At 61.3% G+C, this 57,305-nt stretch carries 53 protein-coding genes, 5 pseudogenes and 1 riboswitch (1 of these 59 running past the window's edge); of the genes and pseudogenes, 27 read left to right on the top strand and 31 right to left on the bottom strand.

Annotation, left to right across the window (positions count from 1 at the left end; genetic code table 11):
* On the top strand, positions 1-1,859 hold the 3' portion of the coding sequence (locus tag R0J92_RS17625) for an NADP-dependent isocitrate dehydrogenase (protein ID WP_411052578.1). It extends 355 nt beyond the left edge of the window; 1,859 of the gene's 2,214 nt are visible here — the last part of the coding sequence; its start codon lies off the left edge, out of view; the stop codon is at positions 1,857-1,859.
* A 195-nt stretch (positions 1,860-2,054) separates the two neighbouring features.
* On the top strand, positions 2,055-3,827 hold the full coding sequence (locus tag R0J92_RS17620; RefSeq protein WP_411052577.1) for a methyl-accepting chemotaxis protein: 1,773 nt from the start codon (positions 2,055-2,057) through the stop codon (positions 3,825-3,827).
* A gap of 215 nt (positions 3,828-4,042) precedes the next feature.
* On the opposite strand, the gene R0J92_RS17615 is transcribed toward R0J92_RS17620, so the two are convergent.
* Both R0J92_RS17615 and R0J92_RS17610 read right to left on the bottom strand, forming a co-directional pair.
* Positions 4,043-4,996 carry an aminotransferase class IV gene (locus tag R0J92_RS17615; protein WP_411052576.1) on the bottom strand — a complete coding sequence of 318 codons (954 nt, stop codon included), beginning with the start codon at positions 4,994-4,996 and terminating at the stop codon, positions 4,043-4,045.
* Positions 4,997-5,070: 74 nt separating this feature from the next.
* Positions 5,071-6,072, bottom strand: coding sequence for a LysR substrate-binding domain-containing protein (locus R0J92_RS17610; RefSeq protein ID WP_411052575.1), 1,002 nt, complete (start codon positions 6,070-6,072; stop codon positions 5,071-5,073).
* Between the two features lie 56 nt (positions 6,073-6,128).
* Between R0J92_RS17610 and R0J92_RS17605 the strand changes: the two genes are divergently transcribed.
* The gene (locus R0J92_RS17605) at positions 6,129-7,667 is read left to right on the top strand and encodes a trimethylamine methyltransferase family protein (RefSeq protein ID WP_411052574.1); all 1,539 of its coding nucleotides are present in this window, start codon (positions 6,129-6,131) and stop codon (positions 7,665-7,667) included.
* Between the two features lie 62 nt (positions 7,668-7,729).
* Positions 7,730-8,761, top strand: coding sequence for a GlxA family transcriptional regulator (locus R0J92_RS17600; protein ID WP_411052573.1), 1,032 nt, complete (start codon positions 7,730-7,732; stop codon positions 8,759-8,761).
* Between the two features lie 7 nt (positions 8,762-8,768).
* On the opposite strand, the gene R0J92_RS17595 is transcribed toward R0J92_RS17600, so the two are convergent.
* The 13 genes from R0J92_RS17595 to R0J92_RS17535 form a co-directional block, all read right to left on the bottom strand.
* Positions 8,769-9,164, bottom strand: coding sequence for a VOC family protein (locus R0J92_RS17595; RefSeq protein WP_106165095.1), 396 nt, complete (start codon positions 9,162-9,164; stop codon positions 8,769-8,771).
* A 120-nt stretch (positions 9,165-9,284) separates the two neighbouring features.
* A complete protein-coding gene (locus R0J92_RS17590) occupies positions 9,285-10,019 on the bottom strand; it encodes an ABC transporter permease (protein WP_411052572.1) in 735 nt (244 codons plus the stop codon).
* Complete coding sequence (locus tag R0J92_RS17585) at positions 10,016-10,744, bottom strand: ABC transporter ATP-binding protein (protein ID WP_411052571.1); 729 nt, start codon at positions 10,742-10,744, stop codon at positions 10,016-10,018. The genes R0J92_RS17590 and R0J92_RS17585 overlap by 4 nt, the downstream gene beginning before the upstream one ends.
* Positions 10,741-11,418: a thiaminase II gene (gene tenA / locus R0J92_RS17580; RefSeq protein WP_411052570.1), complete on the bottom strand. Its 678-nt coding sequence runs from the start codon at positions 11,416-11,418 to the stop codon at positions 10,741-10,743. Before tenA ends, R0J92_RS17585 begins: the two co-directional genes overlap by 4 nt.
* Entirely contained in the window at positions 11,415-12,350 is a 936-nt protein-coding gene (locus tag R0J92_RS17575; RefSeq protein WP_411052569.1) for an ABC transporter substrate-binding protein, read from the bottom strand. The genes tenA and R0J92_RS17575 overlap by 4 nt, the downstream gene beginning before the upstream one ends.
* 36 nt (positions 12,351-12,386) lie before the next feature.
* The gene (locus R0J92_RS17570; RefSeq protein WP_411052568.1) at positions 12,387-13,346 is read right to left on the bottom strand and encodes a HesA/MoeB/ThiF family protein; all 960 of its coding nucleotides are present in this window, start codon (positions 13,344-13,346) and stop codon (positions 12,387-12,389) included.
* The gene (locus tag R0J92_RS17565) at positions 13,343-13,939 is read right to left on the bottom strand and encodes a thiamine phosphate synthase (RefSeq protein ID WP_411052567.1); all 597 of its coding nucleotides are present in this window, start codon (positions 13,937-13,939) and stop codon (positions 13,343-13,345) included. The genes R0J92_RS17570 and R0J92_RS17565 overlap by 4 nt, the downstream gene beginning before the upstream one ends.
* Entirely contained in the window at positions 13,936-14,706 is a 771-nt protein-coding gene (locus tag R0J92_RS17560; RefSeq protein WP_411052566.1) for a thiazole synthase, read from the bottom strand. Before R0J92_RS17560 ends, R0J92_RS17565 begins: the two co-directional genes overlap by 4 nt.
* Positions 14,707-14,708: 2 nt before the next feature.
* Positions 14,709-14,903, bottom strand: a complete 195-nt coding sequence (thiS, locus tag R0J92_RS17555) for a sulfur carrier protein ThiS (RefSeq protein ID WP_317385599.1) — start codon at positions 14,901-14,903, stop codon at positions 14,709-14,711.
* Positions 14,887-15,861 carry an FAD-dependent oxidoreductase gene (locus R0J92_RS17550; RefSeq protein ID WP_411052565.1) on the bottom strand — a complete coding sequence of 325 codons (975 nt, stop codon included), beginning with the start codon at positions 15,859-15,861 and terminating at the stop codon, positions 14,887-14,889. The genes thiS and R0J92_RS17550 overlap by 17 nt, the downstream gene beginning before the upstream one ends.
* Positions 15,858-16,661: a bifunctional hydroxymethylpyrimidine kinase/phosphomethylpyrimidine kinase gene (thiD, locus tag R0J92_RS17545; protein ID WP_411052564.1), complete on the bottom strand. Its 804-nt coding sequence runs from the start codon at positions 16,659-16,661 to the stop codon at positions 15,858-15,860. Before thiD ends, R0J92_RS17550 begins: the two co-directional genes overlap by 4 nt.
* A 46-nt stretch (positions 16,662-16,707) precedes the next feature.
* A riboswitch (TPP riboswitch) is annotated at positions 16,708-16,811 on the bottom strand.
* A 306-nt stretch (positions 16,812-17,117) separates the two neighbouring features.
* Positions 17,118-18,038 carry an MYG1 family protein gene (locus R0J92_RS17540; RefSeq protein ID WP_411052563.1) on the bottom strand — a complete coding sequence of 307 codons (921 nt, stop codon included), beginning with the start codon at positions 18,036-18,038 and terminating at the stop codon, positions 17,118-17,120.
* Positions 18,039-18,392: 354 nt separating this feature from the next.
* Positions 18,393-19,274: a LysR family transcriptional regulator gene (locus tag R0J92_RS17535; protein ID WP_411052562.1), complete on the bottom strand. Its 882-nt coding sequence runs from the start codon at positions 19,272-19,274 to the stop codon at positions 18,393-18,395.
* A 105-nt stretch (positions 19,275-19,379) separates the two neighbouring features.
* Between R0J92_RS17535 and R0J92_RS17530 the strand changes: the two genes are divergently transcribed.
* Genes R0J92_RS17530 through R0J92_RS17515 form a run of 4 tightly spaced genes read left to right on the top strand, consistent with a single transcriptional unit; the run spans position 19,380 to position 22,686 of the window.
* The gene (locus R0J92_RS17530) at positions 19,380-19,778 is read left to right on the top strand and encodes a glyoxalase (RefSeq protein ID WP_411052561.1); all 399 of its coding nucleotides are present in this window, start codon (positions 19,380-19,382) and stop codon (positions 19,776-19,778) included.
* Positions 19,775-20,446, top strand: coding sequence for an SDR family oxidoreductase (locus R0J92_RS17525; protein ID WP_411052560.1), 672 nt, complete (start codon positions 19,775-19,777; stop codon positions 20,444-20,446). Before R0J92_RS17530 ends, R0J92_RS17525 begins: the two co-directional genes overlap by 4 nt.
* Before the next feature lie 29 nt (positions 20,447-20,475).
* Positions 20,476-21,651, top strand: a complete 1,176-nt coding sequence (locus R0J92_RS17520; RefSeq protein ID WP_411052559.1) for an MFS transporter — start codon at positions 20,476-20,478, stop codon at positions 21,649-21,651.
* Positions 21,652-21,675: 24 nt separating this feature from the next.
* On the top strand, positions 21,676-22,686 hold the full coding sequence (locus tag R0J92_RS17515) for a zinc-binding alcohol dehydrogenase family protein (protein WP_411052558.1): 1,011 nt from the start codon (positions 21,676-21,678) through the stop codon (positions 22,684-22,686).
* A gap of 324 nt (positions 22,687-23,010) precedes the next feature.
* Here the strand turns inward: R0J92_RS17515 and R0J92_RS17510 are convergent, their stop codons facing one another.
* Together R0J92_RS17510 and R0J92_RS17505 are read right to left on the bottom strand one after the other, a co-directional pair.
* On the bottom strand, positions 23,011-24,243 hold the full coding sequence (locus R0J92_RS17510) for a GAF domain-containing sensor histidine kinase (RefSeq protein ID WP_411052557.1): 1,233 nt from the start codon (positions 24,241-24,243) through the stop codon (positions 23,011-23,013).
* Between the two features lie 108 nt (positions 24,244-24,351).
* Entirely contained in the window at positions 24,352-24,483 is a 132-nt protein-coding gene (locus R0J92_RS17505) for a DUF6552 family protein (protein WP_411052556.1), read from the bottom strand.
* A 213-nt stretch (positions 24,484-24,696) separates the two neighbouring features.
* On the opposite strand from R0J92_RS17505, the gene R0J92_RS17500 reads away from it, so the two are divergent.
* Entirely contained in the window at positions 24,697-25,098 is a 402-nt protein-coding gene (locus R0J92_RS17500; protein ID WP_411052555.1) for a DUF892 family protein, read from the top strand.
* Here R0J92_RS17500 and R0J92_RS17495 read toward each other — a convergent pair.
* The gene (locus R0J92_RS17495; protein WP_411052554.1) at positions 25,084-25,887 is read right to left on the bottom strand and encodes a Crp/Fnr family transcriptional regulator; all 804 of its coding nucleotides are present in this window, start codon (positions 25,885-25,887) and stop codon (positions 25,084-25,086) included. The two genes, R0J92_RS17500 and R0J92_RS17495, sit on opposite strands and share 15 nt — an antisense overlap.
* A gap of 226 nt (positions 25,888-26,113) precedes the next feature.
* Positions 26,114-26,244 (bottom strand): annotated as a pseudogene (locus tag R0J92_RS17490) (IS3 family transposase); the annotation flags it as partial.
* A 169-nt stretch (positions 26,245-26,413) separates the two neighbouring features.
* Here R0J92_RS17490 and R0J92_RS17485 point away from each other — a divergent pair.
* From R0J92_RS17485 to R0J92_RS17455, 7 genes are all read left to right on the top strand, one after another.
* Positions 26,414-27,874, top strand: coding sequence for an FAD/NAD(P)-binding protein (locus R0J92_RS17485; RefSeq protein ID WP_411052553.1), 1,461 nt, complete (start codon positions 26,414-26,416; stop codon positions 27,872-27,874).
* Between the two features lie 172 nt (positions 27,875-28,046).
* Positions 28,047-29,366: a mechanosensitive ion channel domain-containing protein gene (locus R0J92_RS17480; RefSeq protein ID WP_411052552.1), complete on the top strand. Its 1,320-nt coding sequence runs from the start codon at positions 28,047-28,049 to the stop codon at positions 29,364-29,366.
* Between the two features lie 48 nt (positions 29,367-29,414).
* A complete protein-coding gene (locus R0J92_RS17475) occupies positions 29,415-30,647 on the top strand; it encodes a putative DNA modification/repair radical SAM protein (protein WP_411052551.1) in 1,233 nt (410 codons plus the stop codon).
* The gene (locus tag R0J92_RS17470) at positions 30,644-32,047 is read left to right on the top strand and encodes a UdgX family uracil-DNA binding protein (RefSeq protein ID WP_411052550.1); all 1,404 of its coding nucleotides are present in this window, start codon (positions 30,644-30,646) and stop codon (positions 32,045-32,047) included. Before R0J92_RS17475 ends, R0J92_RS17470 begins: the two co-directional genes overlap by 4 nt.
* A gap of 25 nt (positions 32,048-32,072) precedes the next feature.
* Positions 32,073-32,537, top strand: coding sequence for a pyridoxamine 5'-phosphate oxidase family protein (locus R0J92_RS17465; RefSeq protein ID WP_106165072.1), 465 nt, complete (start codon positions 32,073-32,075; stop codon positions 32,535-32,537).
* Positions 32,534-33,538: a ligase-associated DNA damage response exonuclease gene (locus R0J92_RS17460; RefSeq protein ID WP_411052549.1), complete on the top strand. Its 1,005-nt coding sequence runs from the start codon at positions 32,534-32,536 to the stop codon at positions 33,536-33,538. Before R0J92_RS17465 ends, R0J92_RS17460 begins: the two co-directional genes overlap by 4 nt.
* On the top strand, positions 33,539-35,098 hold the full coding sequence (locus R0J92_RS17455; RefSeq protein ID WP_411052548.1) for a cisplatin damage response ATP-dependent DNA ligase: 1,560 nt from the start codon (positions 33,539-33,541) through the stop codon (positions 35,096-35,098).
* A 289-nt stretch (positions 35,099-35,387) separates the two neighbouring features.
* Here the strand turns inward: R0J92_RS17455 and R0J92_RS17450 are convergent, their stop codons facing one another.
* On the bottom strand, positions 35,388-35,981 hold the full coding sequence (locus tag R0J92_RS17450) for a flavodoxin family protein (protein WP_411052547.1): 594 nt from the start codon (positions 35,979-35,981) through the stop codon (positions 35,388-35,390).
* 189 nt (positions 35,982-36,170) lie between these two features.
* On the opposite strand from R0J92_RS17450, the gene R0J92_RS17445 reads away from it, so the two are divergent.
* The 6 genes and pseudogenes from R0J92_RS17445 to R0J92_RS17420 all read left to right on the top strand — a co-directional run.
* Positions 36,171-37,061, top strand: a complete 891-nt coding sequence (locus R0J92_RS17445) for a LysR family transcriptional regulator (RefSeq protein ID WP_411052546.1) — start codon at positions 36,171-36,173, stop codon at positions 37,059-37,061.
* Positions 37,062-37,437: 376 nt separating this feature from the next.
* A complete protein-coding gene (locus tag R0J92_RS17440; RefSeq protein ID WP_411052545.1) occupies positions 37,438-37,818 on the top strand; it encodes a nuclear transport factor 2 family protein in 381 nt (126 codons plus the stop codon).
* A 4-nt stretch (positions 37,819-37,822) separates the two neighbouring features.
* Complete coding sequence (locus tag R0J92_RS17435; RefSeq protein WP_411052544.1) at positions 37,823-38,044, top strand: tautomerase family protein; 222 nt, start codon at positions 37,823-37,825, stop codon at positions 38,042-38,044.
* 2 nt (positions 38,045-38,046) lie between these two features.
* Positions 38,047-38,610, top strand: a pseudogene (locus R0J92_RS17430) (Mu transposase domain-containing protein); the annotation flags it as partial.
* A 16-nt stretch (positions 38,611-38,626) separates the two neighbouring features.
* Positions 38,627-39,017: pseudogene (locus R0J92_RS17425) on the top strand (ATP-binding protein); the annotation flags it as partial.
* A 44-nt stretch (positions 39,018-39,061) separates the two neighbouring features.
* A pseudogene (locus tag R0J92_RS17420) lies at positions 39,062-39,217 on the top strand (IS6 family transposase); the annotation flags it as partial.
* A gap of 219 nt (positions 39,218-39,436) precedes the next feature.
* Here R0J92_RS17420 and R0J92_RS17415 read toward each other — a convergent pair.
* From R0J92_RS17415 to R0J92_RS17375, 9 genes and pseudogenes are all read right to left on the bottom strand, one after another.
* Positions 39,437-40,063 (bottom strand): annotated as a pseudogene (locus R0J92_RS17415) (IS6 family transposase); the annotation flags it as partial.
* A 132-nt stretch (positions 40,064-40,195) separates the two neighbouring features.
* Complete coding sequence (locus tag R0J92_RS17410) at positions 40,196-41,101, bottom strand: sugar kinase (protein ID WP_411052543.1); 906 nt, start codon at positions 41,099-41,101, stop codon at positions 40,196-40,198.
* Positions 41,098-41,943, bottom strand: coding sequence for a fumarylacetoacetate hydrolase family protein (locus tag R0J92_RS17405; protein ID WP_411052542.1), 846 nt, complete (start codon positions 41,941-41,943; stop codon positions 41,098-41,100). Before R0J92_RS17405 ends, R0J92_RS17410 begins: the two co-directional genes overlap by 4 nt.
* A 43-nt stretch (positions 41,944-41,986) precedes the next feature.
* Entirely contained in the window at positions 41,987-42,712 is a 726-nt protein-coding gene (locus R0J92_RS17400; RefSeq protein WP_411052541.1) for an SDR family oxidoreductase, read from the bottom strand.
* Between the two features lie 24 nt (positions 42,713-42,736).
* Positions 42,737-44,254, bottom strand: coding sequence for a UxaA family hydrolase (locus R0J92_RS17395; RefSeq protein ID WP_411052540.1), 1,518 nt, complete (start codon positions 44,252-44,254; stop codon positions 42,737-42,739).
* 11 nt (positions 44,255-44,265) lie between these two features.
* A complete protein-coding gene (locus tag R0J92_RS17390; protein WP_411052539.1) occupies positions 44,266-45,276 on the bottom strand; it encodes a zinc-binding alcohol dehydrogenase family protein in 1,011 nt (336 codons plus the stop codon).
* On the bottom strand, positions 45,273-46,049 hold the full coding sequence (locus R0J92_RS17385) for an ATP-binding cassette domain-containing protein (protein WP_317385574.1): 777 nt from the start codon (positions 46,047-46,049) through the stop codon (positions 45,273-45,275). The genes R0J92_RS17390 and R0J92_RS17385 overlap by 4 nt, the downstream gene beginning before the upstream one ends.
* A gap of 74 nt (positions 46,050-46,123) precedes the next feature.
* A complete protein-coding gene (locus R0J92_RS17380) occupies positions 46,124-47,062 on the bottom strand; it encodes an ABC transporter substrate-binding protein (protein ID WP_411052538.1) in 939 nt (312 codons plus the stop codon).
* Between the two features lie 95 nt (positions 47,063-47,157).
* Entirely contained in the window at positions 47,158-48,192 is a 1,035-nt protein-coding gene (locus R0J92_RS17375; RefSeq protein WP_411052537.1) for an ABC transporter permease, read from the bottom strand.
* Positions 48,193-48,328: 136 nt separating this feature from the next.
* On the opposite strand from R0J92_RS17375, the gene R0J92_RS17370 reads away from it, so the two are divergent.
* A complete protein-coding gene (locus tag R0J92_RS17370; RefSeq protein WP_106165060.1) occupies positions 48,329-49,231 on the top strand; it encodes a GntR family transcriptional regulator in 903 nt (300 codons plus the stop codon).
* Positions 49,232-49,237: 6 nt separating this feature from the next.
* On the opposite strand, the gene R0J92_RS17365 is transcribed toward R0J92_RS17370, so the two are convergent.
* Positions 49,238-50,206 (bottom strand): aldo/keto reductase, encoded by a 969-nt coding sequence (locus tag R0J92_RS17365; RefSeq protein WP_411052536.1) that lies wholly within the window; start codon positions 50,204-50,206, stop codon positions 49,238-49,240.
* A complete protein-coding gene (locus tag R0J92_RS17360) occupies positions 50,203-51,300 on the bottom strand; it encodes a mannitol dehydrogenase family protein (RefSeq protein ID WP_411052535.1) in 1,098 nt (365 codons plus the stop codon). The genes R0J92_RS17365 and R0J92_RS17360 overlap by 4 nt, the downstream gene beginning before the upstream one ends.
* A gap of 46 nt (positions 51,301-51,346) precedes the next feature.
* Here R0J92_RS17360 and R0J92_RS17355 point away from each other — a divergent pair, with 46 nt between their 5' ends.
* The 4 genes from R0J92_RS17355 (at position 51,347) to R0J92_RS17340 (ending at position 57,028) form a co-directional block, all read left to right on the top strand.
* Positions 51,347-52,186 (top strand): amidohydrolase family protein, encoded by an 840-nt coding sequence (locus R0J92_RS17355; protein ID WP_411052534.1) that lies wholly within the window; start codon positions 51,347-51,349, stop codon positions 52,184-52,186.
* A gap of 9 nt (positions 52,187-52,195) precedes the next feature.
* Positions 52,196-52,525 carry an L-rhamnose mutarotase gene (locus R0J92_RS17350; protein ID WP_411052533.1) on the top strand — a complete coding sequence of 110 codons (330 nt, stop codon included), beginning with the start codon at positions 52,196-52,198 and terminating at the stop codon, positions 52,523-52,525.
* 598 nt (positions 52,526-53,123) lie between these two features.
* Entirely contained in the window at positions 53,124-54,281 is a 1,158-nt protein-coding gene (locus R0J92_RS17345; protein WP_106165055.1) for an ABC transporter substrate-binding protein, read from the top strand.
* 98 nt (positions 54,282-54,379) lie between these two features.
* Positions 54,380-57,028, top strand: a complete 2,649-nt coding sequence (locus tag R0J92_RS17340) for a methyl-accepting chemotaxis protein (protein WP_411052532.1) — start codon at positions 54,380-54,382, stop codon at positions 57,026-57,028.
* The last annotated feature ends 277 nt before the right edge of the window (positions 57,029-57,305 follow it).

Here is a 57,305-nt window from a genome sequence, read left to right as displayed (position 1 = left end):
CCGATGCGGAAAAAGAAGTCCGTGCGCGCTACGATAGCATCAAGGGCTCTGCCGTGAACCCGGTGTTGCGCGAAGGCAATTCCGACCGTCGCGCCGCCAAGCCGGTGAAGACCTACGCCCAGAACAACCCGCATTCGATGGGCAAATGGGTCTCCGACAGCAAAACCAAAGTGTCGTCGATGCCCGGCAATGATTTCTACGCAAACGAGAAATCCGCCACCCTCACCGCCGATCAGGCCGGGGATGCAAAGATTGAGTTTGTCGCCAAAGACGGCACGGTCACCGTGTTGAAAGACGGCTGGCCGCTGGCGGCTGGCACCGTTACGGATGCGACCTTCATGTCCGTCAAGGCGCTCTCCACCTTCCTTGAAGGCGCCATCGAGGACACCAAGTCCGACGGCACCATGTTCTCGCTGCACATGAAGGCCACCATGATGAAGGTCTCCGACCCGATCATCTTTGGCTACGCGGTCAAAGCCTGGCTGAAGCCGGTGTTCGACAAATATGGCGAGGAGCTGAAGGCGCTGGGCGTCAATGCAAACGCTGGCCTCGGCGACCTGCTTGAGCGCGTGAAGGGCAATGCCGAAATCACCGCGGCCATCGAGGCCCTGCGCGCCGAGCGCCCCGAAATGTATATGGTCGACTCTGACCGCGGCATCACCAACCTGCATGTGCCGTCCGATGTGATCATCGACGCCTCCATGCCCGCCGTGATCCGCGCTGGTGGCAAGGGCTGGAACAGCCAGAACGAAAAGGGCGACACCAACTGCGTCATCCCCGACAATTGCTATGCCACCGTCTATGACGAGACCATCAACTACTTCAAAGCCAATGGCGCGCTTGACGTGACCACCGCAGGCTCCGTCGCCAACGTTGGCCTGATGGCGCAGAAAGCCGAGGAATACGGCTCGCACCCGACGACGTTTGAGGCCCCTGCAGACGGCAGCATCCGCATCGTTCTGGCCAATGGCGACACGCTGCATTCACATGATGTAGAGGCCGGAGACATCTGGCGTGCCTGCACCGTGAAGCAGGCTCCGATCGAGAACTGGATCCAGCTGGCGCTGGACCGTCAGCGCCTGACCGGCTCCGAGGCGATCTTCTGGCTTGATGCCAACCGTGCCCATGACGCCGAGCTGATCAAATACGTGCAGCCCGCACTGGAGGCCGCAGGTGTGGCCGACAAGTTCCTGATCCTGGCGCCGCGCGAAGCGACCCGTCAGTCGCTGGACACTATCACCGCGGGCAAGGACAGCATCGCCATCACCGGCAACGTGCTGCGCGACTACCTGACCGACCTGTTCCCGATCCTCGAGCTGGGCACCTCGGCCAAGATGCTGTCGATCGTGAAGCTGATGAACGGTGGCGGCCTGTTCGAGACCGGCGCCGGGGGCTCCGCGCCCAAGCACGTGCAGCAGCTGGTGGAGGAAAACCACCTGCGCTGGGACTCCATGGGCGAGTTCTGCGCGCTGGGTGAAAGCCTGAAGTTCCTCGCCGACCTGAAGGGCAACGCCAAGGCGGGCGTGCTGGGCGCTGCGGCAGAGGTCGCGACCCAAGGCATTCTGGACAATAACAAATCTCCGGACCGCAAAGTCGGCCAGCCTGACAACCGCGACAGCCATTACTGGTTCGCCCGCTACTGGGCCGAAGCGCTCGCAGCACAGGGTGATGACGCCGAGCTGGCAGAGCACTTCAAACCGATTGCCGGTGCGCTGGCAGCCAGCGAAGGCGCGATCCTGTCGGAACTGGCCGCCGCACAGGGCAAGCCGGGCGATATCGGTGGCTACTACCACCCATCGGTCGAGAAGAAGGCCCAAGTGATGCGCCCGTCGGCAACGCTGAACGGCATCATCGGCTAAGCCGGTTTTGAAAACGTCAATAACACGCAACGCCCGGCACAGTCCGGGCGTTGCCTTTTTTAGGCCCGCGGATCAGTCGGCTTGCAAAATACGAATATCGGCCAATCACATGTGTGTCAGACCTTCCATGTAAATCAGCCGTTAGCAATTTTGTCCGAAACTGGGAGCAATCGAAAACACGCAAGGCCTACCACCATGCCCGCCGCATTTTACGGTTTATCCAACCGGATTTACGCCCTCGTGGCGCTTGCACTCATTGCAGCTGCAAGTTTGACTTTCTTCACGCTTAACCACGCATCCGAGGCGGCCTACGACCTCAGGACAGAAGAGCTGCGTCACATCACGGACGTCGGCCTCAGCCATATCGAGGCCTACAGCAATCGCGTAGAAGCTGGAGAAATGACGCTGGAAGAGGCAAAAGATGCCGTCTATCAGATCCTGAACGACCTGCGTTTTGGCGACAATGGCTACATCTACGCCTTCGACAGCGACATCGTCTATTCCGTCCACCCGTTCCGTCCGCAATGGGTCGGCGGTGAAAGCCAACGCAATCTGAAGGATGTGCATGGCAACAAGATTTTCGAGGCGATTCTCGGCAGCATGGATTCTGAGGGACGTTCCGTCTCCACCATCTATTTCGAGAACCCGGCGACCAAAAAGGTCGAACCAAAGCTGACCTATGCGCAGTACTACGAACCTTGGGATTGGTATCTGGGTACCGGTGCCTATGTAAATGACATTGAGGCCGACATCGCACGGATGCGTATGCGCGCTCTGGCCGGGCTTGGCGTGGCTCTGGCGGTCCTGATCGGGGTGTCATTGCTGATCATCCGCAGCATGCTCCCGCCCCTCAATGCGCTCAAGGAGCGTATGGCGACCATGGCCGACGGAGATCTCGAATCCGATGTACCCGGCCTCTCGGACCGCAGTGAAATCGGCCAGATGGCCCATGCGGTTGCCAATTTCCGCGATGGCTTGCAGATGCAAGCCGCATTGGAAGCAGAGGCGCAGCTCAAGGACGAAGAGCGACAGCGCGTGGTTGCGATCCTGAGCCAGCGACTGGCCAAGTTTGCCGAGGGCGATCTGACCGTTCGGGTGGATGACGCCATGCCCGAGGAATTCCGCCAGGTGGCTGAAGACTTCAACGCCACGGTGACACAGATCTCAGATCTGATGCGCAAGCTGGTGATCGGCGTCGAGCGGATCGAGAGCGAGAGTGAAGCCCTCGACAGCTCCTCGCGCGAATTGGGCATGCGCACCGAAACGCAGGCGGCATCGCTCGAGGAAACCTCGGCAGCGCTTACGGAACTCTCAGCGTCGGTCAGGAACTCCGCCGAAGAAAGCCGTGCGGCCTCTGAACGTGTGCAACAGGCCAGCGAGCGCACCGAGCGTGGCGCACAAGTTGTCCGCAAGACGATCGAGGCCATGCGTGGCATCGAGGAAAGCTCTGCCAAGATTTCCAGCATTACGTCGCTGATCGATGATATCTCCTTTCAGACCAGCCTGTTGGCCCTGAATGCAGGGGTCGAGGCCGCACGGGCAGGTGAAGCAGGACGTGGCTTTGCGGTGGTTGCGGGCGAAGTGCGCGCACTGGCCGGCAAGTCATCGGATGCGGCTCGCGAGATTGCAGACCTCATCGGCAATGCCAACCGTGAGGTAGAAACGGGCGTTGCTCTGGCGCGCGACTCCGGCACGGCGCTGGACGAGATCAACGAACATATCAGCGCCATCAACGAAACCGTGAGCGCATTGGCCGAAGCAGCCCGTGAACAGTCGACCGGCCTGTCGGAAATCACCTCGGCAGCCGATCAACTGGACCAGGTTACACAGCAGAACGCCGCAATGTTCGAAGAAACCTCTGCCGCAACCCAGCGCCTGCGCGACGAAGCCAACACACTGGCGCTGAACGCCCGCCAGTTTCAGGTCAGCGAACGCGACGACGACAGCGTGCAACGCCAAGCGTCTTAAACCCGGTCGCGGTCCCATCACACTCGATGAGAACGCGACACCAACCTGACCTTACTGAGCGACCGCCCGTGTCACACATGGGCGGTCGCTTCACGTTTTGGCCTCTGTCGCCTCTCCCGCAGGCGGCCGGCAGGGCTTGACCATTTCCTCGCATGACCTGTCCGGCATGCGGCCGCGGCCCCTGCCAACTCGGCCAACACAGCATTAGGCGGACCTCAGCCCGATGAGCGCGCCGCTTTCTGCGCGGCCACGGTTTTTGCCACCAGATCCTTGTAGAGCGTGCGAATGCGGGCCGTCACCGGACGCGCGCCGTCACCGATCTCCTTACCGTCGATCAGGGCCACCGGCGTCTGCGCGCCAAAGGTACCGGTCAGGAAGGCCTCATCGGCGCCATAGGCCTCATAGAGCGAAAAGTTCTTCTCATGCACAGGGATGTCGTTTGCGCGGCACAGGTCGATCACATTCTGCCGGGTGACCCCGTTCATGCAGTAATCCCCGGTCGAAGTCCAAACCTCGCCCCGCCGCACGATGAAGAAATTGCAGGCATTGGTGGTGTTCACAAACCCATGCGGATCGAGCATCAGCCCCTCGTCCGCCCCCGCCTGTTCGGCCTGCAGGCAGGCGATCACGCAGTTCAGCTTGGAATGGCTGTTGTATTTGGCATCCTGGCTCATCGGCAGGCCACGCACCTGCGGCACGGTCGCAAGGCGGATGCCATGGGCCGAGAGGCTTTCGGCCGGTTTGGAATGTTCCACGATGGCGACCACGGTCGGCCCCCATTTCGACAGGGCCGGATGCTGGAACGGCTTGGCCTTGCGCCCGCGCGTGATCATCAACCGGCAATGGGCATCTCTGGTCATGCCATTGGCCGCCGCGGTCCGGTCGAGGATGTCGCGGATATCCTCTGGCCCCATGTCGGTCTCCAGCGACACCGATTTCAGCGAATTGAACAGCCGGTCCATATGCGCGTCGAAGAACGCCCACTCACCATCATACAGCCGCATCCCCTCCCACATGCCATCGCCCAGCATGAAACCGGAGTCATAGACCGAGACCGTGGCCTCCTCCTTGGGCACGATCTCGCCGTTCACATAGATCTTGATGTGATCGTTGCGCTCATCAGCTTCGGCGTCATGGGTTGAATGGGTGGGGCTCTGGTCCAGTGTCATGCGGGATCTCGTCTGTTGTCTCTTTGCAGGCAGACAGACCATGCGCCCGCCCGGCTTGGCAAGGGGCGGCGGGATTATCCGTCCAGAACAGGCGGATGCGCGGTGGCCTCTGTGCGGATGAACTGGTGCAGCGCCCGCGCCGCGTCCGAGGTCAACAGGCTGCTGTCGGAAATGGTGCAGACCCAGGGGCACGGGCCCACCTGCCCCAGCGGCGCCACCAGCCGCCCCGCGTTCAGCCCGGCGCGGGCAAAGACGCTCGGCACCACCGCCATCCCATGCCCGGCCTCAGCAAGCGCAATGACCGAGCCGAAGGTATTCGCCTGACACGCGCCCTCTGCTCCCGGATCCGCGGTGGCGGCCGGCAGACCGAGGCGCTGGAACACCTGCAACCACACTTCTGTGCGCCCAAGGCTGTGGACCAAGCGCGCCCGCAGCAGATCCTCCGGCGCGTCGATCCCGCCGATCTGCGTCAGGTACCCCGGTGCGCAGACCGCCACCATCTGGTCCTGCCACAGCGGCAGGCTGGCGCGATCCAGCGCCTTTTTATACACGTTGGTCAGGATGATATCGGCAATCTCCGGCGGCTCATCCACCCAGACGCGGCCATGGATGGTCACCGCTGCGCCGGGATGCTGCACGCCGAACCGGGCCACCAGATCCGCCAGCCAGTGATCCACCAGGCTCACCGGGCATGAGATCACCACCCGCTCCGCGCCACGCCGCCGCAGGATCGCATGTGTCGCCTGCTGCACCTGCTGCAAGGCCTGCTGCACCCCCGGCAGATAGGCGTTGCCCAGCGAGGTCAGCGTCAGGGAGCGCGGGTGGCGTACGAACAGCGGCCCGCCGATATACTGCTCCAGCGCGCGGATGTGGCCGCTGACGGCGGCCTGCGTCAGGTGCAGCTCCCGCGCCGCCTCGGTAAAGCTGAGCATCCGGGCCGAGGCCTCGAAGGAGCGCAGATAATTCAGCGGCGGCAGATCCTGCATCGTCGTCCCTTCCCGCATGCAAGCCACCTCATCGACGACCCATGACCCCGGTTTCATGAGGTCATAGGGGCCGGATTGTCCATGTGTCAAGCGCAGCGCCGCTGGTTAGGCTTGCGCAAAACAGCACATGAAGGACCTTGGACCAGATGGCCAGATCAGGACGGCGAGGCGGGCGCAGCGGCATGTCTGCACGTGCGGGAAACAAGATCGAGCAGCTCCCGTGGAGCCAAACCCACCTGCCCTACACACCGCTGAAGGTGGTCACCGAAGAGCAGCTGGAGCAAATCCACTGCACCTCCATGCGGGTACTGTCGGAGGCCGGCATCCGGGTGATGAGCGAGACAGTGATGGATCTGTTTGAACGTGCGGGCGCCATCGTGGACCGGGACGAGATGACCATCCGCATCGACGAGAGCATCGTCGCACAGGCGCTGGAAACCGTGCCTCAGAGTTTTGACATGGTGGCGCGCAATCCCGAAAAGCGCATCACCATGGGCGGCAGCGCGATGAACTTCGGCCTGGTCGCAGGCCCGCCCAACACCCACGACATGATCAACGGCAGGCGGCCAGGCAACCACGAGGATTACTGCAATTTCATCCGTCTGGCGCATCACTTCAACGCGGTCAACATCATCGGCAATCAGGTGGTGGCCCCGATGGAACTGCCCGCCAACACCCGCCACCTGGACACCTATCTGGCCAATCTCACCCTGTCGGATCTGACATTTCACTGCACCGCCATCGGGCGCGGGCGGGCACTGGACGGCATCAATATGATGGCGATCAGCCGCGGCATCTCGGTCGAGGAGATGCGCGAAGTGCCCGGCGTGGTCACGGTGATCTCGGTGAACTCGCCACGGCTGCTGGACGAGGCGATGACCGATGGGCTGATGGCAATGGCCGAACATGGCCAGCCTGTCAGCATCACGCCGTTCACCCTGATGGGGGCGATGACCCCGGTGACCTTGCCCGCCGCCATGGCGCAACAGAACGCCGAGGCGCTGTTTGGCGTGGTGCTGACGCAACTGGTGAACCCGGGCGCGCCGGTGCTTTATGGGGCGTTCACGTCGAACGTCGACATGCGCTCCGGCGCGCCGGCCTTTGGCACGCCGGAAAACACCAAGGCCAATATCATCGCCGGTCAGCTGGCGCGGCGCTACCGGGTGCCCTACCGGACCTCGAACGCCAATGCCTCCAATTGCGTCGACCTACAGGCCGCCTATGAAACGATGATGTCCACCTGGGGGGCCACCATGGGCGGGGCCAATCTGATCTACCACGCGGCGGGCTGGCTCGAAGGGGGGCTGACCGCCTCGATGGAGAAATTCATCCTCGATGTGGAGATCATCCAGAACATGAAGGAATTCATGAAGCCGATCAGCTTCAGCGAGGATGAGCTTGGGCTGGAGGCGATCAAATCGGTGCCCACCGGCGGCCATTTCTTTGGCGCGGCGCATACGATGGAGCGTTACGAGACCGCGTTCTATCGCCCGTTGCTGTCGGATTGGACCAACTACGAGAATTGGGAGGCCGCCGGTGCCAAGGACGCGCTGACCCGCGCAACCGAGCTGTGGCAGCAGGCCCTGCGCGAATACGAGGAACCCGCGCTCGACCCGGGCGTGGCCGAAGCGCTCGACGCCTATGTGATCCGCCGTCGCGAGGAGATCGGCGCGGGGGAGCCCTGAGCCTCACCAGGCCGCCTGACCGCCCCCCCCGTGACCCGAGCCCACTGACCGGAGATTGACCGATGTTGCAGGACAAACCGCTGCACATGTCTGAGGAAGAGACCGCCGCCCCCGCGGCGCCTGCCCCGGCCGGCCCGGTCAGCGCGCCTGTGCAGCGCTTTGTGCTGATGCTGCTGCCCGGGCATTCGCTGCTGTCGGTCAGTGGCCTTCTGGACACGCTGGCACTCGCCAACCGGCTCTGCCGCGCGCAGCCCCTGAGCAGTCTCTGCATCACGCTGGACGGGGCGCCGGTGACTTCATCCTCAGGCCTTGCCCTACCGGTTGCGGGCAGCCTCCGGGATCTGCGGCGCGGCGATCTGCTGCTGCTCTGCGGCACGCCCGACATCCCGCGCGCCACCCTTGATGCGGTCACGCGCGGCTTGCGCAGCGCCATGCGCCACGGGGTGCGCTGCGGCGGGCTGGATCGCGGCGCGGAGGTGCTGGCGATGGCGGGGCTGTTGAACGGTAAGACCGCCACCACCCATTGGCGCCACCAGAGCAGCTTTGCCGAGCGCTATCCGCAGGTGGTGCTGGCACGCTCCGCCTTTGTCTATGAGCACGACAGTTTTTCCTGCGCGGCGGGCACCGCGGCGATCGATCTGGCGCTGTGTTTCATCCGCAGCCTGCTGGGAGGCGAGCTGGCCGACCAGGTGGCGGATGAGCTGAGTTATACCCAGCAGCACCGGCTGCAGGCGCTGACCTCCGACATCTCGCCCCATTTTGCCCATGTGACCCACCCGCGCCTGCGCCGGATCATCCGGGCGATGGATGACAATGTCGAATACCCGCTGCCGATGCAGCGTTTTTCCGAACTGGTCGGCATCTCGCAACGGCAGGTGGAACGGCTGTTCCTGCGCTATGTGGGCCTGCCGCCCAAGCGGTTCTACGACGAGCTGCGCCTGGACCGGGCCCGCAACCTGCTGCTGCAGAGCGAGATGCCGATCACCGAAGTGGCCATGGCCACGGGGTTTTCCTCGCCGAGCCATTTCTCCAAGAAGTTCCGCCTGCGCTTCGGACAGTCCCCGTTCGAAATCCGCTCCGGCCGCATTGGGTAACGGAGGATTAGCGGAAGCGGCCGCCCTGCTCGATCACTTCGATCTGATAGCCGTCCGGGTCGGCGACAAAGAAGAACCGCGCCACGCGTTCACCGCCGGGGCGGAAATCGACGATATCGCGCGGCGCCCCACCTGCGGCTTCGACCCGGGCGCGGGCCGCTTCCAGATCCGCAACCACCAATGCGATATGGCCATAGCCATCACCCAGGTCGTAAGGCTCTGTGCGGGATTTGTTGACGGTCAATTCCAGCTCGAAGGCACCTTCGGGGGCGGTCATGTAGATCAGCGTGAAGTCGTCAAAATCGAGCCGATCCGCGATCTCCATCGCAAAGGCGGCCTTGTAGAAGGCAACGGACGTCTCCTCGTTCAGAACGCGGATCATGCTGTGGGCAAGTTTGGTCATGGGACCCCCAATGTCTTTGATGATACTCAGGCAAGGGTGTGACCGGAGCGGCGGGGCAAAGGCAACCCTGATCGTTCATTTTGCGTCGAGACCATGGTCGATCCAGCGCGCCTGCAGCTACTACGCGCCGTGTTTCCCAAGGTTGCGGGTCAATCGCGCCACCCCGAGATGCAGCAGCACCGAGAACACGCCAAGTGTCAGCATCGCGGCGAACATCAGATCCGTCTTGGCGCGCCCATTCGCCAGCAACATCAGATAGCCCAGCCCGCGCGAGGCCCCCACCCATTCGCCGATGACCGCGCCGATCGGGGCATAGACCGCCGCAAGGCGCACGCCCGAGGCCAGAGATGGCAAAGCGGCAGGAATGCGGATATTCCACAGAATGCGTGACGGGCTGGCCTGCATCGTGCGCGCAAGATCGAGATAGCCCTGGGGCGTGCGCATCAGGCCGTCAAAGAACGACGCGGTGATGGGAAAATAGATGATCAGCACCGCCATCGCGACCTTGGACCACAGGCCAAAGCCCAACCATAGCGTCAGGATCGGTGCCAGCGCAAACACCGGCAAGGCCTGCGTGAACACCAGAATGGGCTGTATCAGCACCCGCGCCATGCGTGAGCTGGCCAAGTGAATGGCCGTCGCGATACCAAGCGCGGTCCCGATCGCCAGACCGATCAGAACCTCCAGCGCGGTGGTCAGGGTGTGTTCGGCAATAATGGCGCGATTGTCCCACCATGTTTCCGCCACCAGCATCGGACCCGGCAGGATAAACTTCGGCAGGCCGGTGGCGCTGACGATGATTTGCCAGACCAGTAGCGCAAACAATGTCGCTGCAACGACCGGAGCATACTTCATGAAACGGTCGACCTCAGCAGGCGCAGCAGGGACGCCTGACATTCAAGCGTGCCCAGATCATCCACCGGGCGGGGAATGGCACCATCCGGCGGGGGATGCGAGGTCAGCCCCTCGGGCGTCATCACAAGAATGGCATACCCCAGACGCGCGGCTTCGGCCGGGTCATGTGTCACGATCAGCACGGTTTTATGCGCTAGCACCTCGACCGCGAGATCCTGCATTGCGGCGCGTGTCTGGGCGTCCAGTGCCGAAAACGGCTCGTCCAGCAATATGACGGGCTTGTCTTCCATCAAGGTGCGGGCCAACGCCACCCGCTGACGCTGGCCTCCGGACAGTTCAGCGGGTTTCTTGTCCGCATGCTCCACAAGCCCCACGCGGGCCAAGATGCGCGCCAGTCGCGCGCGGTCGGGCACCTCTGCCCGCAGGCGCGCCCCAAGCTGGATATTCTCCGACACGCTGGCCCAGGGCAGCAGCAGATCATCCTGCGCCATATAGGCCACCCGATGCGCCACCGGCGCAGTGTCCGTTGCGGTAATGTCACCCTCAAACGCCGCCTCGGTCGCCAATCCCGAGATCAACCGCAGCACGGTGGACTTGCCAACACCAGACCCGCCCAGAAGGCAGGTCCATTGCCCGGCCGCCAGGCTCAGCGTGAGCGGCGCAAACAACTGCGCGCCACCAAGACTCGCCTGCCCCGAGATCGTCACACCGGGCGCAGGCGTCATGGGGTGAGGCCCATCTGCCAGAAGCCGACTTCAAGCTCGGTTGCGGTGCGGAAGGTCTGGCACAGCCGCGCCCAGCGGGGCGATGTGGTGAACTCCACGCCCAGACGCCGTGTCAGCGCGGTGTCCATCAAGACGCCCACCGCCGCGCAGGCCTCCTGATAGTCGGCGCCCGCATAGGTGTTGATCCAATCCGCATAGGTGTCGGATGTGGCCTCGGCGGCAAGGCGCGTGCCGATCTCGCCATAGCCCATGACGCAGGGCGCCAGTGCCGCAAGAAGATCCAGCAGATCGCCGCTGTAGCCTGCCTCAAGCACAAAGCGCGTATAGGCCAGATTCTCCGCCCGCTCCGCCGTCGCAAACAGCGCGTCCTGAGAGATCCCTTCTGCCTCGCAGATACCGATATGCAGCTGCATCTCTTCGGCCACCAGTGCATTGACCGTGCCCACGGCGGCCAGCATTTCGGCATGGGTTTCGGACTTTACTACCGCCAGCGCCCAGGCGCGGGAGAAATGGGTCAGAAACACGTAGTCCTGACGCAGATAGTGCAGGAATGCAGCGCGCGGCAGGCTGCCGTCTTTCAACCCTTCGACAAAACCGTGGCGGGTATAGTCCTGCCACGGCCCTTCAGCCTGCGCGCGCATCAGCGCAAAGGCGTGCCCGTATCCGCCGCTCATTGTGCGGTCACGTCGATGCTGATCGCATCCACCGGGTTCAGACTGTCGATCATGCCGCTGTCCTTCAGGAAGGCCTCGAACCGGGCATAGCGGCCCGCGTCAAACCCCGCCGGACGCAGGGCAAAGCGTGGCAGCGTATCTGTCCAGGCACGTGCGTTCAGCTCGTCCTGCAATTCGGTCGACGTCGCGGCGAAGATCTCCCAGCTTTTCTCCGGGTTGTTGACGATATACTGCGTTGCCTTCTCGGTCGCGGCGAGAAAACGCTCGACCTTGTCTGCGTCCATGCGGTCCGGGTTGGCGACATAGATCAGTTCATCATAGGCGGGCACGCCCTCTTCTTCGACATAGAAACAGCGCCCTTCGACACCTTCGATTTCCATCTGGTTCAGCTCGAAGTTACGGAACGCGCCGATCACCGCGTCGACCTGCCCCGACATCAGCGAGGGCGACAGCGAGAAATTCACGTTGATCATCTCGATATCATCCGGCGTCACCCCGTGCTGGCCGAGCATCGCCTGCAACACCGCCTCTTCGACACCCGCGACGGAGAAGCCGACCTTCTTGCCCTTCAGGTCCGCGAGTTCCTGAATGGGACCATCCTTCAGCACCAAAAGGCAGTTCAGCGGGGTCGCAACCAGCGTTCCGACACGTTTCAGCGGCAACCCTTCGTGGATCTGCAGATGCAGCTGCGGCTGGTATGACACTGCCAGATCTGCCTGACCGGCAGCGACCAGACGCGGTGGCGCCGAGGGGTCAGCGGGCGCGACGACCTCGACCTCCAGGCCTTCATCCGCAAAATAGCCGTTTTCCTGCGCGATGATGATCGGCCCGTGGTCAGGGTTCACAAACCAGTCCAGCAGCAACGTCATCTTGTCAGCTGCCATGGCAGGGGTCGCGGCCATGAGCGCGAGAGCAGCAATGAAATGTTTCATAAAAAAGATGTCCTTCTTTTGTCGTGGACCTGTGTCTCAGGATGCGGAGGCGGCGACGAGAACGATCTCGCCTGGCCAGATGTCTCTGATCTGTTCAGCTGCGCGCCAGGCCCGCAGCCCGGTTGCGCAACACAGCGCCAGACGGGTGTCTGAGGTTGGCGGCAGGTGCTGCGCAATGTCATCGCCGGCCAATCGCCGTGCTGCCGGATGCAATGCTGCGCCATCGGCACGCAGCTCGATGATGTGATCGTTTTCACAAAGCTCTGTCGCGGCCACAAAGGCAAAGAGGCCGTCCGGCTCTGGTGCGCCATCAAAGCGGAAGCTTGAGGCGCGAAACCCTTGCGCGTCGAACTGCACCACCTGCCCCAGGGGCGACGGTGAAAGCTCCAGCAGCACAGTCAGCGCCATCTGCGCTTGCATGGCCCCGATCATGCCCACGACCGGGCCAAGCACGCCCGCCGTCTCGCAGCTGGCGCCACTGTCGGGCGCGTCCGGGAACACCGCGCGCAGCGAAGGCGCTCCCCCGCAGAAGCCGCCGACATAGCCGCCCAGCCCCAGCACCGATGCACTGAGGAGCGGCACCGTCGCCGCCCGGCAGATATCGCTGAGCAGGTAGCTCACTGCATAGCTGTCGGCACAATCCAGAACCAGATCCGCATTGGCCACATAAGCAGGCGCGGTCGCCGGGGTCAGGGCCTGCGTCACCGCCGCGACGGTGATTTCGCTGTTCAGCGAACGACAGCGCTGCGCGGCCACCTCTGCCTTGGGCTGGCCACAGTCGGCCTCGGTAAACAGGGTCTGACGGTGCAGGTTTGACAGGCTCACCCTGTCGCCATCCACCAAGGTGATATGCCCCACGCCAGCCCCTGCCAGCAAGGGCAGCACCGGCGCTGCCAGGCCACCGGCGCCGATCACCAGCACCCGCGCCTGGGCAAGACGCGCCTGCCCGGCGGTGCCGACCTCGGGGAGGATCATCTGACGCGCATAGCGGTTCATCGCGTTGCCTCGATCCACTGGCGCACGCGGGTCTCAGGCTCTGCATGAAGGGTGATATCCGTCACCACCGATACGATATCCGCGCCCGCCTCCAGCACGCCTGCGGCACGCTCAACCGACATGCCGCCGATGCCTACCAGTGGGGTCTGGCCCACGCGCGCCTTCCATTCGGTGACCCGCGGCAAGCCCTGCTGGTGCCATTTCATCTTCTTGAGGATCGTCGGATAGACCGGACCAAGGGCGACGTAGTCAGGCTCCATCGCCAGCACGCGCTCCAGCTCGTCATCATCATGGGTCGAGACGCCCAGCTTCAGCCCGGCCTTGCTGATCGCGGAGAGGTCGGCATCGTCCAGATCCTCTTGCCCCAGATGCACCCAGTCGCAGCCCAGGTCGATGGCCGCCTGCCAGTGATCGTTGATCACCAAGACCGCGCCATGCTCCCGGCACAGATCCCGCGACAGCGCGACCTGCGTGCGCACGGCCTCTTCTGGCAGGTCCTTCATTCGCAGTTGCACCAGCTTGACGCCCAGCGGCAGCATCCGGCGCAGCCAGTCGGAATGGTCGAAAATCGGGTAGAAACGATCCAGTGTCATGTGAGAAATGCCTTTCCGATCACGGGGGTAGAAGCCTCAGCCATATCGCGCGCCTCGATCGGGTCCGCGTCATGGGCCAGCTTGCCAGCCCGCACCGCCCCCATCATCGCCTGCGCCATCGCAACCGGGTCTCCCGCGCGGGCAACAGCGGTGTTCAGCAGCACCGCATCAAAGCCCAGTTCCATCGCATGCGCGGCGTGGCTCGGCAGGCCAACGCCTGCATCAACCACAAGCGGCACCTCGGGAAACTCGGCCCGCATGGCGCGCAGCGCATAGGGGTTGTTTAGCCCCCGGCCCGACCCGATCGGCGCGCCCCAGGGCATCAGCACCTCGCAGCCTGCCGCCAGCAGGCGTTCGGCGACGATCAGGTCCTCTGTGGTGTAGGGAAAGACCTCAAACCCGTCCTCGGTCAGGATTTTTGCCGCCTCGACCAATTGGAAGACATCCGGCTGCAAACTGTCGGTATGGCCAATCAGCTCCAGCTTGATCCATTTGGTGTCGAACACTTCCCGCGCCATATGGGCGGTGGTGACGGCCTCCTTCACCGTATGACAGCCCGCCGTGTTGGGCAGGATCAACACGCCAAGATCCTGTATCATCTGCCAGAAGGCCGCGCCTGCACCCCCTGCCCCTTCGCGGCGCAGCGAGACGGTCGCCACCCCGGCGCCGCTCTGGCGGAAGGCCTGCTCCAGTATGGCCGGACTGGGGTATTGCGCCGTGCCAAGCATCAGCGGATTGGGCAGCGGTGTGCCATAAAACGTCTTCATCCTCAGCCTCCCTGCATGGGGGCGACGACCTCGACCCGGTCGCCGTCTTTCAAGTGGCAAGATCCGCGCAACGATGCGGGTACGAACTCTTCATTCACCGCCGTCGCGACGCGCCCCGACACCTCCCGCTCCTGCAACAGGTCGGAAAGCGTCAGCGCGGCGACTTCGAGGGGATCACCATTAAGTACGATCTTCATCGACCATCTCCGAATGTGTGTTGTTCAGGGCGAGATCAGCCACACCGCACGCCAGTGCCGGCGCGAGAAGATAACCGTGCCGATACAAGCCATTAGCGTAGATCCTGCCTGCCCGCCTGCGGATGCGCGGTAGGTTGTCGGCAAATGCCGGGCGCAGATCGACACCGATTTCCAGCACTTCGGCCTCGCCAAACGCCGGGTTCAGCGCATAGGCCGCGCTGAGCAATTCCAGCATGGACCGTGCCGTGATACGGCTGCTGTCCTCGCTCTCGATCATGGTGGCGCCCAGCATGTAGACGCCATCGCCGCGCGGCACGATGTAAAGCGGCATACGCGGATGCAGCAGCCGCACCGGGCGCGTCAGGCTGACATCGGGGCAGCGGATCACCAGCATCTCGCCCTTCACGCCGCGCAGGTCAGTCAGCACATCGCGTGCATGCAGACCGCGGCAGTCGATGGCATTGTCCAGCGATGCAGGCGCCAAGGTTTTGTGGAAGGGCACGCCGCTGTCGATCAGGCCGTTGTAGAGGTCCATCAATGCCCTGCGCGGGTCGAGATGCGCCTCACCTTCGAAGAACAATCCCTGCCCGTAGCCTGGCAAATCAGGCTCCAGCGTGGCGATCTGCGCACCGACCTCCTGAAACCCTTCCGTCCGGCGGGCAAAGCGGCGCAGATCCGGCAGATCCCGCCGCCCCGCAACAACCAAAGTGCCACGATGGGTGACCTCGGTGCGCGTCTGCCACCAGCGGATTGCGTCCTGCCCCAGTCGCAAAACCGGCTCTTCGGCGTTTTCATACTCGCACCACGGCGCGAGCATGCCACCCGCCCACCAGGAACAGCCGTGCGCACCGGGCGGACCGGACGGGTCAAACACCTGTACGGTGGCGCCACGCGCGACCAGTTCCGAGGCCACGGCCAGACCGGCCACCCCGGCCCCTATGACGGAGTAAACTGTCATGCGGACCAGAACCTGTGGAAATGGTGAACCGGACCGTGGCCCTGACCGATCTGCAGATCATCCGCCGCTGCGATAGCGCCTTGCAGATAGCCGTGCGCCTCTGACACCGCCGCGTCCAGTGGCAGCCCCTTGGCCAGCCCGGCCGCAATGGCAGACGACAGGGTGCAGCCGGTGCCATGAGTGTTCTTGGTGTGCTGACGCGCCGCGCTGAAGCGCGCAACCTCCGCGCCAGCCTCAATCAGGATGTCCTCGCAGATTTCGCCCTCGGCATGACCGCCCTTCATCAGAACCGCCTGCGCCCCCAACGCACAGAGGGCGCGGCCCTGTTCGACCATATCCTGCGCGGATGTGGCGGTGGGACGGTCCAGCAGGCAGGCCGCTTCGGGCAGGTTCGGGGTGATGATCCGAGCGCGCGGCAGAAGCACGCGGCACAGCGTGGACACCGCTTCTGGCGCCAAGAGCGCATCGCCGGATTTGGCGATCATCACCGGGTCAAGCACAATCGCGCCATCAAAGTCTGCGATGGCCCGGGCGACACAGTCGATGATCTCTGGCGTTGCCAGCATGCCGATTTTGATCGCGCCCACATCCAGATCACTCAGCACCGCGTCGATCTGCGCGGTGATCATGTCCAGCGGAATACCATGCACACCCGTCACGGCCTGCGTGTTTTGCGCGGTGATGGCGGTGATCACACTGGCCCCGTAGACCCCAAGCGCAGACATGGTTTTCAGATCCGCCTGAATGCCGGCCCCGCCGCCACTGTCAGACCCGGCAATGGTCAAAGCGATATGCGCCATAGCGATGCTCCTTACGACAAAAGGGCACCGGGCATAGAAACTGTCTGCATATCAGAAGACCGTTCCCTCCGCCGGAATTGCCCGGATCAGGTTCGATGGGTTAACGCTTGCGCATCTCTCAGCCTCGACGAGGCACCCCAACGGTTCACATGTGCGGTAACAACTCCGTCGCGCGAAGTCAAACCTCTCGCCCGTCGTTCAGCGTGCTCAACCTGAGCGTTCCGCCAGACCCGCACCTTTGTCGGTATGGTCCGCAGGGTATCACCCACGCAAACTGCACGCGGACCGGCATCGCCGAAATCGGCGCGATAAGCGGTTGATCGATCTCGCCTTTTTTGGCTTCCGAGGTCTTTTTCAGGAACAGCAGGTCAGGACGGAACCTGACTGCGCAGCTTCGCCAGTCGCAAAGCGCGGCACCTGATCTGCCAGTATCACAGGGGCGCAATCCGCTCGAAATCAGGAGAGTTCTGCAACCGCCAACTCTGCCATCCGCAGGATCGCATCCCGGTTTGCCGCCACCGCGACAAAGCGGGCGTTGTGGCAGAACTTTGCCCCCTCAACACCGCAGGCGTGTTCCAGAGCCGCATCTGTCAGTCCCGCCCAAGCTTCTGGCAGGTCAGCACGGCTTTCGAAGGTATCGCCACTCTTGCGGATGGTCGTCAGCGCCCAGTCTCCGTCGCGCGGGTGAATGACGAACAACAGATGATCCGCGCCCGTCTTTTCAACAGCCGACCGGAACGGCATTCCCATCGGCAGTTCCAGAATTGGCGAGTCGCCGGCCTCCTTGATCGACTGGGTCACCATCGTTTCGGCCCGGTTCTTCGAGGCCTTACCACGGACCGAGGCCTCAACAAATGCACGCGCAACGCCCAGAGCATCTGCAAAGGCGCGGTCATCTGCATCGGGGCTTCTGTCGTCGAACACCGGTTTCAGCGTCTCAAGCAAAACGGGCAGCGTCATCCCCGACAGCGGTCCTGCAACTGACGGTTCCAATGCGCCATTGTCCAGGAGATCCACCGGGAGGACAAAGCTCTGATCGAAACGATGATGAATGTCGTCCACGTCACTCTCCGGCACCTCCATCGCGCGCAGATAATCACGTCCGAAATGCTTCCAGATCAAACCGAAGGAACTGTAGGGCGAGGCATTGTCCTCGCGGAGCGGGTTAGGTCGCTGGTGGTGGTCAAAAATCTGCTTGTCAGGATCATATGCGCGCCCGACATCAAAGATTATCCGGTCTTCGGCGGGCGCAATCCACGTCGCATCCCGTGACCGCACCAGCTTCGCATCTGGAAACAGCCGGGTCAGAATGACCGAAGACAAGAGTTCATCCGCATGGAACCCGCCTGAGTGGGTCACAAGGTGCTTTATGGTCATCTGCTCGTCTCCGGATATGTCACACCCGTAGATCGGGGGCGGGTTTTCCCGAAGATCTCTATAAAGGCGCACATAGTCAACGGGTTATGCCGCGTCATTTTGCTTCGAATGAATGTGTCCGCAAAAAACTCGGACGAGATATCGAGAAGCATGGGATATCAAACAGGAAAAGCCTGTCCAAGCGGGCGTGACCAGCAGATCCAAGGGCCGAGAAACACCGCTGCTCCTTTGCGCACCCGGAAAGAGCCAGAACGGAAAACTGCCGCCAACGCCACTATGGATCTGGCGGCGAGGCGGCGATCCCGCACTGCACGCGCCGCGGAACGATCTGAAGTCTGCCTCGCGTTCCAACCGTTACTGAAGCGCCTTTGACAGATAATCCATCAAGGCGCGCACCCGTCGCGGCTGTACGGCGCCAGCGGGGTAGACCATTTGCAGCGCACTCGGCTCGACTGCAAACGCTTCAAGCAACTCGACAAGCCTGCCCGCCTGCAGATCATCTCGGACATCCCATTCTGACTTCAGGGCCACTCCGTGGCCATTGAGGCACCATGCGCGAATGAGACCACCGTCATTGGCAATACGATTGCCATAGACCCGGCAGGCGCGCTTTTCGCCATTGACCGTAAAGATCCAATCCTGATCCGTAATGGCACCGAACCTCATGATGAGGCAGTTGTGATGCGCCAGATCATCCGGATGGCGGGGCGTCCCGTTCAGCTTCAGATAATCCGGAGCCGCACAGACAAGGCGGCGATTCACGCCGAGTTTGCGCGATTTCATGCTGCTGTCGGCAAGCTCGCCAAATCGTAAGGCCAGGTCGATGCCCTGCCCGACCAGATCGACATAGCCATCGCTGAGCGTCAGGTCGATTGTGATTTCGGGGTTCTGCTCCATGAAGCGATCAAGCAACGGTACAATCTGATTGCGGCCCAGATCGCTCGGCGCGCTCATGTGGATCCTTCCTGAAATTTTCTCGACACCCAGCTTTATCCGGGCCTCGGTCTCTTCGGCTTCCGCCAATATACGTCGCGCTCCGATCATGAGCTCTCGACCTTCATCTGTCAGGCTGATCGAGCGGGTCGTTCGCGTCAGCAAACGTGCGCCGTAATAGGTTTCAAGCGCCGCAAGCCTGTCCGTGACCGTCGCCGGGGAAAGGCCGATCTCGCGCCCGGCAGCGGCGAGTCCGCCCTTTTCAACGATCAGGAGGAAGAGCCTGAGATTTTCGATAAGCATGATCGCCCCACATTGTACGGAATTCCCGAATTATAATTTTGAATATTACCCAATTATTCAGAGAATGGACAAGCTGTAGATCGTGACCAACGAAAGGAGGTCATCATGCACCTTGATCACATCACAATCCGCACCCGCGATCTGCCCGAGACCAGGTCTTTCTTCCTTGAGGTTTTTGACGAGCTTGAAGAACGCGAACGCCCGCAGGCGATCCAGCGCATTCCGGGGCATTGGCTCTATGCACGCGACAAGCCCATCGTGCACCTGATTGGCGCGCGGGGCTATGGCATTGATAGCGCCGCAGAGGCTTATGACCATGTGGGGATCCACCTCGACGACTACAGCGCATTCCGTGCCAAGCTGGAAGCGCTGAATATCCCCTACTCAAAGATGGATCTCGCCGAGCGGGGCGAGCGGCGACTGTTCTTGCGAACCCCATCGGGCCCGCTGATCGAGGCCGTCTTTCATGACCCCATTCCAGAGCCACAGGAGCAGATCCAATGACCTTTACAAACGACACCAGAACCATCGTCATCGGTGGCACCTCCGGGATCGGGAAAGCCGTCGCCAGGGCGCTTGCGCTGCGCCCGGGATCGGTTGCGACCATAAGCCGGTCGACCGGTCTGGACGTGACGGACCAAGCCGCAGTTGCTGCCTATTTCGAAGCTCAAAGCCCGGTCGACCATTTGGTGTTTACTGCAGGATCAGCGGCGCCGGGTGGTGCGGTGACAGATGTGTCTATTGATGCCGCCAAACAGGCGTTTGACGCCAAGTTCTGGGGCGCCATCGCCACAGCCGGAGCTGCTGCCAAACACATCCGCCCCGGTGGGTCGATCACGCTGACATCTGGTTTTCTTGCCCGGCGGACAGTGCCGGGGACCTACGTGAAAACAGCGATGAATGCGGGGATCGAGGCCGTCGCCAAGATTCTCGCCAAGGAACTGGCACCCATTCGCGTGAACGTGATCAGCCCCGGCCTGACCGATACCGAAGCCCATGCAGGTATGGATGCGGAGGCGCGGCAAACGATGCTCGACCGTACGGCCGGATCACTTCCTGCAGGTAAGGCCGGTGCGCCGGAAGACCTCGCCCGAGGCTATCTCTTCTCCATCGACAACGCCTTCGTCACCGGTGCCGTCATCGACATCGATGGTGGCGCACTCATCAACTGAACAAATCCGTCCCGGATAGGACCGAATCCATGTCACTAAAATCAAAAATGCCGCTGCAGGTCTGGATTTTGACCCTCGCAGCTTTCGCCATCGGCACCGCAGAGTTTGTGATTGCCGGTATTCTTACACAGGTTGCCGAAAGCCTGAACATTTCGGAGGGGCAAGCGGGACATTTGATCACTGCTTATGCCTTGGCCATCGTCATTGGTGGCCCGATCCTGACGCTATGGCTGGCGCGCTACCGCAAGCGGGTTGTGCTGATCGGGCTGATGGCATTGTTCGTGGTCTCCAACCTGATCACTGCATTTTCGGCTGACTACACCACCCTGATAATCAGCCGCGTCATGGCTGGCCTGACACAGGGACCATTCTACGGCATCGGAGCGGTGGTTGCGACGCGACTGGTCGCCAAGAACATGGAGGGCCAGGCGGTTGGTCAAATGTTCGCGGGCCTGACGCTGGCGAATGTGCTTGGCGTTCCCGGCGGGGCATGGATCGGCAATATTTTCGGCTGGAACGCCACCTTCATTGTTGTCGCCGCGCTAGGGGCAATCGCCACTGCCGCAATTGCGATTGCCATCCCGCCGCAGGGTGCTGAAGAACCCAAATCTGTTCGTTCACAGATCGGCGCGTTCCGTAATCCGCAACTGCTGGCCAGCTTGCTCATCACAACATTGGGGTGGGTCGGTTTCATGACGTTTTACGGATATATCGCCCCGATCGCCGAGCAGGTTGCAGGGTTTGAGCGATCCTCCCTGACATGGATCCTTGTCATCGTCGGCCTGGGCCTGGTTTTGGGCAACACGCTTGGCGGCAAAACCGCTGACAAGAACCTGAGCGCGTCGCTGATCGGATGGCCTCTGGCAATGAGTACAGCCCTGATCGTCGTCGGTTTGGTGGCGTCACAACCTTATCTGTTCGTTGCCGCCTCCTTTGTCTTTGGCGTGGTGTCCTTTGCCAACGTGCCGCCCATGCAGATGCGGGTCATGAAACACGGCGGCGATGCCCCAGAGCTGGCCGCGACGGCGAACATCTCGGCCTTCAATATCGCCAACGCCCTGGGCGGGATTATCGGCGGCGTCGTGGTCGATAGCGCATGGGGACCGGGATACATTCCCTTCGCCGCCATCATCGTCCCCGCAATCGGACTGCTCTTCATCATCTGGCAGGAATGGAAATCCCCTTCCGTTTCGGTCGCAGCTTAACCCCAAACCTCAAGGAGATTTCACATGAAAGCCGTAGGTTTCACCCACTACCTGCCAGTCGAGGATGCCAACGCATTCCTTGACCTGGAGGTCGACAAACCAGAACCCAAAGGCCACGACATTCTTGTCGCCGTCAAGGCCGTAGCCGTTAACCCGGTTGATACAAAGGTGCGGGCACCAAAGGACAAGGTCGAGGATCAAGCGCGTATCATCGGGTATGACGCGTCCGGCGTGGTCGAGGCTGCCGGCTCTGAGGTGACGCTCTTCAAGCCCGGCGATGAGGTTTATTATGCGGGCGACATCACCCGCTCCGGCACCAACGCTGAATTCCATCTTGTCGATGAGCGTATCGTCGGGCGCAGGCCGGCATCCCTGTCCCACGCCGAGGCTGCGGCTTTGCCGCTGACCACGATCACCGCCTATGAAGCGTTCTTTGATCGCCTCGGCATTGATCGCGACGGCGCTGATAGTGGCCAATCTATCCTGATCATCGGTGCCGGTGGTGGTGTTGGCTCCATCGGTATTCAGCTTGCCAAACAGGCTGGCCTGAAGGTCCTTGCCACAGCCTCACGCCCCGAAACCTCTGCCTGGGTGCAGGACCTTGGTGCGGATCATGTGGTAAATCACCGCGAAGATATGGTGGCGCAGATCCGTGCCCTGGGGATTCAGCATGTCGATCATATCGCAATCTTCAACGACATGCGCCATTGGGAGACGGCCGTCGAGCTGATCCGCCCGCAAGGTGGCATTGTCTCGATTGACGATACTGATCTGCCGATGCCGATGGGTGGGATGAAGGTGAAGGCGGCAAGCTTACATTGGGAGTTCATGTTCGCCAGATCGATGCACCAGACCCACGATATGGTCGAGCAGCACAAACTGCTGTCATATGTCGCCGATCAAATCGACGCGGGAAAGATCAAGACAACCGTGTCAAAACGGATGTCACCAATCAACGCCACCAATATGCGCGAAGCACACCGGCTGGTTGAAACTGGCCAAGCCAAAGGCAAAATTGTGGTTGAGGGATTTTGACAACGCGTGCGGAGTGCGAAAATCCACTCCGCACACCCACATGCCGTCAAAGGCGCCGCTATCGCATCTTGCAACACCTGCACTCTGGGCTCCAAGCCGACTTGCCGCAATGCGGCAGATTGGTTGCAGCGACATCGCATTTGGTGTCGGTCACAAGATAACTGCGGCCAGCCCAAACTCGACATTCATGCAAGGCGCAGCGAAGCATCTGGTGCACGAGCGAACGGCCTCCCGAGAATGGACATTCAGCTCTGCCTAACTGGCAATTTGCATGACAAGAAGAGTGATCGGATCGGAGTGTTTGGCCGCAGAGCGCGTATGGAACTACGAAACGTTGAGCTTCGGCAGCTCAAGCCGGAAACAGGTCGTGCTGCCCTCGCTCGATACGGAGAGACGTCCGCTATGGGCGTTGGCGATCGACGATGCAATGTGCAGACCGAGCCCGAGCCCCTCGCTTGTTTCATTCCCGCGACGGAACGGCTGAAACAGGTTTTTCTGAAGCTCCGGCGGGATCGGATCTCCCTCATTCTCCACTTCTATGTAGATCTCTTTGTCGCAGCTTCTGACCGAGACCTGAACTGGTGATCCAGGGGCGCCGTGCGTGATCGCGTTCGAAATCAGGTTCGACACCGCTTGCCCGATCCGATCCGGATCGCAGCTGACCGGCTTTGACAGGTCTACGGTCAGAAGGATTTCTCGTTCTGGGGTGGTGAAACGGATTTCCTCCACCACATGCTGTAGTGCTTCCGACAACGGTGCATCTGGCACGGCCGTCACGGCAATACCGCTGCCGAGGCGGGATTTCGCATGCAGCATCATGTTGTCAATCAGCTCGTTCATACGGTGCAATGATGCACGCATCAGAACCAGAAGTTCTCGCCCCCGGCTTGTCACTGGTTCCTTGTCCAGCTGTCGGAGGCCCGCACCAAGCGCGGCAACCGGGTTTCGCAGATCGTGGCCGAGTATCGCCACGAACTCTTCCTGAATCTGGACCAGATTGCGTTCGTGCTCGATCAGTTGCTCTTGGGCTTCCAGTCTTTCCTCGGTTTCCAGACTGCTTCCGATGAGATCTGCAAACATCCGCAGCATCGCCACGGCGCGGGGGCTCTTGACGTCTTTCGGTTCCGTGTCGATCACGCAGAGGGTGCCAAAAAAGCTTCGGTCACTTCGATAGATTGGCACGGATGCAGTGCTCGTGATGCCTAAGGCCGCTGCAATGGGATGGCCTTGGTACTTTGGGTCCGTAGCGACATCGTTGAAGATGACCATCTCGGATGTGTCCCGGACATTTTGGCAAAAGGTTGAATCTATTGGGATCTCATCGCCTTCGGCGAGACCGAAGTTGATCTCGTCGATTGTGCGACAGGCGACCCATCTGTCGGCTGTCACACGGGCAACCCCCGCAAAGCGCATGTTCGTCGCGAGCATGACGGTCTCAAGAATCGTCGCGACAAAATCACTGCCTGCCAGCAATTCGATATCTGTCTGGAAATCGTGGGTTCCGGCAAGAAACGCCGAGTGATCCTGCAACTCGGAGATAGCTTCTGGTTTGGTCATTGAAATCACTTTTGCCTTCTTCTGATATATTCGTTCACGGATCACGAACGGGTTGGCATCTTGCTGCCGGGCGCGTGATCGCGTGCCATGCCTACGAGCTCCTTCACGTCATCTGCTGGCCATCCCCGGCGACATCGCGCCAAGAGAAACGAGGTGGATCAGCATGAATTCCTTGTCGCCACAGAGACGGTCGGCAATGAACCGACCGATGACGCCGACGACGAACCGGTGAAGATCCAACGGCGTCTATCCTGCGGTGAATGGATCAGAACAAAACACTGATCACCGCCAGAACGACGACAATCAGTCCGATGACGTAAAAGACGTTGTGCATTGATAGGATCCTCCAAGGGGCATGTGCGGCCACCTTGGACTACGTTACGCAATCAATGCGCTGCGTGCGGAGCGCACATACTAAACTGGTTTAGGATTTCGAGACTTAGGCACGGCGGAATGGACTGGGTGACTTTGATGAAGGCCCTGAATGCCGGAGCCGAAGGCATCCAGAGAGGAATTGAGGCCATCGCGAAAACCTCAAGTGAGCGCGACGAGACCACCGAGGGGCAGCACTACAAGGGAATGGAATGGCTAGTCGAAGAGGCACAAGCGCATGCGATCAAAGATAGCTTCGGCAAGGAAGCACCGCGCGATGCAATGATCATCACGCGGTATCAGTGGCTGATCCACTACGCGATTGCAGGGTACGGATGCCTTGCGGCTTTCGCCGAGCGCCTGGAATTGAACAGCGACATGATTGAACTGAAGGCTTGCCTCGATGCGTCCCATGATGGCGACCGCACGATGACCGCGCTCGCACCTGGTGGCATCAACCGGGAAGCTCTAGTCTGGCTCTAACTCCGGCTCGGCCAATTTTGATGGCGCAGTCGCATCGCGCCGCACGGGGTCGGGCTGTGGAAACCAAGACGTATCCATGTCGACGAATGGATTAACGTACTCACAGTCTTTTTCCCATCTCTCGCGATCCAGCAGACGCAAGTAAGGACGCTCGATTTCGATTTCGCCGTTTTCGACAAACCTGCGCAGCAGCTTGTTTACGTAGATGGATGTCAGGCCGACGGCCTGTCCTATCTCGGCCTGGCTGAGGGGCACTTGCAAGCGGTTGCCCAAACCGACGTTCGCGATTTCAAGACGTGATCTCAGTTGCAGCAGCCAAAACTTGAGCTTTCGAGTTGCATCCATTGATGCAAGACTGCTGGCATGGTGCCGTAGCGCGATCTGATCAAGGCTGCCGACCGCAGTCAGAAGCGCCCCAAGCCGCGGATGATCCGAGAAGAGCGGCGCTAAACCGTTTCGGGGGAATGGACATATGACCCCGTCGGTCTGCATGACCACGCGATGACTGGCACGTGACGATCCGATCTCAGCAAGCCCCATCACTTCGCCGGGCAAGTAAATTCTCAATATCTGGCTTCGGCCATCGGTGCTGTCAGACCTCACGATAGCCCAGCCGGACTTGAGAATGGTCACGCCATCCGACCGGTCGCCCACACCGACGACCGTTCTACCTTTATGGCAAGGTCGTTCATCCTTCTCCATTTCAGCAATGAAGGCGCGTTCACGCTCGGTCAGGTCAACGAAGCGGGACAGGCGGCTGACAAGGCAGCTTTCAATTTTTTTGGTCATTCCGGATCTTATCATAGGTTAATCCCGGCCACCTCGTTCCTTCCGCAGTGCCGAGCTACATCAAAGTATATTACCTTAGTCGAAAGAGCTCCCGCAATAGAGCTGATCATCATCCGTTCCGTCATGGTTCCATCGCTTCGGGTATTTCTGCGGGTCGGTCCTGGAACGCAATTCTGGCGCAGGACGAGATTGGACTTGTCTCGAAGTGATGCATGCGCAGGATCTATTGATTGTCTTGTGAGCAATATTGCGATCCACGATCCGTGTGGTGAATGCCGCCTAGTGGGCTGGCTGGCGCAGGTTTAGCGCCATTGGCAAGGCGTGTATTGCGAGGTTGCGTTTCATTCGGTCGCTGGCTGTCCATGCGACCTGCATCACGCTTGAATTCTTCCGCCCGTTTCTCTGACATCGCTTATCTCCTTGGTCGCGGTCATGCCCTCACGACCCCAGCAATTTTTCGACGCAAGTCCAGAAAACCGCGCGCTTTACTTTCCACTGTGGCTGAGCTACGCCGCCACTCGTGTCTTTGAAAAAGCTAGCAATCATCGGTCTTGGCCCCAGGGGCCTGGCCGCCGCCGAGGCGGCGCTGGAGGTTGCTCCGGGACTACGCATCTGCATATTCGAGCCGGGCCGTTACCCGGGCGTAGGACCAAATTTTCGCTCTGACGAAGCGCCCGAGTGCCTCTTGAACCTGCCGGTTCGGGAGCTTGATCTTGGTGCGCCGCGCTTTGCCGACTGGTTGGGAGGCACGCCAGAGGCCTATCCACCAAGGGCCGAGGTAGGCCGCTACCTGACAGAGCGCTGGCAGAGACTGCAATCACAGGTCGCACATGTCCCCGCCACCGCCGTGTCGGCGCATTATGATCGCGGTTGGATCGTCGATGGCCGGGGGCCGTTTGACAACCTGCTTCTGACGCAAGGCCAACCCCCGGTGACACAAGACGCGCAGGCCGCCCGCTGGAGCGCGCATGCCGCCGCGCAGAAGCTGACCTTTATCGACGCTTACCCCACAACGTCGATCCGCTCCGAGGATTGGCGCGGGCGGGTCGTGGCGCTGCGTGGACTCGCACTCTCGGCGCTGGATGTGATCGCCCTGCTCACGCTCGGGCAAGGCGGCACCATGGATGGCGACAGCTATCACGCCTCGGGGCGGGAACCGGATCTGATCGTTCCGTTCTCGCTTGACGGGATGCCTCCGATGCCGAAGCCGGCCAATGCCGATATCGACGCCCTCTTTGATCCGTCCCCGACCGAGCGGCGCGCGGTGATCAGCGCGGTGACGCGGGCACTGACGCTTTCGACGGATGCCGCGGTCCAGTGCCTGACCGACGCCTTGGCGCCGATTGTCGCGCGCGTCACCAACACCGACCCCCAGCCGTGGCTCGCCGCGGAGCGCGACGCGCCCGGCGCGCAGGAGCACGATGACCCGGTGTCCGCGCTCGAGATCGGACTCTCGATGGCGGAAGGACAGCGCGCTCCTTCGGTTGGCTATGCCGTCGGGCAGATTTGGCGAAAGCTGCAACAGGATGTGCGGGGACCGTTCGCAGCGTGTGACGGCAGTTGCGAGACCCGCTCCGCCCTGGTCGCCTTTGAAAACGGGCTCAAGCGCTATTCCTACGGCCCGCCCGTGCGCAGCGCCCGCCTGCTTCGGGCCCTGATCGACAAGGGTCTGGTCCGTCTGACCGTTGCGGAGGACCCGGCGATCTCATTGGAGCGCGGCGGGTGGCGGTTGAATGATCAGATCCTCGCCGACGCGATGATCGATTGCGTTCTTCCCGGTCCATCGCCCGACGATATCACCGATCCCTTGGTGCGCGGCCTGATCCGCGCTGGACACCTAAAGGTCGACTGCGGATTGAAACCGGTGACGGATGGGCTCTCCGTGCTCGGCCGTACGACCGAAGGCCAAAGGTGGGCAACGGATTCCCTCGTCGACTGTTTTGGCGATGTGACGGCTGAGTGGGCCAGAAAATCTCTCGGCGGCTAAAAAGGTGTTTGAGCCACCACAGGCACGACACAAAACGGCGCAGAGAATAAAAGCATGGCAAACCGCGTCTGATGCTGCAAAGCTTGATCCAGGCCTATGTCGGCACCTACGACCCCATTTGCATCAGGCGCCGCTTGGCCCAAACTCCGCACCTATCCAGACCGAGGCCGCCATGCGCATCCTTCTGATCCTATTGCTTTTGACGGCCGCGCCCGCGCTGGCCCAGACCCCGGATGACACGGAGGTCGAGGTGACCTCTACCGATCAGGCGGTGGATATAGAGCCGGGACTTGCGGATGGGCGCATCGCGGAGCGGATCGCGCAGATCCTCGATGCCACAGGCTGGTATTCGGACGCATCAGTGCGTGTGAATGACAGTATCGCGTTTCTGGACGGAACCACGACGACGACGGAGCGCAAGACCTGGGCGCGCGATCTGGCTGCCAAGACCACGGGGGTTGTCGCCGTGGTCAACAGGATCGAGGTGGAACAAGCGGTCGAACTGACCATCGACCCTGCCGTGCGCGAGGTGCGCGTGCTCAAAGATCGGCTGCTAGGGGCGCTGCCCTCCATCGCGCTGGCCCTGCTTATCCTGCCGCTGGCGTGGTTCGCCGCGCGTCTGGTGCGCCACATATTGAGCTGGTCGCTGCGCGGGCGCACGCGGTCGCCGTTCATCGCAGACATCCTGGCACGGCTCGGCGCGCTTCCGGTGCTGTTGCTGGGGCTCTACCTCGTTCTTCAAATCGCGGGATTGACCCAGTTGGCGCTATCGGTGGTCGGCGGCGCCGGGGTGCTGGGGATCGTCATCGGCTTTGCGTTCCGCGACATTGCCGAGAATTTCCTCGCCTCGCTGTTGCTCAGCCTGCGCCAACCCTTTGCGCGGGGCGATATCATCAACGTGGCCGGGAAGTCCGGCGTCGTTCACAGCATGAACACGCGCAGCACGGTGTTGGTGTCAGTAGAAGGCAACCACATCCAGATCCCCAATGCGACCGTCTTCAAGTCGATCATAGAGAATATAACCGCGGTGCCCCGCCGCCGCGGAGAGCTGGATCTGGGCATCGGATATGACGCGGCGATCAGCGATGTGCAACGGATCGTGAATGCTGTGCTCAGTGCCGAACCGGGCGTGCTGAAGCACCCCGAGCCGATGGTGCTGGCCGACACGCTTGGCGCCTCGACCGTGAACGTAAAGATCTACTACTGGTTCGACGGGGCGCAGATTTCACCGCTCAAGCTGCGCAGCGCGCTGGTCCGGCAGATCAAGCAAACGCTGATGGATGCCGGCATTTCCATGCCCGATGAAGCGCGGGAGATCATCTTTCCCGAAGGCATCCCGCTGCAGCAGGGCACGGGACCCGCCCCAGTGCCCGAACCCGCCCCCAAGGAGGGCCGATCGGAGATGGACGACGACCTCAGCGCCGAGGACGATCTTGAAGAGCAAATGCAGGTGCCGATCGAAGGATCAAACGATACCGATCTGCTGCGCTGACAGCGGCAAGGCTTGCACGGCACGCGCCAGTGTTCTATGTATGTTCTCATGAAGCGCACACTCCAAGATAAGCTCGCAATCCTGTCGGATGCTGCGAAATACGATGCCTCCTGCGCGAGTTCCGGGACCACGCGACGGGATTCTCGCGCCGGCGGGATCGGCAGTGCCGGGGGCAGCGGGATCTGCCACGCCTATACGCCCGACGGGCGCTGCATCAGCCTCCTGAAGATCCTGATGACCAACTTCTGCATCTATGACTGCGTCTACTGCGTCAACCGCGTCTCGAGCAGGGTGGAACGGGCGCGTTTCACCCCCGAAGAGGTCGTGACGCTGACGTTGGAGTTTTATCGGCGCAACTACATCGAGGGGCTGTTTTTGTCGTCGGGCATCATTCGAAGCCCGGACGATACGATGACAGATATGGTCCGCATCGCGCGGATGCTGCGCGAGGATCACGGTTTTAAGGGCTACATCCACCTCAAGACGATCCCCGAGGCGTCGCCCGACCTGATCACAGCGGCCGGACGCTACGCCGATCGCCTGTCGATCAACGTGGAACTACCCAAAGACGACAGCGTCGCCAGGCTTGCGCCGCAGAAACAGCCCAAAGGCATCCGCGCAGCCATGAGCCATGTGCGCGAAACACGCGCGGCCAGCAAAGTGGCCAGCCATCGCGGCAAGCGGCCTGCGCGCTTTGCCCCTGCTGGGCAGTCGACTCAGATGATCGTCGGGGCCGATGGCACCTCTGACTGCGATATTCTGGGCACGTCCACTCGGCTTTATCAGGGCTACAAGCTCAAGCGGGTCTATTATTCGGCCTTTTCTCCGATCCCCGACAGCTCCGCAATGCTGCCGCTGATCCGGCCGCCGCTGATCCGGGAACACCGGCTTTATCAGGCCGATTGGCTGATGCGGTTTTACGGTTTTGATGCGGCGGAGATCACATCCTCCACCAAGGGCGGCAATCTGGATCTGGAGATCGACCCAAAGCTCGCCTGGGCCCTGGCGCATCGCGCACAGTTTCCCGTGGATGTGGCACGCGCGCCGCGTGAGCTGTTGCTGCGCGTTCCCGGATTTGGAACGCGCACCGTGCAACGCATCCTTGCTGCGCGGCGTTCTGGGCCGCTGCGCTACGCGGATCTGATCCGCATCGGCGCGCGGGTGAAACAGGCCGAGCCGTTCATTACGCTGCCCGACTGGTCGCCCGGCGCGTTGACCGACAGCGCCGGACTGCGCGCACGCTATGCGCCACCGCCCGAGCAGCTCAGCCTGTTCGCATGATCCAGGTCGACCTGCCCGTTCTGGGACGCGCAAAGGCGTGGCGCGAGGCCGCCCGTCGGCTCGCCAGCCACAGGATTGTGCCGGAGGAGGTCGACTGGCAGGGCGGCACCCTCTTTGGCGGTGAACCCATTCCCGCTGCGGACGGCCCGCGCGATCTTCGCGTGCCCAAGAGCTTCGTTCAGCTGTCAGGCAGCGTCATCTGCCATACCGACCCGGAGGCGCCCGCCCTGCTCTATCAAGCGCTTTGGCGTCATCAGGACGACCGGCGCGCACTGGGGAACCCCGCCGATCCTCTGACCCGTCGTCTTGACCGGCTGGCAAAGGCCGTGGGGCGCGACATTCACAAGATGCACGCCTTCGTCCGGTTTCGCGAATTGCTCACGAGTGGCGCGCGCCGCCGCTTTGCCGCGTGGTTCGAACCAGACCACCGTATCGTAGAGGCCGCCGCGCCCTTCTTCGCCCGCCGCTTCGCCGATATGGACTGGCTGATTGCAACGCCGTTCGGCACCGCGCGGTTTTCAGACGGCCAGCTTGGTTTTGACCTCCCGGGGCCACGCCCGGATCTGCCGGAGGACGCGTCAGAGGCACTCTGGACGACGTATTTCACCAATATATTCAACCCGGCGCGGGTAAAGATTGGCGCAATGAAATCCGAAATGCCGGTGAAGTACTGGAAAAACCTCCCCGAGACCCGCGCGATCCCGGCCATGCTGCAAGACGCCGAAGCGCGCGTGCAGCGGATGCGGGACGCGCTGCCGACAGAGCCGCCGAAACGCGCGGCGCGGATCGCAGCAATGCCTGCAACGCTAGATCAGGCGCGTGCGGGGGCCGAGACGTGTACACGATGCGACCTTTGCGCTCCGCGGCGGATGGTCTGGGGCGAAGGGCCCGCCGATGCACCCCTGATGATCGTCGGCGAAGCACCGGGAGATCACGAGGACCAGCAAGCGCTGCCCTTTGTCGGCCCCGCCGGTCAACTGTTGCGCGCCGCGATGACAGAGGCCGGATGCCCGCCCTCTTATCTGACCAACGCCGTGAAACACTTCAAGTTTACGCAGCGGGGCAAGCAGCGACTGCACGAAAGCCCGACGCGCGGCGAGATAGACCATTGCCGATGGTGGCTGGACCAGGAACGACGGCTGATCCGGCCCCGGCTTACCGTCGCGCTCGGCGCGAGCGCCGCATTTGCGCTGACCGGGCGTCGCGCGGCGTTGACGTCGCGACGTGGCACGCTGGAACCGGCGATCCGTGGCGGTGACGTCCTCATCACCTGGCATCCCGCAGCGATCCTGCGCGCACGATCGCGGGGCGCGGAGATGCGCGCCGAACTGGCGGCTGATCTGAGCCACGCTGCGGAACTCGCAAGGGAACGAATGGGCGCGCGGAGCGTTGAGGCGTAGCAAGCCTTAATGAAGAGGAAACCTCATGACTGACACACAAGAATTCTGGGATCGCCTCGCCAAAGTGCGTGCCGGTCTGATGGAGGTGAATGGCCGCCTTATTCCCATGTCGCCAAACTGCGCACCCGAGGATGGCTGCATCTGGTTCCTGACGGCCCGAGGCACCGACGCGGCCGAAGCCGCAAAAGCTGGCAAAGAGATCCGCTTTGCCATTTGTGATACAGATGCGGGACTGCATGGCGTTCTCAATGGCACGCTGGAGCTGTCGGAAGATCGCGAGAAACTGGCCGAGGTTTGGAATTTCGTCGCCGCGTCCTGGTTTGAAGAAGGCAAGGACGACCCCGATCTGGTGCTGACCCGGATGACGCCGAAAACCTCCGAGCTGTGGCTGAGCCCGAAAAGCGGCATGGTTTTTCTATATGAAACACTGAAGGCCAACCTGACCGACACGCAGCCTGACATGGGGCGCCATGTCACCGTGACGTTTTGAACCCAGCGGAGATCCTTACAAATCGACCCGAGGGGCTTTATTGCCCCTCGGGAGATTTCTATGTCGACCCGATTAAACCAGTGCCCCGCGCTCTGATCACCCATGGCCATGCGGACCATGCCCGCGCGGGACACGGCGCGGTTATGGCGACGGCGCAGACCCTTGATATCATGTCGATCCGCTATGGAGAGAGCTTTGCCGAGGCGCGGCAGGTGGCGCAAGGCGTGACGCAAGTCGGCGACGCGTCAGTGTCCTTCCACCCTGCAGGGCATGTTCTGGGCTCGGCCCAGATCCGGATTGAGCAGCACGGCGCGGTGGCAGTTGTCTCCGGCGACTACGCGCGCGAGGCAAACCCGTCCTGCGCGTCGTTTGAACCCGTCCCCTGCGACATCTTCGTAACCGAAGCGACCTTCGGCCTGCCAGTGTTTCGCCACCCGCCTATGGCTGATGAAATCGCCCGGTTGCTGGCGTCGGTGCAGGCCTTTCCGGACCGCGCGCATCTGGTCGGTGCCTATGCCTTGGGTAAGGCGCAACGGGTCATCATGGGGCTACGACAGGCCGGGTGGGACGCGCCGATCTACATCCACGGTGCCCTCCAACAGCTGTGCGATTACCATATCGCGCAGGGCGTGCCCTTGGGCAATCTGCGCCCAGCCACCGTCGCGCGGGGCAGCAAGGCGGATTTCAAAGGCAGCATCGTGATTGGCCCGCCCTCGGCCTTTGCCTCAACCTGGGCACAGCGCTTCCCCGATCCGGTGATCTGTTTCGCAAGTGGCTGGATGCAGGTGCGAGCACGGGCACGCCAGAGGGGCGTGGAGCTGCCGCTGATCATCTCTGACCATGTAGACTGGCCCGATCTGACCCGCACGATCACGGAGTTGAACCCAGAAGAAACCTGGGTCACTCATGGGCGCGAAGATGCTGTGATCCGCTGGTGCGAGATGACCGGTCGCACCGCCCGGCCGCTGCGGCTGATCGGCTATGAAGACGAGGCCGACTAGATGCGTGATTTCGCCCACCTCCTTGAACGGCTCGCATTCACGCCGCAACGCAGCGGTAAGCTCCAGCTTCTGGTGGATTACTTCGCCCGGGTGCCCGACCCGGCGCGCGGCTATGCGCTGGCGGCACTGACCGGCGACTTGGATCTGCGCAAGGTTACGCCGTCGCTGCTGCGGGCTCTGGTGGCCGAACGGGTCGACGCGGAGCTGTTTCGGCTTTCTTACGAGTTCGTCGGCGATCTGGCTGAAACCATCGCTTTAATCTGGCCCGGCCAACAGGACGGGGACCTGCCGCTGCCCGACGTGGTGGCGGAGCTGAGAGAGACCGCCAAAGCCGATCTGCCCGGGGTGATCGCCGCACGGTTGGACGCGCTCGGCCCCTCGTCGCGATACGCCTACCTGAAGCTTGCGACAGGTGGGCTGCGTGTCGGGGTTTCGGGGCGGCTCGCGCGGCTTGCGCTGGCCGAGTTCGGCGATATCGAGGTCACCGAGGTCGAAGAGATCTGGCACGGGCTGACTCCGCCCTTTGAGCCGCTGTTCGCCTGGGCGACGGGCGGCCCTAAACCCGAAAGTGCCGCGCTGGCGCCGTTCCGCCCGGTGATGCTGTCCACCGCGACTGATCTGGACGCGCTGCGCGCACTTGATCCCGATGATTTCGCCGCAGAATGGAAATGGGATGGCATCCGCGTGCAAGCGGTGAGCGATGGCGGGGTGCAGCGGCTTTATTCCCGCACCGGCGAGGATATCTCTTCAGCGTTTCCCGATGTGCTGGAGGCGCTGCCCGACGCGGCGGCGCTGGACGGCGAATTGCTGATCCGGCGCGGCGACGCGGTTGCGCCCTTCGGCGACCTGCAAAAACGGCTTGGGCGCAAGCAGGTTTCGGCAAAGATGCGGGCCAGCCACCCGGCAGCACTGCGGGCCTATGACCTGCTGGTGGCGGATGGCGAAGATCTGCGTGGTGCGCCCTTCACCACCCGCCGCGCGGCGCTGGAGGCCTTGGTGGCGCGACACGCACACCCCCGCCTTGATCTGTCGCCGCTGCTGGCATTCGACAGCTGGGAGGCGCTGGCGGATCTGCGCGCTGACCCGCCCGATCAGGTGATCGAAGGGGTCATGTTGAAACGAAAAAGCAGCCTTTATCAGGCGGGGCGGATCAAAGGGCCATGGTTCAAGTGGAAGCGTGATCCGATGCTGATCGACGCGGTATTACTCTATGCGCAGCGCGGACACGGCAAGCGCTCGGGCTACTACTCCGACTTTACCTTCGGCGTTTGGGATGGGGAGGCGCTGGTGCCGGTCGGAAAAGCGTATTTCGGGTTCACGGATGCCGAACTCAAGGATCTGGATCGGTTCGTGCGCAGCCACACCACCGACCGCTTCGGCCCGGTCCGCGCGGTGGAACCGATCAAGGTGGTCGAGGTCGCCTTCGAGGGGCTCAACCGCTCCACCCGGCACAAATCAGGAGTCGCCATGCGTTTTCCACGCATCAGCCGCATTCGCGACGACAAACCGGCATCGGAGGCCGACACGCTGGCCAGCCTGCAGGCGCTTCTGCCGAAGTGATCACGCGCGTCTGGCCATACGGCGCTTCGTCCCAACGTGCTCTGGCAAAGTGCTGGCGTAGAGTGCGATCCTGAGATCATAGCGCAGGGCCTGTTCTTCAATGGTCATGCGGGTGACCAAGACGTAGCTGAGCCTGCCACAATACGATCTGCGTCGCTTCGAACGCGTTTGATGCGCTGCACCAGACCAAGGATTTAGGGGGCCGAGGCCCGTAAGTCTGGGCCTCGGAAGGTGCGGCTCAACGGCTGCCTGTGTCGTCATCTAGAAATGGCGGCGGAAAGGATCTTGCTCAGCTGGCTGATGCTTGGGACGCTCGACCAGACTGCCAGCGCTGCGCGATTTCGGCGACCCGGCGGCCAAGGTATTCTGCGGTTCTGAGATCAGAGCCTGCCGGCGCAACTTCGGCTGACACATCGGCATCCGCCTGCGACATCGCGCCCAAGAACCCACCGAGGCGATTGAGATCTTCGGGAGAGCCTGTGCTGGTGTTGTTTCCGGGCGGCAAGCCCAGACCAACCCAGACCATGCCATGTTGCATGGCGAAGTGATTGATCTGTTGAAGCGTTGCGAGTTTGTCGCCGCTCATCCCCGCCGAGTTAGTGAACCCTGCAGCAAGTTTATTGACCCAGCGCCCTTCGAGCCATCGACCTGAGGTCTCATCCAGAAAAGATTTGAACTGCGCGGAGGCACTGCCGAAATATGTGGGGGAGCCAAAGACGATTGCATCGGCGTCGTCGATAACCTCCCAATTTTGCGCGCGCTCTTCGACCGGGATCAAAGTGATCTGCGCCCCGGCAACCTCGCTCGCACCGCGATACACCGCTTTGGCCTGCACCGCCGTGTGGCCATAGCCGCTGTGGTAGACGATTACGATCTTCACCATTGCTTTCTCCTTTTGAGTGGCGCCGACCGAGCTGGCCGGATTGCCCTGAATGCGACACCAAGATTTCGGAACGGAGGTGCATCCAGTTCCTGTTGGGATGTCCCGCTTGCTTATGTCGACAGAAATCAGCGATTGGTAATATTGAGTTCTCATGTCAATGATCGATTTATGAGATCATAAAGGCTCACCATGACATTGGATCAGCTCATAGCACTCGACGCGATTGTCGCCTCCGGAACATTCCGAGGAGCGGCGGATCGTATGAACAAGGCGCAATCCGCGGTGAGCCATCAAATCAAAAAACTCGAGGACGAATTGGGGTTCGACCTCTTCTCGCGGGACGCCTATCGGCCCAGATTGTCACCGGAAGGCGAGGTCTATTATCGCGAGGTGACGCGTGTCCTGGAGCAGGTTAATGGCTTGAAAACCGTGGCTGCCGGGCTGCGAAGTGAACAGGAGCCTCTGGTCTCGATCGCGATCACAGCAACGATGTCGCTTGATCCGATTCTGAACCTTCTCGGAGAAGTGGGGCGCGCCTTCCCTGCAACGCATATCAAGCTAGTGACCGAGATGATGGGCGGTCCGCTCGCGCGTCTCATGAATGGTGAGGCCCATCTTATCATCGCCGGGCTCGATGGCGTGCCAATCGATGAAGTCGAAACGCGTCCGGTTGGAACCATCACTATCCGCCCCGTCGCCAGCCCGGCATTTTCGGCGGCCGACCCGTCACGGGTCAGGTCGCGCCGTGAGATGCAGGCCTACACTCAGGTTGTTGTGTCAGGGACTGGCGGGAATGACTATCAACAGAGCCGCGACCTGCTTTTGGGTGGCCAACGTTGGACGGTCTCGGATTTTCAAGCCAAGAAGTCCATCATCAAGGCAGGTCTTGGGTGGGGCGGGATCCCGGAGCATTTAATCCTCGATGAACTCAGATCAGGAGAATTGGTTCCTCTGGTGATCGAGGGCCATCCTCCGCGCCACACGGAGATCTTTGCGATCAGACGCCGGGATCACCCGATGGGACAGGTCATGTCGCGGATTTGGAACGCTCTGGGACGCGAGGCGATCCAAGACAGCTGACCACGCAAAGCACGGGCGCTCTTTGTTGAGGCTGGCCCATTCTTGCTTTCTAGGCGCAGTCAGATTGCAACGACAATAACAGTGAAGGAGGCTCTGTAAGCCCGGCCTTCCCGAACCCCGTTCGCGTATCGGTCGGGTTGCCCCCCCTCGGCTCGCAACTTGTTCAATTGATCTACTTTGCAGATCAAATACATGAAAACTCGATGTTATCTTTCGGTGACTCTCATTGCTAGATCAATGGAGACGCCAATATGGAACATCGTATGACACTCTATTCCCAATTCCCGGATCGCGGTCGCACCAGCGCATGCACAGAAGCCAGTCGCAAAATTACTCTCATTGCAACGCCCCCTTCGGATCAGCGGGGTATTGCAGGATGAGCGGATCCTATGACGCTGAGGTCCAAGACCTCATGACGCGCTATTTCGAGGGGCTTTATCACTCAAACAGCGACATTTTGCGAACCGTCTTCCACCCTGACCTCGCCTACGTAAACGGAACAGAGGGCACCTATGAGCACATGGGGCTCGACGCCTATATGACACGGATCGATGCCCGCACGCCGCCCGCTTCCCGTGGCGACGCCCGGGATGAGGTCATCGAACGGATCACCTTCAAAGGCACACGCATCGGCATGGTAGAGGCCCGCATGACGATGATGGGTCGTAACTACCAAGACCTATTGACGATCATCCACACAGATCAAGGCTGGCGCGTTCTCACCAAAGTGTTCTCGTTTGTGGAAGGAAAGGACTGACACAATGCCCTATGTGAACATCAAGGTAACCCAAGAGGGCGGCCCGAATGGGACCGGCCCCTCGACCGAAGAAAAGAAACAACTGGTGAAGGGGGTGACGGATCTTCTTGCCACCGTTCTTGGCAAGAGTCCGGCCACCACATGTGTCGTCATCGACGAAGTCCCGCTTGAAAACTGGGGTTTGGAGGGGCGGCAGGTCAGCACTATTCGCGCTGAACAGGCCTGACCCTTCGCCGCCAAACATATCTCCCAATGTGCCGGTGTGCGTCTTGCGCACCGGCAAGAACGACAGCCTGGATTCCAGAGCTTCGGGGGCGCGCGACCTGGGAGGTGTTCCAGGCCGAGCGCCCGAGCCTGGTGCCTTGCGTCGACCCCTTCTACGGCTTTCATGCCGTGCCAGCATCGGACGCGAAGACCTGCCTCGTCCGGTTCGACAGGAACCGATACTCGGTCGATGGTCGCGCCGTCGGTCGTGCAGTCGACATCCGCGACTATGCCGAGCGCGTCGAGTTCTGGCAGGAAGGCAAGATCGTGAGGCACCACGCACGCGCCTTCGGCCGCGACAACGCCGTCGACGACCCGCGGCACAACACACCGGTGCTGGCCCGCAAGCCCAGTGCCCTCAGGAACGGGGCGCCGTTCAAGGACTGGGAATTGCCGCCCGAGATCAGGCAAGTGCAGCGCAAGCCTGGCAAGACCGGCAGATGATCCAGACCCAACCGTGAAAAGATTACAGGAGCTGGACGCGATGGGCCCGCCGAAGCTCTACGGCATGACGGCCGCCTAAGATGAGATCATCACCGAAGGGATGATGCGGCAGCACCAACCGCAACAGATCGTCGGTGACTTTCTGAACGCCGAGATCAGCGAGAAGCAGGCTCGGCCGATCAAATACCAGACGACAATTGCCAAGCTCCCTCTCGCAAATGAGATCGACGAGCTCGACTTCGTTGACACGCCTATCAACGAACCGCTGGTGCGCGATCTGGCCTCCGGCGAGTTCCTTGAGCCTCAACGTAACGTCGTGTAGATCGGCGGCGCAGGGACCGGAAAATCCCACCTCGCCGTGAGCTTCGCCCAGACATGCATTCGGCGCGGCAAACGGGAACGCAAAGATGACCGCAGCGCTCCTCGATCACCTCACCCACCATTGCAAAATCGTCGGAACCAGAAACGAACGCTGGCGCTTCAAGCCCCGAGAGCAACCCAAGCTCCGCTGGCCCGACACGGCTGCGCTGTATGATGGATCAACCGTTTTTGCGGTTTTTTCGCCAGTTTTAGCAGGCGAGACCGGCCAGCCGCGGCCGACACATGGCATTTGGACGAATTGGTCATACCGATCAACGGTCGGAAATGCTGGCTCTGGTGGGCTGCGGATGTAAACGGTGATGCTCTCGATACCCACGGCCCACTGGCAAAGTCTGCTTTTTAATTACGCGAAGCTCTGCAGACGGGATTGTCAGGTTGTTGCAATCGACGGCTCTGTTGCAAACATGGTTTTAGGAAGCAAACGCCTTCGGTTCGAAGGATTTATGCTGCAAAACGGGCTTCAAGCATTGCGAATGGCTTCGGTCATGACACAGCGTCCAGCGCCAAAAGCACGCTCAATCATCCGTTATTCGCCAACGGGATCGCGTAATAGGTTGAATACGCACTCCTAGCCTTTTCGCGGCCCCGCATCACGTCAAAACTCCTGATGGTCGAATAAGCCGTCTTCATCATTTCAAAGCCACGCACCGCTTCGATCACTTGCTTGAGCTTGCGTTGCCTCGCCTCGATCACACTATTCAGGTATCTGACCTGGCGGTTTTCGACATCCTTGAGACACTTGCCCCGCTTTCATTAATTCGCGTACCGCTTGGGTATCGCACCCGGACCTGTCGGTGTTGGTTCTGGACGGTTTTCCCCGAGCTTTATAAGCGCGGCGGCCTTGCTGCGGAAGCATTTCGCGACCTTCGCAGTGCTGGTCCGTGACAGATAATGATCCATCGCATGCCCCAGCTTCTCTGCAGCCCGGTACAGATACGCTTACTTGCCTCGCAGCTTGAATAGGTTTTGTTAACGCGCCAGCGATCCGGCATCGGCGGCCGCCACTGCCAGCGCATCCGCCGCTCCATTTCGGGGGCCTAGCGTTGCACCCGGAGGTAAATGGTCGGATGATCGACACGCACACCGCGCTCCGCCGTCATGGCTTCAGATCGCGGTAGCTGCGACCGTACCTGCAATACCAGCGAACGGCACACAGCGTGACCTCGCCAGAGAAATGCGGCCCTTAGAAGTCAATCATAGCTTGATCCCCGCACTCAAAATCGACCTGAGCGTGGCAACCTGCATGTGAGTTGACAAGAAAGCCAGCGACGGCGCCCCGTAGCGCAACTCAGGCTGGCAGGATCGCGCCGCGATACCCGATCACCTGACCGGCCAACCGGTGCCCGGCCAGAGCCGCTTCGGTGGCGGGCTGCCCTTGCTGAAGTCCAGCCAGAAACGCCGCATTGAAGCTGTCTCCGGCAGCGGTTGTGTCCACGACCGACACCTGCGCGGGAACCGGCACCGTGCTGAGCTGATCTTGCGCCCAGATCAGGCATCCGTTTGCCCCATCCTTCACGACGATGGTCTTGGGCCCCATTTCAGACAGGCGTGCGCAACAATTTTCTGCCGATTGATCCCCCCAGAGCAGGGCCTCATCCTCATATGTGGGCAGGTAGATGTCACTCAGAGCTATGGCAGCGCGGAAAATCTCCTGTGTCCGCACCTTGTCTCCCGGCCAGAGCCGAGATCGAAAATTACCATCAAACGCGATCTTTAGCCCGGCGGCGCGCAGAGCGGACAGGCTGGCAAAAAACCTGTCCAGATCCGCTTGAAATGCAAAAAGGCTGATCCCGGAGAAATAGAGCAGCGATGTCTCGCCCAGCCCCTCCATCCACATCTGTGAAGGTGCGGCAAAGCACTGCCGCGCTGCCGATGTCTCGCGCCAATAAGAGAAACTGCGCTCGCCGCTGGCATCGTTGGAGATCGCATAAAGCCCCGTCACCGCCCCCGGGACGCGTCGCAACAACCTGTCGGATACGTCATTTTCGCGCAGGCTGCGCTGGATCAGATCGCCAAACGGATCTTCTCCCACCGCACTGGCAAAGCCCACCCGCAGCCCCGCCCGCGCCAGATAGATGGCAGTGTTGAAGGTATCACCACCCACTGCGACTTGCGGCACTCCGGCGGGAGAAAAGGCGATCTCCCCCATCGCCTCACCGAGGCACAGAACATCGAGGCGCTCCGCTTGCGTCATTGGTCGGCAATCACGTCCTGGCGTTGCCGTCCAAGACCTGCAATGCCCAGCTCTACCACGTCACCTGCCTTCAGGTAGCGCGGCGGCGTCATGCCAAGGCCGACGCCCGGGGGCGTGCCAGTGGAGATCACGTCTCCTGGATGAAGCGTCATGAACTGGCTGAGGTAATGCACCAGATGCGCCACGCCGTAGACCATGGTGCTGGAGGAGCCGTCCTGCATCGTCTCGCCATTCACCTTGAGCCACATGGCAAGAGATTGCGGATCGGGCACTTCATCCTGTGTCACCAGCCAAGGGCCGATCTGGCCGAAATTGTCGCAGCTCTTGCCCTTGGTCCATTGCCCAGCCCGCTCGGTCTGAAAAGCGCGCTCGGAGACGTCGTTGGTGATGGCATACCCGGCCACGTAGTCCATCGCCTCGGCTTCGCTGACATATTTTGCGGGCTTGCCGATGATCACCGCAAGTTCCACTTCCCAATCCGTCTTGGTGGAACCGCGCGGGATGACGATGGGGTCATTCGGCCCGCAAATGGCGGAACTCGCCTTCATGAAGATCACCGGCTCCGGCGGCACGTCCAACCCACTCTCGGCGGCGTGATCGGCGTAGTTGAGACCGATGCAGATGAATTTTCCCGTACCCGCGATCGGCGGGCCAAGACGCGGGTTGCCTTCGACCACCGGCAGCGAGTCCGCATCCACTTCGGCCAGTCCGGCGAGGCTCTCGGGCGAGAGCGCCGCCCCAGCGAGATCGTCGATCATATCTGAGAGATCGCGAAGGGTTCCGTCCCGGTGCAACAATCCCGGTTTCTCGGCACCGGGGGCACCATAGCGCAGCAATTTCATGTCGTGTCAGTCCTCAGGCTTTTGATGTCATCAGGGTGTTTGGTCAAAGGGTCCAGCCGCCATCGACGCAGCAAGCCTGCCCAGTGGTATAGGTCGCACCGGCCAGATAGACGGCGAGGTCGGCGACCTCTTCAGCTTCGGCGATGCGGCCCATCGGCTGGCGCGCGACAAAAGCCGCACGGGCCGCGTCATAATCGCCCGTCGCCGCCAGCCGCTCGTCGAGCGAGGGCGATTGTACCGTGCCCGGGCAGATCGCATTGCAGCGAATGCCGTCAGCCACGTAGTCGGCGGCAATCGCCTTAGTCAGGCCCAGCACCGCCGCCTTGGTGGTGGAATAGACAAAGCGGTTCGGCACCCCTTTCACCGAAGACGCCACCGAGGACATGTTGAGGATCGCACCCGATTTGCGTTCCAGCATGCCTGGCAGCACTGCCCGCACCATCCGCACCATCGCCTTGACGTTCAGGTCATAGGCGAAGTCCAGTTCATCCTCGCGGCACTCCAGCACGGTCCCCCCGTGTACGATACCCGCACAATTGAACAAGATATCTACCGGTCCTGCCGCCGCGCAAACCTCGGCAACCGATGCTGTATCCAGCACATCCAGCCGCGCCGTGTCACAGTCCATAAGCCCCTGCAGTCCCGCTGCATTTATATCGGTCGCAAGCACGCTGGCCCCCGCCCGCACAAAAGCTTCGGCACTGGCGCGTCCGATGCCTTGCGCCGCCGCGGTGATCAGCACCCGCTTTCCGGTCAGATCAATGGTCATGGTTCTTCCTCCTTCGCGCCCTACTCACATCACCGCGCCGATTTGCCAGGGCACGAATTCCACTGCACCAAACCCCTGCGCTTCACTCTTGGTTTCTTCGCCCGAGGCAACCCGCAGCATCAGATCGAAGATCTCCTGCCCCTTATCCTGCAGGCTGACCCCATCGAGGATATCGCCGCAGTTCACATCCATATCCATCTGCATACGCCGCCAGAGGTCGGGGTTTGAGGCAATCTTGATCGCAGGCACCGGCTGGTAGCCCGACACGCTGCCACGCCCGGTGGTAAAGGCGATCAGATTAGCACCAGATGCGGTCTGCCCCGTCACGGAACAGGGGTCGTAGCCGGGGCTGTCCATGAAAACAAAGCCTGCCTGATCAATGGGTTCAGCGAATTTATAGACCCCAGAGAGTGGCGCGCTGCCGCCCTTGGCCACGGCACCAAGCGATTTTTCCAGGATCGTGGTCAGCCCGCCACGCTTGTTGCCCGGCGATGGATTGTTGTCCATCTCGCCAAAGTTGCGGGCGGTGTAGTCCTCCCACCAATTGATGAGGTCAATCAGTTTGCGGCCCGTCCCCTCGTCCACGGCACGGCGGGTCAGCAGATGCTCGGCACCATAGATCTCGGAGGTCTCCGACAGGATCGAGGTGCCCCCATGGCGCACCAGCAGGTCGGAGGCCACCCCAAGCGCAGGGTTCGCGGTGATCCCCGAGTAACCATCCGAACCACCACATTGCATCCCTAGAACCAAGTGGCGCGCGGACGCAGGCGTGCGTGTCGCCTTGTTCGCCTCTGCTGCAAGTTCGCGCAGTAGCCCAAGACCCTTGTCCACAGTGGCCCGCGTGCCACCCTCGTGCTGGATCGTCATATAGCGGAACCGGGCGCTGTCCTTCAGCGCCTTGCGGTCGATGAGGTCGGGGATCTGCATCACCTCGCAACCAAGGCCGACCATGAGGATCGCTCCGAAATTGGCGCTGTGGCCATAACCGGCGAGGGTGCGGAACAGGGTGTCGTAGCCCTCGCCCTTGCCCGACATGCCGCAGCCCGACCCATGCACGATCGGCACGATGCCATCGACATTGGGAAACGCCGCCAGCAGGTCTGAGCGCTCTGCCGCATCCGCGATGAACCGCGCCACCGAGCCTGCGCAATTGACCGAGGTCAGTATGCCGAGATAGTTCCGTGTCCCGACCCGTCCCGAAGGGCGATGATAGCCTTGGAACACGGCCTCTTGCTTCAGAACAGGCAAGGGGTGCGCCGCTTCCCCAAAGCCATAGTCCTGCTTGTGATCCCCCATGCCGAGGTTTTGCACATGCACATGAGCCCCTGCGGGGATCGCAGCAGTGGTTGTGCCGATGATCTGGCCATACTTCAGGATCATCTCCCCTGCCGCGACGTCGCGCAGGGCGATCTTGTGGCCCGCCGGGATCGGCTCTTGCGCGGTGAGGCCGCCGGGCAGCGTGGCCCCTGCCGGCACCGCTCGCAGGGCAACAAGCACGTTGTCGGCCTTATGCAGACAAAGCGCAAAGGGTTGGTTGGTCATATCACTGACTTTCACGGCGTCACCAACACCTTGATCACATGGTCGCGATCCCCAGCAAGGTTGGCAAATTGCGACGGAAGCTCCGACAGCGGCAACACGGCGGAAGCGATCTCTTGGGTCGGGACTGCGCCGCTGCGGATTGCCTCGATCACCCGGTCGAAATCGCCGCGCAGCGCATTGCGACTGCCGATGATCTGGCTCTCGCGTTTGTGGAACTCGGAATCGGCAAAGGTGATGTTCTCCTTAACCACGCTGACCAGAACCGTGACGCCACCATGGGCCACCAGGGCAAAGCCCGCCTCAATCGCGCCCGCATTGCCGGTCGCGTCAAAAACCACGTCAAAGCCTTCGGCCAGATCCCCGCTCAGGATGTCGTCGCCGGGCTGATGGACAGCGGTGAAATCGAACAGCTCCGCTGCCGCCGTCAGGCGCTTGGCGCTGAGGTCCATCAGATGCACTTCGGCTCCGGCAATACGCGCAAAGAGTGCAGTGCCCAGCCCGATCGGCCCGGCGCCTGTGACCATCACCCGATCCCCTGCCCCGCAGCCCGAGCGCGCCACCGCATGTGCCCCGATGGCGAGGAACTCCACCATTGCTGCCTCAACCGGCGTCAGCCCCTTGGCGGGGTAGAGGTTGCCCTCCGGCACTGCAATCCGGGCACACATGCCGCCGTCGGTATGGACCCCCAGAACCGCGATGTCGCTGCAGCAGTTCGGTTTACCACGTCGGCAGGCCCGGCATTTCCCGCAGGAAAGATAGGGGTTCACCACCACCAATTGGCCCGCATCCGGCCCGTCCACCAAATGCCCCGAGAGCTCATGGCCGATCACGCGCGGGTAGTTCAGAAAAGGGTGCTTGCCCTCGAATATATGATAGTCGGTGCCGCAAATGCCGATCGCGGCGATATCAACCAGCCGATGGCCCTCGGGGGCGACTTCGGGACGTGGGCGTGTCTCTAGCTCAAAGGTGCCGGGCTTCACGCAAACGCCGCAGGCCATCCCGTTTTGAACATGATCCTTCATTGCACCGCCTCCAGATTGCGGGCGGACCAGTCAGCGGGCAATTCGCCCTTCACGATCAGACTTAGCACATCGTCTTTACTCACCTCGTCGATGCCATGGGCCCCCACCAGGCGGCCTTTGTTCATCACCACCACGCGGTTACAGAGGTCAAAGACGTCATGCATGTCGTGGCTGACCAAAAGGATGCCGATGCCCTCCGCCTGCAATTGCCGGATGAGATCCGCAACCATCGCGGTCTCCGACGGCCCCAGTGCCGCCGTGGGCTCGTCCATGATAAGCACCTTGGTGTCGAAATAGATCGCCCGCGCAATCGCGATCACCTGCCGTTGACCACCCGACAGCGAGGAAACTGGATCAGTGAGGTTCTTGAAGTTCGGATTGAGCCGCGCCAGGACCTTGCGGCTTTCTTCCAGCATTCGCGCATCGTCGAGATTGCCAAACCGCGTCTTCAGCTCACGGCCCAGAAACAGGTTCGCGGGCGCATCCAGATGATCGGCCAGCGCCAACGTCTGGTAAATCGTCTCGATCCCCGCGGCACGGGCATCGTTGGGGTCGTCAAAGGTGACTGCCGTGCCATTGATCCGGATCTCACCCGCACTGGGGATCATCGCACCGGCCAGAATACGCATCAAACAGGATTTGCCGGCACCATTGTGGCCCAACACGCCGACCACCTCGCCGGGATGGAGATCAAGCGAGACATGATCCACTGCCCGCACCCCGCCAAAGTGCTTTTCGATACCGATCATCTCTACCAAGGGGGTTTGCGACATGTTCTGCCTTTCTGCCGGAGTAGTCTGGAGGTCTTGAACCGGGGGGCACGCCAGTGCCCCCCGGAAAAACGCGCTCAGTAAAGGACGTTTTTGGCCTTGTCGGAGTCGATGTTCTCCTGATCGACGAGCACCACGCCGGTGTTGATGAAGGGCTCGACCGTTGCACCAGAGAGGATGTCCATCACAGCCGTCACGCCCATGTCACCCATGGCGAAAGAGCCCTGCACCGCGGTTGCCTCCATCAGCCCCTCACGCACGAACTGCTGCAAATCTTCGTTGCCATCAAAGCCGAGTGCGACCAGCTGACCGGCCTTGCCCGCCTGTTGGATGGCCCGCCCCATACCGACGGCAGTGGGTTCATTTGCGCCGAAGATACCGACCAGATCCGGGTTTGAGGCCAGAATGTCGGTGGTCTGGTTCAGCGCCAGCGCCATCTGGCTCTGCGAGTAATAGGGGCCGACGATCTCCAAGCTGGAATTGGCCTTGAGGTAATCGGAGAAACAGCCGACCCGGCCGATTTCCGACCCGACCCCGGCGACATAGGACATCACCGCCACTTTGCCCTCGGTGCCCGTCTCGGCGATCATGCGCTTGGCCACTTCTTCACCTGCGGCGCAATTGTCAGTGGACAGAAACGACTGGTAGGTGCCCTTGGCGCCCTCCGTCAGGGCGCTGTCGATGATGACCACTGGAATGGCGCTCTCAAAGGCACGTTTCACCGCCGGGGCCAGGGCTTCCGGGTCCGAGGGTGCCAGCACAATGCCCGCGACCCCGCGATTGATGGCGTTCTCCACCAGGTTCACCTGATCGGCGACAGCACTTTCGGTCGCCGGACCGTCAAAGCTGAACGTGTGCTCGGACTGGCCCGCAATCGCCGCCTCCGCGCCCTTGTTCACGTTCTGCCAGAAGTTGGAGCTGGTGGTCTTCACGATCACCGCGATTTCACCGGCCTGTGCAAGACCCGCGGACAGGGCCATCGCTGACGCCAGCATTCCAAGTTTAAAGGACCGCATCTCATTCCTCCTCTATTGAGATATTGGTTGTCTTTTCTTCTTCTTGTTCTGTCAGACCCCTCCTCCCGGTTGGGGTCGAACCTCGGTGTTGACCCTCAGCGCCGGTTGCGCATCTGGTCGATCCAGACCGCGCCGATCACCACGGCACCAATCACGATTTGCTGGATAAACGCGGAGACCCCCGCCATATTGAGCCCGTTGCGCAGGATGCCGATGATGAAGGCTCCGATCATCGTGCCCGATACGGTGCCCACGCCCCCCGAAAGCGAAGCGCCGCCGATGACAGCCGCCGCGATGGCGTCAAGTTCATACATCACACCCTCGCTCGGCTGCGCGGTCACGAGCCGCGACATCAGCACGTTGCCCGCCAGACCGGCCAGAGCACCGGACATCACATAGGCATAAAGCTTGGTCTGATTGACCCGCACCCCCGAGAGCCGCGCCGCTTCCTCGTTGGAGCCGGTCGCATAGATATGACGACCGATACTGCGGCGACGCAACAGGTAGGTTGCCCCCACCGCCACCACCAGCAGCAGGATCGCGGGATAAGGGATGCCGGGAAAAATGACCTTGGGGAAACCGTTGGGTTGCATCTCCACCATGCGAAACAGCGCTCCGTTGCCCAGTCGGCCAAAGGCTTCGCCCAGCTGCGAGATCGGAGCGGCTCCGGTCAGTTGGAGTGCCAGCCCACGCGCCATCAGCATCATCCCAAGGGTCGCCACGAAGGGTGGGATTTTAGCCCGCGTCACGACGAGACCGTTCACCGCTCCACAGGCGGCACCGATCACGACGCCCAAGCCCATGGCCAGCCCCACCGGCACCCCGGCCTTCACCGCCATGGCAGTGCCGACCCCAGAAAGTGCCAGAACCGACCCCACCGACAGATCGATGCCCCCGGTGATAATCACCAGGGTCATGCCAATGCCCAGAAGACCGATCACCGACGTCTGCAACAAAATGGTCAGCGCATTGTTCACGGAAAAGAACGCTTGGCTCGCGAGAGAAAAGCCGGCGATCAACATCAAAAGCGTCAGTAAAGCTGAGAGGCGGTGAATCTTCGCCGCATCCGGCATCACGCTCGCAAGCGGGGTCGAGGCCCGCTTGGACGCGGGTTTGATAGCTTGTGACATACGCCTCCCTTTCGCAGTCTTGCATTTAATTATTTAATACATAGACAGGACTCGGTTGATTCTTGTCAATTGTTTTTTATAATAACGTACAAATACAAGTACCGCCGCTCTGGCGGCACCGAGGAAGGGCAATCAGATGGCACGCAGCGACACCAGATACCGGGAAGCCTATAATCGCATCCTCGCCTATTGCGAGACCCTGCCCCCCAAGGCACCGATCCCATCGGAGACGAGCCTGGCCGAGATCGCGGGTGTCAGCAGGACAGTCATCCGCCGCTGTCTTGCGCGAATGGAGGAACTGGGGCTGATCTCCTGGCAGGGGCGCGACAAGCACCTCCTGCGCGCACCCCTGGCCGAGGACAGGATCGCGGTGCCGGAGACGCCATCGGACAAGAACGATCTGGAACAGCGGTTCCTCGACTGGGTGCTGCGCTTTGACGTGCCTGCCAATACGCCGCTCTCCGTCGCGGAACTGTCCCGCACCTTCGGCGTTGCCCAGCATGACCTGAAGGAATTTCTTGCCGGGCTCAGCCGCTTCGGCCTTGTGTCGCGCCGTCCGCAAGGCGGCTGGATGCTTCTTGGTTTCACCAAGGATTTTGCAATCGAGCTGTCAGATTTTCGCTCCGTGCTGGAACTGAACGCCGTAACCCAAGTGGCAGAAGTACCGGTCGACCATCCGGTTTGGGCCGCCCTCGCTCAGCTGCGCCAAGACCATCTGGCCCTCAAGAACGCCATAGATACCGACTTCCACGAATTCTCAAAACTCGACGAGCGCTTTCACCTCGCCATCAACTCGGTGGTTAGGAACCGCTTCATTGCTGAGTTCCAAAAGGTCATATCGCTGATCTTCCACTACCACTACATGTGGGACAAAACCGAGGAGAAGGACCGAAACGCCGCCGCGATTGACGAACATATTGCGATCATCGATGCCCTGGAGGCACGCGACGCCGAGGCTGCCCGCCTTGCAGCGCAGCGGCACTTGCGTACATCAAAAACAACGCTCCTGTCATCGCTGCGCCATCACGATTTGGGCTGAACCGCCTCAGGCGAAAGCCGCGTCCAATCCGGCCGGAACCGGGGCCGCCAATGCCTCCAGATTGCGCTGTAGGGAGGCGGGTTTGGCAGTCCCAAGGAGTACCGACGCCACCGCCGGATGGCGGATCGCGAACTGCAGCGCCGCCGTCGCCAGCGGCACACCAAAATCTGCTGCCCTCGCCTCAAGCGCCCTCACCCTATCCATGACCGCCTCCGGGGCCGGGCCATAATCATAGGTCGCTCCCGACACCGGCCCAGTGGCCAGAATGCCGGAATTGAAGATGCCCCCCAGCACCAGACTGGTGCCTGCGGCGCGACATTCCGGAACCAGCTCCGCCTCTGCCGCACGGTCCAGCAACGTGAGCCGCCCCGCGAGCAGGATCACATCCAGAGGCCCGCCATTTCGCATCACATCCAGACACACCTCGCACTCATTGACCCCGAGCCCGAAGGCCCGAATTTTTCCCTGCTCCTTCAACTGTACCAGCCGCTCATACCCCGAGCCGAGAAACGCCTCTCGGTGTGGTATATTGCCCTCAGCCCCGTGGGTATATTCTCCGATATCATGCACATAGAGGATATCGATCCGACTGCGGCCCAACCGCATGCAACTCTGTTCAAAGCTCTCTTCGATACCATCGCCGGAGTAATCATAGCGCACGTCATTCTGCGCCGGGTTTACAAAGCCGTCCACCTCCGCAATCGGCGCGCGCGCCGGGGACAATACCCGCCCCACCTTGGTCGAGATTGTGGCCTCCGGACAGGATTTCAGAAAGCGACCCAGCCGTTGCTCGGACAGGCCGCGCCCGTAATGCGGTGCTGTATCGAAATACCGGATGCCCGCTGCCCAGGCGCAGGCAAGCACCGCGTCCGCATCCGCCTTGGTCACCTCGCGATAGAGGTTTCCGATGCTGGCGCAGCCAAAAGACAATTCACTAACGGCCAGACCCGTCCGGCCCACGTGTCGCGTTTTCATCCGATTTCTCCCTGCAATGCGGCCCTGAGCCGCGGTTTCGCGCGCCCGTCGCCATTCGCTTCTGCCCAGGCCAGGAAGGCCGCGATCCGGCGCTCCAGCTTTTGCGCATGGTTTTGGGCAATATCCGCCAGTCGATGATCCAGAAAAGGGTTGGAAAACCGCTCCAGCGTGGTCTCGATATAGTCCTCCAGCCCCGCGCCCTCGCCCGCAGCGACAAAGCCAGGAAACACCTCTTCTGCAAAAACCGCCCGTAAACGCGCGACCCAGTCCAGGTCCGCCATCACCTCGCGCACATGCTCCGCGTCACGCCTGCCGCGCGCCAGCCACTCCGCCACCATCCAACTATGACCAAGGTTCAGCACAAAAAGCTTGCGCCGCTCAATCACACCGAGGTCCGGCACCACTTGCACCGCCGGATGCTGGCAGGGAAGCCGCAGTCCCGGCTGCGCCTCGATCGCCCAAAGCGCATAAGGCTCCGCGATCGCCCCCGCCGGGTAGAGCGGCTCCGACACGATACGATCCACCAGCGAATTGACCCAGACCACTTCGGCGCGCAACCAATCGCGATAATCACGGTCCATGCCTTCGGCCGCAGCAAGCACCAAATCGCGCAGGGCCGTGCCATTGCCGCGCAGCAGTTCCGTCGGCAGCACCTGCACCGCGCGCCCGCCCTGTTCGAACCGCGCCCGCAACAAATACGCCAGCTTGGCCGGGTAGGACATCGCCGGATCGAGGCACCGCCCCGCATCCGCCGCCTGGGGACCAAAACCCGCATCACCAGTATTGGACAGGATCATGTCCGCCTCTTCTGCCACGAGGCGCTGCACCTCCGCCAAATCTGGGCCAAAGATCAGGCCCCGGGCGATGGATGTCACCCGGCAGGTCTCTTCCACCGGCCGTCCCTGCCACAGCCCGCGGATACGCACCTCATAGCCCTCGGCCAGCGCCTGCAACCGTGCAGCCCTCTGTGCATCGCCGCTGCTTTGCACCACGGTGACGGGGCGCGCGTCGGGCATGGCTTCGGACAGAAACAGATCAGCATGCGCCTGCAAAAAGCGGCTGGTTCCAAACTGGACAACAGTTGGATTTGACATTGACGCCCCTCCCATTTTGGTTTGTTATTATTTAGAACATTTCTTCATGCAAGGAAAAACCGTGATTATCGACGCACATCAGCACTTCTGGCGGATCGACCGCGGCGACTATTCCTGGATGGACGACAGCGTCGCCGCAATTCGGCGGGACATTCTACCACCGGATCTGGCCCCCTTAGCGGCCACAAGTGGCATCAGCGGGACGATTGCGGTTCAGGCAGCACCAACTCTGGCGGAGACTGAATTTCTCCTCGCGCTTGCCGATCAAACCCCGCTGGTCCGAGGTGTCGTAGGCTGGGTTGACCTCACAGGTGATGTCCCGGCCCAGCTTGCACGCCTGTCGCATCCATTGCTCAAGGGTATCCGCCCGATGTTGCAGGATATTGCTGAGACCGACTGGGTCTTGCGCGCCGATGTGCTGGCGGGGCTGAAGGCGGTCGCCGCTGCCGGATTGCGCATGGATGTATTGATCACTCCGCGCCATTTTGACGTGATCGACACGCTCGCGCACCGCCTGCCGCAACTGCCGCTCATCCTCGACCATTGCGCCAAACCTACCTTTGAGGACTGCGATCCCGGCTCTGACTGGCGCGCAGGGATCGCGGCACTCGCCGCGCATCCACAGGTTTCATGCAAGCTGTCCGGTCTGGCCAATGAATTCGGCCCCGGTTGGTCTGCCCAGGCACTCCGTCCGGTGTTCGACCATGTTCTGCAACATTTCGGGCCACAGCGACTGATGTGGGGTAGCGACTGGCCGGTTCTGGAATTGGAAGGACGCTACCCCGACTGGCTGACAGTCGCGCAGCACCTGGCCGCCGATCTCTCGCAGGACGCGCGCCGCTGCCTTTTTGCCGACACCGCCACCCGTATCTACACGCTCACCTAGGAGTCCCATATGCAGCGTATGGCACATATCATTGGCCTCAAACCTGAACATCAGGCGGAATATATTCGCCTGCATGCGGATGTCTGGCCCGACGTACTTGAGCGGCTGCGTGCCTCCAAAATAACGAATTACTCGATCTTCCTGCGCGAACCGGAAATGTTGATGTTCAGCTACTGGGAGTACACCGGTAGCGACTTTCAAGCAGACAATGCAGCAATTGCAGCCGATCCGGTCACGCGCGAGTGGTGGGCTCTGTGTGGCCCGATGCAGGCCCCTTTGCAGAGCCGGGCAGAAGGAGAGTGGTGGGCTTCCGCACGGAAAGTCTTTCACCTGCCATAGGTGATGAATGCACGAGGTCAGGCACCCGAACGGCGTCATTGCAGAACAGGCATCTGAGGCGTGAGCTCCCCTTTCCCGACTGACGTCACGCGACGCAAACGATTTCGGCGGTGCGGAGGGCATTGAAGCGGCTCATGGGCGGATGTGGCTTTCGGCTGTTTGCGCGGCAGCGTCAGGCTGACAACTGCACCTCCCCCTGTCATCGTCATCAGTCGCGCACAAACGCGGTCGGCCTGAGCCATCTGCGGAACCAGTTTTTCGAGGAGTCTTTGGAATGCACTGTCGGAAATGCGCGCGGACTGCGCCTATGACGCCATCTTGTCCAAATGCCTAAACCGACCAGGCTAACTTCAGATCAAGATAAAAACGAGGCGTTCGAATCACCTCGACCAGGTCGCATCAGCTCTAGTTTCGCAAAATTTCCGATAACGAACCGATGGGGAATTGCGTGTCAGGTTAGGATAAGACGCTGAATATTCAGCTGTGTTTCGTGAATGCATTCAAAGCAGTATATTTGATTTTCCGAAGTTATCTTTTTCTAAACCGAGTGGTCGTCAGACTACCGTAAATGTCCACTCAGTGCCTCGGAGTAACCAACATGAATTTCACCAAACCACTGTTCGCGACCCTATTGATGGCATTTCCGCATTTTGCGGCAGCCGAACAGGGGATCACCGACGACAGCGTCACATTTGCACAGGTCGCCGCATTCGAAGGACCGGCAGCCGCACTTGGCACCGGCATGCGGCTGGGGATCACCGCCGCATTCGAAGAAGTCAATGCTGCGGGTGGTGTGCATGGTCGCACCGTGCAGCTCGACGCAATGGACGACGGGTACGAACCGGATCGCTCTGCTGCCCTGGTCAAGACCGTGGTGGACGAAAACAATCACATCGGGCTGATCGGGCCGGTCGGCACACCGACCACCTCAGCGACGCAGCCGATCGCATCAGCCGCAAACATGCCCTTCATCGGCCCGTTCACCGGCGCCGGGTTCCTGCGCGATGCCAGTCACGGCAACATCTTCAACGTGCGCGCCACCTATCATGCGGAAACCGAAGCCTGGATCGACTATCTGGTCGATCAGCAGGGCATGGAATCCATTGCCATCCTCTATCAGGATGACGGGTTCGGCCGTGTCGGCCTGGCCGGTGTCAACGCCGCACTGGAAAAGCGCAACATGACCCTTGCCGCGGAAGGCACGTATACCCGCAACACGACTGCGGTGAAAAAGGCGCTGCTGTCGATCCGCAAGGCCAAGCCAGATGCGGTGGTTATGGTCGGCGCCTACAAGCCGGTTGCGGAGTTCATCAAGCTGTCCCGGAAGATGAAAATCGATGCAACCTTCGTCAACATTTCATTTGTCGGCTCTGACGCCCTGGCACAAGAGCTGGGGGATGCCGGTGAAGGCGTCATCATCAGCCAGGTCGTGCCGCTCCCATGGGACGCGTCGGTGCCGATTGTGGCCCAGTACACAAAGGCGCTGGCAGCTGCGGATGCCTCTGCCAAGCCAGGGTTCGTGTCGCTTGAAGGCTATATCGTTGGGCGTCTCGCCATCGAAGGGCTGGAAGCTGCGGGCAAGGAGCTGACGCGCGAAAGCTATCTGCAAGCGCTTTCTACGCTGACCACAGTCGATCTTGGTGGTGTGACCATGACGTTTGGCTCCGACGACAATCAGGGGATGGACGATGTGTTCATGACCCGGATCACTGCAGACGGAGGCTTCGAGCCTATCACGCCAGCCGAAGAATCCTGATCGACAGCAAGGTGCCGACGGCTGTCCCACCGATCTGAAGGGTTCCTGCCCGGTTAACGGGCAGGAGCAGGCGCACATCCTCTCCAACAGGTAGTCTCATGTTTCGATCACTCGCACGCAAAACACTGCGCCGTCTGAATATTCTTTCGAGCATTCGCGGCAAAATCACGTTTCTTCTCCTGCTGATTGCAGTGACCGTCGGCACGGCGGGCTTCGTGAGCTACCAGTCGTTTGACCGTGTGTCATCAGGCATGAGTGACATGACAGGACGGGATCTGCCGCAGTTGACCCGCAGCAACGAACTGGTGATGGCGTCGGCCTCAACCAAGGATGCGATGCTGGCGGTTCTGATGTCGAATGACGTCGATGAGCTTACGCATGCGAGAGGGCTGGTTGAGACGTCGATGCAGTCGCTCGACACCGTTATCGCCACCCTGCCAGAGGACGTCGCGGCGCATTTTGAGGCGGAACGCGCCGCAGTCGACGACACAATCCAGAGCCTGATCGCGGCGCGCGGGACATCGTTTGAGACCAATGCCGACGTGGCCGCCATGACGCAGGACCTACAGGCACTTGTGGCGGCGCTGCAGGTCGATCTGACCGAGATCGCGGATGGGGCCTATTTCGACATTGCCATGCAGGGTGAGGACACGATCACCTCGATCGAGGAAACGATGCTGGATCTTGTGGAGAACAAGTTCACGGCATTGCAGACCCTGCTGGAAGTCCGTTCCGAGGTGAACCTTTTGTCCGGCGTTGCCTTGGCGCTCGCGAGTACCGAAGACAGCGCGACACGGTCGATTCTGTCGGATCTTGCGCTGTCATCGCGCAACCGTCTGGCGGATGCGATCAATACGCTGGCACTGGTAGAGATCGACCCAACAGTTGCGCAGGACATGCAGGTGAATGCTGACACGCTCGCCGGCGCCATCGAGGCCGCGCTCGCAGGCGGGCAAGTGGATCGCAGCAGCGTCTTGTCCGTGCGGCAATCAGCTGATGCCGTTCTCGCCCTTGCGGTGGACGACATGGTGTTCGAGCTGACCATCGCGGCCGATGACGCCTCGACTGGCAACCGCGATGCAATCCAGGGCCTGCTGGACAATGAAGTTGCCTATATGAACACCCTCCTCGAAATCAGTTCCTGGCTCAGCGGATTGCAAAGCGCCGCCTTGAAGGTTGTCAGCGCGCAGAATGTTGATCAGGCAAATGTAGCGGCAACAGCCATGCAGGCGGCGGCGCAGCAATTGTCGGGGTATCGGGATTTTGCCGACGGCCAACTGGCAGCCACCATCGACGCGCTGGTAGCACTGGCGGATCCGGACCAAGGGCTTGTGTCCTTCCGCGTGCAATCGCTGAATGCGGACGCTGCCTCCGAGCAGGCCGCCAATGCGACCGTGAATGCGGTGCTTCTGATTGCAGGAGAAGCTAGCATGCGCGGTGCAACAAGCCAAACCAGCATGACAGAGCAGGCAGTGGCCATCGCCAAGGATGCTACTTTGGTCAAGCGCAGCCTGGAATTGCTCGGCCTAGCGGCGATTGCTTTCCTTTTCATGGCGTTGTTCCTGAATCATATGCTGATCGTGCGCCCGCTCAACGCGATCATCGCCACCACAGAGCGCCTGTCCCAGGGCGACATGAAACCGGTTCGCGGCTTCGACCGATCCAGCGACGAGATCGCGCGGATCGCCAGGGCGCTGACAGTGTTTCGCGACGGTCTGGTCGAAAAGGAAGACATGTCCCGACTTGCAGAAGAAGAACGGGCGGAAAACCAAGCGAAGCAGACCGCTGCGGTGGGCGCCATCGGTACCGGGCTGGCGGAGCTGTCGCGAGGCAACCTGTCCTATCGCATCAACGAAGAGCTGACCGAGGGCTACACGCAACTGAAGGAAGACTTCAACAGCACTGCGCATACGCTCAGCACCACGGTTCAGGATGTGGTGGCAGTGGCGGAGTCGATCAGGAACGGCTCAGCCGAAGTGAGCCAGGCCTCAGACGACCTGTCGCAGCGCACCGAAAGCCAGGCAGCCACCTTGGAACAGACCGCGGCGGCGCTCGAAGAGCTGACGGCCAGCGTCCGGTCGGCGGCCGAAGGGTCCCGCGATGCGGAGACCACGACGGTCGAGGCCAAAAATGAGGCTACGCAAAGCGGCAAGGTTGTGGAGAACGCGGTACAGGCGATGCAGGACATCGAGGCAAGCTCGACCCAGATCGAGCAGATCATCGCCGTCATCGACGACATTGCGTTTCAGACCAATCTGTTGGCCCTGAATGCGGGCGTGGAAGCCGCGCGAGCGGGTGAAGCCGGGCGCGGATTTGCGGTTGTCGCCTCCGAGGTGCGCGGGCTGGCACAGAAGACGACGGATGCGGCCCGCGAAATCAAGACGCTGATTTCCAAGAGCACCGAGCAGGTGAACACCGGTGTTGATCTGGTGGCCCGCACGGGCGAAGCGCTGAAGAGCATCACCGATCGGGTGACGCATATCTCCAACCTGATGAGCGCCATCGCAGATTCCACCAGCGAACAGGCCACCGGGTTGGGCGAGGCCAATATCGCGGTCTCGCAACTCGATCAGGTGACACAGCAAAACGCGGCCATGGTGGAGGAAACCAGCGCCGCGGGCCAGTTGCTCAGCCGGGATGCCGAGAAACTGTCGGACCTGATGTCGTATTTCTCGATCACCGCTGGCGTATCGGAGGTGGCTCGGGGCTCTTGGTCGCAAGATTGCACAACGTCGGACGCCGCGTGAGCGACGGGCTAGAAAAAAGGTACAAGGGCATTGAGAAGTTGTTCAGCCGTGCTGCTTGATTATAGGGTGGCGCACGAAACTACAGGGCGCAATGCTGTGCCTTAAGGGCTTCCATCCCCCCTTGAAATCATCGCTTTTCCCGATCTTACTGAACCGCGCGAACTGTCTGGGTCCAATTTCAGAGCAGCAACGCGTCAAGGGGCTTTGTTGCACAAATGGCATGAGGGATTCACTGTTTAAATCCAGTGGGGGTAGCAATGGAGCATGAGCAGTTGGT

The sequence above is a fragment of the Tritonibacter sp. SIMBA_163 genome, assembly GCF_046535935.1.
Taxonomy (GTDB): Bacteria; Pseudomonadota; Alphaproteobacteria; order Rhodobacterales; family Rhodobacteraceae; genus Epibacterium; species Epibacterium scottomollicae.
This window is presented reverse-complemented; position numbering and strand designations above follow the sequence as displayed.

Coding starts and splice junctions, on each gene's coding strand:
- tenA (WP_411052570.1), bottom strand. CDS start 11,418: ATGAGCGGCGGATACGGGCACGCCTTTGCGCTGATGCGCGCGCAGGCT.
- R0J92_RS17510 (WP_411052557.1), bottom strand. CDS start 24,243: ATGACCAAACCAGAAGCTATCTCCGAGTTGCAGGATCACTCGGCGTTT.
- R0J92_RS17450 (WP_411052547.1), bottom strand. CDS start 35,981: ATGGTGAAGATCGTAATCGTCTACCACAGCGGCTATGGCCACACGGCG.
- R0J92_RS17500 (WP_411052555.1), top strand. CDS start 24,697: ATGGACTGGGTGACTTTGATGAAGGCCCTGAATGCCGGAGCCGAAGGC.
- R0J92_RS17530 (WP_411052561.1), top strand. CDS start 19,380: ATGCACCTTGATCACATCACAATCCGCACCCGCGATCTGCCCGAGACC.
- R0J92_RS17570 (WP_411052568.1), bottom strand. CDS start 13,346: ATGAACCGCTATGCGCGTCAGATGATCCTCCCCGAGGTCGGCACCGCC.
- thiD (WP_411052564.1), bottom strand. CDS start 16,661: ATGGCGCATATCGCTTTGACCATTGCCGGGTCTGACAGTGGCGGCGGG.
- R0J92_RS17620 (WP_411052577.1), top strand. CDS start 2,055: ATGCCCGCCGCATTTTACGGTTTATCCAACCGGATTTACGCCCTCGTG.
- R0J92_RS17365 (WP_411052536.1), bottom strand. CDS start 50,206: ATGAAAACGCGACACGTGGGCCGGACGGGTCTGGCCGTTAGTGAATTG.
- R0J92_RS17435 (WP_411052544.1), top strand. CDS start 37,823: ATGCCCTATGTGAACATCAAGGTAACCCAAGAGGGCGGCCCGAATGGG.
- R0J92_RS17495 (WP_411052554.1), bottom strand. CDS start 25,887: ATGACCAAAAAAATTGAAAGCTGCCTTGTCAGCCGCCTGTCCCGCTTC.
- R0J92_RS17360 (WP_411052535.1), bottom strand. CDS start 51,300: ATGTCAAATCCAACTGTTGTCCAGTTTGGAACCAGCCGCTTTTTGCAG.
- R0J92_RS17380 (WP_411052538.1), bottom strand. CDS start 47,062: ATGCGGTCCTTTAAACTTGGAATGCTGGCGTCAGCGATGGCCCTGTCC.
- R0J92_RS17615 (WP_411052576.1), bottom strand. CDS start 4,996: ATGACACTGGACCAGAGCCCCACCCATTCAACCCATGACGCCGAAGCT.
- R0J92_RS17410 (WP_411052543.1), bottom strand. CDS start 41,101: ATGACGCAAGCGGAGCGCCTCGATGTTCTGTGCCTCGGTGAGGCGATG.
- R0J92_RS17345 (WP_106165055.1), top strand. CDS start 53,124: ATGAATTTCACCAAACCACTGTTCGCGACCCTATTGATGGCATTTCCG.
- R0J92_RS17525 (WP_411052560.1), top strand. CDS start 19,775: ATGACCTTTACAAACGACACCAGAACCATCGTCATCGGTGGCACCTCC.
- R0J92_RS17480 (WP_411052552.1), top strand. CDS start 28,047: ATGCGCATCCTTCTGATCCTATTGCTTTTGACGGCCGCGCCCGCGCTG.
- R0J92_RS17395 (WP_411052540.1), bottom strand. CDS start 44,254: ATGACCAACCAACCCTTTGCGCTTTGTCTGCATAAGGCCGACAACGTG.
- R0J92_RS17445 (WP_411052546.1), top strand. CDS start 36,171: ATGACATTGGATCAGCTCATAGCACTCGACGCGATTGTCGCCTCCGGA.
- R0J92_RS17550 (WP_411052565.1), bottom strand. CDS start 15,861: ATGACAGTTTACTCCGTCATAGGGGCCGGGGTGGCCGGTCTGGCCGTG.
- R0J92_RS17520 (WP_411052559.1), top strand. CDS start 20,476: ATGTCACTAAAATCAAAAATGCCGCTGCAGGTCTGGATTTTGACCCTC.
- R0J92_RS17390 (WP_411052539.1), bottom strand. CDS start 45,276: ATGAAGGATCATGTTCAAAACGGGATGGCCTGCGGCGTTTGCGTGAAG.
- R0J92_RS17405 (WP_411052542.1), bottom strand. CDS start 41,943: ATGAAATTGCTGCGCTATGGTGCCCCCGGTGCCGAGAAACCGGGATTG.
- R0J92_RS17475 (WP_411052551.1), top strand. CDS start 29,415: ATGAAGCGCACACTCCAAGATAAGCTCGCAATCCTGTCGGATGCTGCG.
- R0J92_RS17350 (WP_411052533.1), top strand. CDS start 52,196: ATGCAGCGTATGGCACATATCATTGGCCTCAAACCTGAACATCAGGCG.
- R0J92_RS17385 (WP_317385574.1), bottom strand. CDS start 46,049: ATGTCGCAAACCCCCTTGGTAGAGATGATCGGTATCGAAAAGCACTTT.
- R0J92_RS17465 (WP_106165072.1), top strand. CDS start 32,073: ATGACTGACACACAAGAATTCTGGGATCGCCTCGCCAAAGTGCGTGCC.
- R0J92_RS17600 (WP_411052573.1), top strand. CDS start 7,730: ATGTTGCAGGACAAACCGCTGCACATGTCTGAGGAAGAGACCGCCGCC.
- R0J92_RS17515 (WP_411052558.1), top strand. CDS start 21,676: ATGAAAGCCGTAGGTTTCACCCACTACCTGCCAGTCGAGGATGCCAAC.
- R0J92_RS17575 (WP_411052569.1), bottom strand. CDS start 12,350: ATGAAACATTTCATTGCTGCTCTCGCGCTCATGGCCGCGACCCCTGCC.
- thiS (WP_317385599.1), bottom strand. CDS start 14,903: ATGAAGATCGTACTTAATGGTGATCCCCTCGAAGTCGCCGCGCTGACG.
- R0J92_RS17560 (WP_411052566.1), bottom strand. CDS start 14,706: ATGAAGACGTTTTATGGCACACCGCTGCCCAATCCGCTGATGCTTGGC.
- R0J92_RS17370 (WP_106165060.1), top strand. CDS start 48,329: ATGGCACGCAGCGACACCAGATACCGGGAAGCCTATAATCGCATCCTC.
- R0J92_RS17470 (WP_411052550.1), top strand. CDS start 30,644: ATGATCCAGGTCGACCTGCCCGTTCTGGGACGCGCAAAGGCGTGGCGC.
- R0J92_RS17605 (WP_411052574.1), top strand. CDS start 6,129: ATGGCCAGATCAGGACGGCGAGGCGGGCGCAGCGGCATGTCTGCACGT.
- R0J92_RS17540 (WP_411052563.1), bottom strand. CDS start 18,038: ATGACCATAAAGCACCTTGTGACCCACTCAGGCGGGTTCCATGCGGAT.
- R0J92_RS17400 (WP_411052541.1), bottom strand. CDS start 42,712: ATGACCATTGATCTGACCGGAAAGCGGGTGCTGATCACCGCGGCGGCG.
- R0J92_RS17440 (WP_411052545.1), top strand. CDS start 37,438: ATGAGCGGATCCTATGACGCTGAGGTCCAAGACCTCATGACGCGCTAT.
- R0J92_RS17355 (WP_411052534.1), top strand. CDS start 51,347: ATGCAAGGAAAAACCGTGATTATCGACGCACATCAGCACTTCTGGCGG.
- R0J92_RS17535 (WP_411052562.1), bottom strand. CDS start 19,274: ATGCTTATCGAAAATCTCAGGCTCTTCCTCCTGATCGTTGAAAAGGGC.
- R0J92_RS17595 (WP_106165095.1), bottom strand. CDS start 9,164: ATGACCAAACTTGCCCACAGCATGATCCGCGTTCTGAACGAGGAGACG.
- R0J92_RS17590 (WP_411052572.1), bottom strand. CDS start 10,019: ATGAAGTATGCTCCGGTCGTTGCAGCGACATTGTTTGCGCTACTGGTC.
- R0J92_RS17455 (WP_411052548.1), top strand. CDS start 33,539: ATGCGTGATTTCGCCCACCTCCTTGAACGGCTCGCATTCACGCCGCAA.
- R0J92_RS17585 (WP_411052571.1), bottom strand. CDS start 10,744: ATGACGCCTGCGCCCGGTGTGACGATCTCGGGGCAGGCGAGTCTTGGT.
- R0J92_RS17565 (WP_411052567.1), bottom strand. CDS start 13,939: ATGACACTGGATCGTTTCTACCCGATTTTCGACCATTCCGACTGGCTG.
- R0J92_RS17340 (WP_411052532.1), top strand. CDS start 54,380: ATGTTTCGATCACTCGCACGCAAAACACTGCGCCGTCTGAATATTCTT.
- R0J92_RS17375 (WP_411052537.1), bottom strand. CDS start 48,192: ATGTCACAAGCTATCAAACCCGCGTCCAAGCGGGCCTCGACCCCGCTT.